The 56,074-nt window shown below is 68.5% G+C and carries 55 protein-coding genes and 1 pseudogene (1 of these 56 cut by a window edge); 30 read left to right on the top strand and 26 right to left on the bottom strand.

The window, feature by feature from the left end:
- From AB0L70_RS23680 to AB0L70_RS23660, 5 genes are all read left to right on the top strand, one after another.
- Positions 1–718, top strand: the final stretch of a protein-coding gene (locus AB0L70_RS23680) for a succinic semialdehyde dehydrogenase (RefSeq protein WP_363687548.1). Its footprint begins 875 nt before the window's first position; 718 of the gene's 1,593 nt are visible here — the last part of the coding sequence; its start codon lies off the left edge, out of view; its stop codon occupies positions 716–718.
- Positions 715–2,415: a GMC family oxidoreductase gene (locus AB0L70_RS23675; RefSeq protein WP_363687546.1), complete on the top strand. Its 1,701-nt coding sequence runs from the start codon at positions 715–717 to the stop codon at positions 2,413–2,415. The genes AB0L70_RS23680 and AB0L70_RS23675 overlap by 4 nt, the downstream gene beginning before the upstream one ends.
- A gap of 570 nt (positions 2,416–2,985) precedes the next feature.
- Positions 2,986–3,981 carry a biotin synthase BioB gene (bioB, locus tag AB0L70_RS23670; RefSeq protein ID WP_363687544.1) on the top strand — a complete coding sequence of 332 codons (996 nt, stop codon included), beginning with the start codon at positions 2,986–2,988 and terminating at the stop codon, positions 3,979–3,981.
- Positions 3,978–4,172 carry a hypothetical protein gene (locus AB0L70_RS23665; RefSeq protein WP_363687542.1) on the top strand — a complete coding sequence of 65 codons (195 nt, stop codon included), beginning with the start codon at positions 3,978–3,980 and terminating at the stop codon, positions 4,170–4,172. Before bioB ends, AB0L70_RS23665 begins: the two co-directional genes overlap by 4 nt.
- A gap of 17 nt (positions 4,173–4,189) precedes the next feature.
- Complete coding sequence (locus AB0L70_RS23660; protein ID WP_363687540.1) at positions 4,190–5,275, top strand: isopentenyl transferase family protein; 1,086 nt, start codon at positions 4,190–4,192, stop codon at positions 5,273–5,275.
- Between the two features lie 86 nt (positions 5,276–5,361).
- Here AB0L70_RS23660 and AB0L70_RS23655 read toward each other — a convergent pair whose 3' ends face one another.
- Entirely contained in the window at positions 5,362–5,553 is a 192-nt protein-coding gene (locus AB0L70_RS23655; RefSeq protein WP_363687538.1) for a hypothetical protein, read from the bottom strand.
- 76 nt (positions 5,554–5,629) lie between these two features.
- Positions 5,630–5,773, bottom strand: coding sequence for a hypothetical protein (locus AB0L70_RS23650; RefSeq protein WP_363687536.1), 144 nt, complete (start codon positions 5,771–5,773; stop codon positions 5,630–5,632).
- A gap of 193 nt (positions 5,774–5,966) precedes the next feature.
- Here AB0L70_RS23650 and AB0L70_RS23645 point away from each other — a divergent pair, with 193 nt between their 5' ends.
- A complete protein-coding gene (locus AB0L70_RS23645) occupies positions 5,967–6,365 on the top strand; it encodes a hypothetical protein (RefSeq protein WP_363687534.1) in 399 nt (132 codons plus the stop codon).
- On the top strand, positions 6,362–7,306 hold the full coding sequence (locus tag AB0L70_RS23640) for a zeta toxin family protein (protein WP_363687532.1): 945 nt from the start codon (positions 6,362–6,364) through the stop codon (positions 7,304–7,306). The genes AB0L70_RS23645 and AB0L70_RS23640 overlap by 4 nt, the downstream gene beginning before the upstream one ends.
- A 76-nt stretch (positions 7,307–7,382) precedes the next feature.
- Here the strand turns inward: AB0L70_RS23640 and AB0L70_RS23635 are convergent, their stop codons facing one another.
- The gene (locus AB0L70_RS23635; protein ID WP_363687530.1) at positions 7,383–7,652 is read right to left on the bottom strand and encodes a hypothetical protein; all 270 of its coding nucleotides are present in this window, start codon (positions 7,650–7,652) and stop codon (positions 7,383–7,385) included.
- Between the two features lie 157 nt (positions 7,653–7,809).
- On the opposite strand from AB0L70_RS23635, the gene AB0L70_RS23630 reads away from it, so the two are divergent.
- From AB0L70_RS23630 to AB0L70_RS23595, 8 genes are all read left to right on the top strand, one after another.
- Positions 7,810–9,045, top strand: coding sequence for a zeta toxin family protein (locus AB0L70_RS23630; RefSeq protein WP_363687528.1), 1,236 nt, complete (start codon positions 7,810–7,812; stop codon positions 9,043–9,045).
- Positions 9,046–9,127: 82 nt separating this feature from the next.
- Entirely contained in the window at positions 9,128–10,441 is a 1,314-nt protein-coding gene (gene bioA, locus AB0L70_RS23625) for an adenosylmethionine--8-amino-7-oxononanoate transaminase (protein WP_363687526.1), read from the top strand.
- A complete protein-coding gene (locus AB0L70_RS23620; protein WP_363687524.1) occupies positions 10,441–11,562 on the top strand; it encodes an 8-amino-7-oxononanoate synthase in 1,122 nt (373 codons plus the stop codon). The genes bioA and AB0L70_RS23620 overlap by 1 nt, the downstream gene beginning before the upstream one ends.
- Positions 11,559–12,212: a dethiobiotin synthase gene (bioD, locus tag AB0L70_RS23615; RefSeq protein WP_363687522.1), complete on the top strand. Its 654-nt coding sequence runs from the start codon at positions 11,559–11,561 to the stop codon at positions 12,210–12,212. Before AB0L70_RS23620 ends, bioD begins: the two co-directional genes overlap by 4 nt.
- On the top strand, positions 12,209–13,276 hold the full coding sequence (locus AB0L70_RS23610; protein WP_363687520.1) for a hypothetical protein: 1,068 nt from the start codon (positions 12,209–12,211) through the stop codon (positions 13,274–13,276). The genes bioD and AB0L70_RS23610 overlap by 4 nt, the downstream gene beginning before the upstream one ends.
- A gap of 11 nt (positions 13,277–13,287) precedes the next feature.
- Complete coding sequence (locus tag AB0L70_RS23605) at positions 13,288–13,479, top strand: hypothetical protein (protein ID WP_363687518.1); 192 nt, start codon at positions 13,288–13,290, stop codon at positions 13,477–13,479.
- 21 nt (positions 13,480–13,500) lie between these two features.
- The gene (gene guaA / locus AB0L70_RS23600; protein ID WP_363687917.1) at positions 13,501–15,051 is read left to right on the top strand and encodes a glutamine-hydrolyzing GMP synthase; all 1,551 of its coding nucleotides are present in this window, start codon (positions 13,501–13,503) and stop codon (positions 15,049–15,051) included.
- Between the two features lie 25 nt (positions 15,052–15,076).
- On the top strand, positions 15,077–16,918 hold the full coding sequence (locus tag AB0L70_RS23595) for a tetratricopeptide repeat protein (protein WP_363687516.1): 1,842 nt from the start codon (positions 15,077–15,079) through the stop codon (positions 16,916–16,918).
- A gap of 6 nt (positions 16,919–16,924) precedes the next feature.
- On the opposite strand, the gene AB0L70_RS23590 is transcribed toward AB0L70_RS23595, so the two are convergent.
- From AB0L70_RS23590 to AB0L70_RS23580, 3 genes are read right to left on the bottom strand one after another with little or no spacing between them, the layout of a single operon-like run.
- Positions 16,925–19,591 (bottom strand): hypothetical protein, encoded by a 2,667-nt coding sequence (locus tag AB0L70_RS23590; RefSeq protein WP_363687514.1) that lies wholly within the window; start codon positions 19,589–19,591, stop codon positions 16,925–16,927.
- On the bottom strand, positions 19,588–21,351 hold the full coding sequence (locus AB0L70_RS23585) for an HSP90 family protein (RefSeq protein ID WP_363687512.1): 1,764 nt from the start codon (positions 21,349–21,351) through the stop codon (positions 19,588–19,590). The genes AB0L70_RS23590 and AB0L70_RS23585 overlap by 4 nt, the downstream gene beginning before the upstream one ends.
- Before the next feature lie 48 nt (positions 21,352–21,399).
- Entirely contained in the window at positions 21,400–22,245 is an 846-nt protein-coding gene (locus AB0L70_RS23580; RefSeq protein ID WP_363687510.1) for a TetR/AcrR family transcriptional regulator, read from the bottom strand.
- Positions 22,246–22,320: 75 nt separating this feature from the next.
- Between AB0L70_RS23580 and AB0L70_RS23575 the strand changes: the two genes are divergently transcribed.
- Positions 22,321–23,154, top strand: coding sequence for an NAD(P)H-binding protein (locus AB0L70_RS23575; protein ID WP_363687508.1), 834 nt, complete (start codon positions 22,321–22,323; stop codon positions 23,152–23,154).
- 12 nt (positions 23,155–23,166) lie between these two features.
- Here AB0L70_RS23575 and AB0L70_RS23570 read toward each other — a convergent pair whose 3' ends face one another.
- Complete coding sequence (locus tag AB0L70_RS23570; protein ID WP_363687506.1) at positions 23,167–24,339, bottom strand: Rv2578c family radical SAM protein; 1,173 nt, start codon at positions 24,337–24,339, stop codon at positions 23,167–23,169.
- Positions 24,340–24,394: 55 nt separating this feature from the next.
- Positions 24,395–25,162 carry a type I methionyl aminopeptidase gene (gene map, locus AB0L70_RS23565; RefSeq protein WP_363687915.1) on the bottom strand — a complete coding sequence of 256 codons (768 nt, stop codon included), beginning with the start codon at positions 25,160–25,162 and terminating at the stop codon, positions 24,395–24,397.
- 53 nt (positions 25,163–25,215) lie between these two features.
- Here map and AB0L70_RS23560 point away from each other — a divergent pair, with 53 nt between their 5' ends.
- From AB0L70_RS23560 to AB0L70_RS23550, 3 genes are all read left to right on the top strand, one after another.
- Positions 25,216–25,506, top strand: coding sequence for a helix-turn-helix transcriptional regulator (locus tag AB0L70_RS23560; protein ID WP_363687504.1), 291 nt, complete (start codon positions 25,216–25,218; stop codon positions 25,504–25,506).
- A gap of 74 nt (positions 25,507–25,580) precedes the next feature.
- Positions 25,581–26,744 (top strand): CapA family protein, encoded by a 1,164-nt coding sequence (locus tag AB0L70_RS23555; protein ID WP_363687502.1) that lies wholly within the window; start codon positions 25,581–25,583, stop codon positions 26,742–26,744.
- Positions 26,745–26,804: 60 nt separating this feature from the next.
- Entirely contained in the window at positions 26,805–27,347 is a 543-nt protein-coding gene (locus AB0L70_RS23550; protein WP_363687500.1) for an rRNA adenine N(6)-methyltransferase family protein, read from the top strand.
- A gap of 49 nt (positions 27,348–27,396) precedes the next feature.
- On the opposite strand, the gene AB0L70_RS23545 is transcribed toward AB0L70_RS23550, so the two are convergent.
- Positions 27,397–29,133, bottom strand: coding sequence for an ABC transporter ATP-binding protein (locus AB0L70_RS23545; protein WP_363687498.1), 1,737 nt, complete (start codon positions 29,131–29,133; stop codon positions 27,397–27,399).
- Complete coding sequence (locus AB0L70_RS23540; RefSeq protein ID WP_363687496.1) at positions 29,130–30,851, bottom strand: ABC transporter ATP-binding protein; 1,722 nt, start codon at positions 30,849–30,851, stop codon at positions 29,130–29,132. The genes AB0L70_RS23545 and AB0L70_RS23540 overlap by 4 nt, the downstream gene beginning before the upstream one ends.
- A 182-nt stretch (positions 30,852–31,033) precedes the next feature.
- Here AB0L70_RS23540 and AB0L70_RS23535 point away from each other — a divergent pair, with 182 nt between their 5' ends.
- Positions 31,034–31,999, top strand: coding sequence for a glycerophosphodiester phosphodiesterase (locus tag AB0L70_RS23535; protein WP_363687494.1), 966 nt, complete (start codon positions 31,034–31,036; stop codon positions 31,997–31,999).
- Here the strand turns inward: AB0L70_RS23535 and AB0L70_RS23530 are convergent.
- Together AB0L70_RS23530 and AB0L70_RS23525 are read right to left on the bottom strand one after the other, a co-directional pair.
- A complete protein-coding gene (locus AB0L70_RS23530; RefSeq protein WP_363687492.1) occupies positions 31,996–33,255 on the bottom strand; it encodes a M48 family metallopeptidase in 1,260 nt (419 codons plus the stop codon). The two genes, AB0L70_RS23535 and AB0L70_RS23530, sit on opposite strands and share 4 nt — an antisense overlap.
- A 99-nt stretch (positions 33,256–33,354) precedes the next feature.
- A complete protein-coding gene (locus AB0L70_RS23525; RefSeq protein WP_363687490.1) occupies positions 33,355–33,693 on the bottom strand; it encodes a PspC domain-containing protein in 339 nt (112 codons plus the stop codon).
- A 155-nt stretch (positions 33,694–33,848) separates the two neighbouring features.
- On the opposite strand from AB0L70_RS23525, the gene AB0L70_RS23520 reads away from it, so the two are divergent.
- The 5 genes from AB0L70_RS23520 to groL all read left to right on the top strand — a co-directional run bounded on the left by AB0L70_RS23520 (position 33,849) and on the right by groL (position 37,703).
- A complete protein-coding gene (locus AB0L70_RS23520; RefSeq protein WP_363687488.1) occupies positions 33,849–34,343 on the top strand; it encodes a SigE family RNA polymerase sigma factor in 495 nt (164 codons plus the stop codon).
- Positions 34,340–34,999 carry a hypothetical protein gene (locus AB0L70_RS23515; protein WP_363687486.1) on the top strand — a complete coding sequence of 220 codons (660 nt, stop codon included), beginning with the start codon at positions 34,340–34,342 and terminating at the stop codon, positions 34,997–34,999. The genes AB0L70_RS23520 and AB0L70_RS23515 overlap by 4 nt, the downstream gene beginning before the upstream one ends.
- A gap of 31 nt (positions 35,000–35,030) precedes the next feature.
- On the top strand, positions 35,031–35,360 hold the full coding sequence (locus AB0L70_RS23510) for an MmcQ/YjbR family DNA-binding protein (RefSeq protein WP_363687484.1): 330 nt from the start codon (positions 35,031–35,033) through the stop codon (positions 35,358–35,360).
- Between the two features lie 116 nt (positions 35,361–35,476).
- Complete coding sequence (locus AB0L70_RS23505) at positions 35,477–35,809, top strand: cupin domain-containing protein (RefSeq protein ID WP_363687482.1); 333 nt, start codon at positions 35,477–35,479, stop codon at positions 35,807–35,809.
- Positions 35,810–36,077: 268 nt separating this feature from the next.
- Positions 36,078–37,703 carry a chaperonin GroEL gene (gene groL, locus AB0L70_RS23500; protein ID WP_363687480.1) on the top strand — a complete coding sequence of 542 codons (1,626 nt, stop codon included), beginning with the start codon at positions 36,078–36,080 and terminating at the stop codon, positions 37,701–37,703.
- 434 nt (positions 37,704–38,137) lie between these two features.
- Here groL and AB0L70_RS23495 read toward each other — a convergent pair whose 3' ends face one another.
- The 3 genes from AB0L70_RS23495 to AB0L70_RS23485 form a co-directional block, all read right to left on the bottom strand.
- A complete protein-coding gene (locus tag AB0L70_RS23495) occupies positions 38,138–38,359 on the bottom strand; it encodes a hypothetical protein (protein WP_363687478.1) in 222 nt (73 codons plus the stop codon).
- 519 nt (positions 38,360–38,878) lie between these two features.
- Complete coding sequence (locus AB0L70_RS23490; protein WP_363687476.1) at positions 38,879–39,823, bottom strand: glycoside hydrolase family 6 protein; 945 nt, start codon at positions 39,821–39,823, stop codon at positions 38,879–38,881.
- 64 nt (positions 39,824–39,887) lie between these two features.
- The gene (locus tag AB0L70_RS23485) at positions 39,888–40,322 is read right to left on the bottom strand and encodes a ribonuclease domain-containing protein (RefSeq protein ID WP_363687474.1); all 435 of its coding nucleotides are present in this window, start codon (positions 40,320–40,322) and stop codon (positions 39,888–39,890) included.
- Between the two features lie 216 nt (positions 40,323–40,538).
- On the opposite strand from AB0L70_RS23485, the gene AB0L70_RS23480 reads away from it, so the two are divergent.
- The 5 genes from AB0L70_RS23480 to AB0L70_RS23460 all read left to right on the top strand — a co-directional run bounded on the left by AB0L70_RS23480 (position 40,539) and on the right by AB0L70_RS23460 (position 43,544).
- On the top strand, positions 40,539–41,471 hold the full coding sequence (locus AB0L70_RS23480) for a GNAT family N-acetyltransferase (protein WP_363687472.1): 933 nt from the start codon (positions 40,539–40,541) through the stop codon (positions 41,469–41,471).
- 134 nt (positions 41,472–41,605) lie between these two features.
- Complete coding sequence (locus AB0L70_RS23475; RefSeq protein ID WP_363687470.1) at positions 41,606–42,064, top strand: hypothetical protein; 459 nt, start codon at positions 41,606–41,608, stop codon at positions 42,062–42,064.
- An 18-nt stretch (positions 42,065–42,082) separates the two neighbouring features.
- A complete protein-coding gene (locus AB0L70_RS23470; protein ID WP_363687468.1) occupies positions 42,083–42,778 on the top strand; it encodes a Crp/Fnr family transcriptional regulator in 696 nt (231 codons plus the stop codon).
- The gene (locus AB0L70_RS23465) at positions 42,687–43,046 is read left to right on the top strand and encodes an alcohol dehydrogenase catalytic domain-containing protein (protein WP_363687466.1); all 360 of its coding nucleotides are present in this window, start codon (positions 42,687–42,689) and stop codon (positions 43,044–43,046) included. The genes AB0L70_RS23470 and AB0L70_RS23465 overlap by 92 nt, the downstream gene beginning before the upstream one ends.
- An 84-nt stretch (positions 43,047–43,130) precedes the next feature.
- Positions 43,131–43,544, top strand: a complete 414-nt coding sequence (locus AB0L70_RS23460; protein ID WP_363687464.1) for a zinc-binding dehydrogenase — start codon at positions 43,131–43,133, stop codon at positions 43,542–43,544.
- 4 nt (positions 43,545–43,548) lie between these two features.
- Here the strand turns inward: AB0L70_RS23460 and AB0L70_RS23455 are convergent, their stop codons facing one another.
- From AB0L70_RS23455 to AB0L70_RS23405, 11 genes and pseudogenes are all read right to left on the bottom strand, one after another.
- Positions 43,549–44,271, bottom strand: coding sequence for an FHA domain-containing protein (locus AB0L70_RS23455; protein WP_363687462.1), 723 nt, complete (start codon positions 44,269–44,271; stop codon positions 43,549–43,551).
- A complete protein-coding gene (locus tag AB0L70_RS23450) occupies positions 44,268–45,545 on the bottom strand; it encodes a VWA domain-containing protein (protein WP_363687460.1) in 1,278 nt (425 codons plus the stop codon). Before AB0L70_RS23450 ends, AB0L70_RS23455 begins: the two co-directional genes overlap by 4 nt.
- A gap of 13 nt (positions 45,546–45,558) precedes the next feature.
- On the bottom strand, positions 45,559–46,626 hold the full coding sequence (locus AB0L70_RS23445) for a PP2C family serine/threonine-protein phosphatase (protein WP_363687458.1): 1,068 nt from the start codon (positions 46,624–46,626) through the stop codon (positions 45,559–45,561).
- Positions 46,611–48,890 carry a tetratricopeptide repeat protein gene (locus AB0L70_RS23440; RefSeq protein ID WP_363687456.1) on the bottom strand — a complete coding sequence of 760 codons (2,280 nt, stop codon included), beginning with the start codon at positions 48,888–48,890 and terminating at the stop codon, positions 46,611–46,613. The genes AB0L70_RS23445 and AB0L70_RS23440 overlap by 16 nt, the downstream gene beginning before the upstream one ends.
- The gene (locus AB0L70_RS23435; protein WP_363687454.1) at positions 48,887–50,011 is read right to left on the bottom strand and encodes a hypothetical protein; all 1,125 of its coding nucleotides are present in this window, start codon (positions 50,009–50,011) and stop codon (positions 48,887–48,889) included. The genes AB0L70_RS23440 and AB0L70_RS23435 overlap by 4 nt, the downstream gene beginning before the upstream one ends.
- Positions 50,008–50,994, bottom strand: coding sequence for a glutamate ABC transporter substrate-binding protein (locus AB0L70_RS23430; RefSeq protein WP_363687452.1), 987 nt, complete (start codon positions 50,992–50,994; stop codon positions 50,008–50,010). Before AB0L70_RS23430 ends, AB0L70_RS23435 begins: the two co-directional genes overlap by 4 nt.
- On the bottom strand, positions 50,991–52,313 hold the full coding sequence (locus tag AB0L70_RS23425) for a hypothetical protein (protein WP_363687450.1): 1,323 nt from the start codon (positions 52,311–52,313) through the stop codon (positions 50,991–50,993). Before AB0L70_RS23425 ends, AB0L70_RS23430 begins: the two co-directional genes overlap by 4 nt.
- On the bottom strand, positions 52,310–53,716 hold the full coding sequence (locus AB0L70_RS23420; RefSeq protein ID WP_363687448.1) for an AAA family ATPase: 1,407 nt from the start codon (positions 53,714–53,716) through the stop codon (positions 52,310–52,312). The genes AB0L70_RS23425 and AB0L70_RS23420 overlap by 4 nt, the downstream gene beginning before the upstream one ends.
- Entirely contained in the window at positions 53,713–54,294 is a 582-nt protein-coding gene (locus AB0L70_RS23415; protein WP_363687446.1) for a hypothetical protein, read from the bottom strand. Before AB0L70_RS23415 ends, AB0L70_RS23420 begins: the two co-directional genes overlap by 4 nt.
- Before the next feature lie 29 nt (positions 54,295–54,323).
- Positions 54,324–55,592 (bottom strand): toxic anion resistance protein, encoded by a 1,269-nt coding sequence (locus AB0L70_RS23410; RefSeq protein WP_363687443.1) that lies wholly within the window; start codon positions 55,590–55,592, stop codon positions 54,324–54,326.
- A gap of 170 nt (positions 55,593–55,762) precedes the next feature.
- Positions 55,763–55,978 (bottom strand): annotated as a pseudogene (locus tag AB0L70_RS23405) (thymidylate synthase); the annotation flags it as partial.
- Between the last annotated feature and the right edge of the window lie 96 nt (positions 55,979–56,074).

Genomic DNA, 56,074 nt, shown 5'->3' with positions numbered 1-56,074 from the left:
GTGCTTCGCGAGCGCCGGCCAGTTGTGCGTCTCGATGGAGCGCCTGTACGTCGCCGACCAGGTGTACGACGCGTTCGTCACCGCGTTCGTGGACCGGGTGCAGAAGATCCGGCTGTCCGCGGGGACCGGCTGGGACGTGGACATGGGCTCGCTGATCTCGAAGGCGCAGCTCGAGACGGTCAGCCGACACGTGGACGACGCGCGGGCGAAGGGCGCCACCGTGCTCACCGGCGGCAAGCCCCGGCCGGACATCGGTCCGCTGTTCTACGAGCCGACCGTGCTGTCCGGCGTGACGCCGGCGATGGAGTGTTTCGACAACGAGACCTTCGGGCCGGTCGTCTCGATCTACCGGTTCTCCGACGAGTCCGAGGCGATCCAGCGCGCGAACGAGGGCGAGTACGGCCTGAACGCGAGCGTCTGGACCCGCGACGGCCGCCGCGGTCGCGCGGTCGGCGCCCAACTGGTCGCGGGCTCGGTCAACATCAACGAGGGCTACGCCGCGAGCTTCGGCTCGATCGACACCCCGATGGGCGGCATGCGTGCTTCCGGCCTCGGCCGTCGCCAGGGCGCCGAGGGCATCCGCCGGTACGTCGATCCACAGACCGTCGCCACTCAGCGAGTCCTCCCGATCGCCGCCTCCCACGGCCTGTCCGACGAGGCGTACGCCGAACTGATGACCGGCGCGCTCCGGATCCTGAAGAAGCTGGGCCGCCCATGACCTTCGACTATGACGTGGTCATCGTCGGGTCGGGGTTCGGCGGCTCGGTCAGTGCGCTCCGGCTGACCGAGAAGGGCTACAAGGTCGCCGTACTCGAGGCCGGGGCGCGGTTCGACGACGCCGGGTTCGCGAAGAACTCGTGGGACACCAAGCGGTTTCTGTTCGCGCCCAAGCTCGGCATGTACGGCATCCAGCGGATCAGTGCGCTGCGCGACGTCATCATTCTGTCCGGCGCCGGAGTCGGTGGCGGCAGCCTCGTCTACGCGAACACGCTGTACGAACCGCTGCCCGCGTTCTACGCCGACCGGCAGTGGGCGCACATCACCGACTGGAAGGACGAGCTCGCGCCGTACTACGACCAGGCGAAGCGGATGCTCGGCGTCACGACGTACCCGGGCTTCACGCCGGCGGACAAGGTGATGAAGCAGGTCGCGGACGATCTGGGCGTGGGGGACACGTTCCACCCGACCCCGGTCGGCGTCTTCTTCGGTGAGCCGGGCAAAGAGGTCGACGACCCGTACTTCGGTGGCGCGGGCCCTCGCCGTAAGGGCTGTATCGACTGCGGCGAGTGCATGACCGGCTGCCGGCACAACGCGAAGAACACGCTCACCAAGAACTACCTCTACCTGGCCGAGAAGGCCGGCGCCGAGGTCTACTCGCTGACCACGGTGACGTCGGTCGAGCCGTTGACTGACGGCGGGTACGCCGTGGACACCCGGCGTACGTCGAACCGAAAGCTCACCCGCCGGTTCACCGCACGTCAGGTGGTCTTCGCTGCTTCGGCCTTGGGTACGGCGAAACTCCTGCACCGGCTCCGGGACGAGGGGAAACTGCCCCGGCTGTCGGACCGGCTCGGCGTACTGACGCGGACCAACTCGGAGTCCCTGCTGGGTGCGATCGCGCGGGACCGCGACGTCGACTACAGCCGTGGGGTCGCGATCACGTCGTCGTTCCACCCGGACGACATCACTCACATCGAGCCGGTCCGGTACGGCAAGGGCAGCAACGTGATGTCGCTGCTGCAGACCGTGCTGACCGACGGTGACGGGAACAAGCCGCGGTGGCGGACCTGGTTGCGGGAGCTCGGCGTGCAGCGGAAGAACATCCGCCGGCTGTACGACCTGAAGCACTGGTCCGAGCGGACCGTGATCGCGCTGGTCATGCAGACCGCGGACAACTCGATCACCACGTTCGGCAAGCGGGACCGGCTCGGCCGGTGGCGGCTGACCTCGAAGCAGGGCCACGGCGCCCCGAACCCCTCCTGGATCCCGGTCGCGAACCAGGTGGTCCGGCGGATGGCGAAGCTGATGAACGGGACCCCGGGCGGGACGATCGGGGAGCCGTTCAACGTCCCGATGACCGCACACTTCATCGGCGGCTGCGCGATCGGCGACTCACCGGAGACCGGCGTGGTCGATCCGTACCACCGCGTCTACGGGTACGACGGCCTGCACATCCTGGACGGGTCGACGATCTCGGCGAATCTCGGCGTGAACCCGTCGCTGACGATCACCGCCCAGGCGGAACGGGCGTTGTCCTTCTGGCCGAACAAGGACTCCGACGACCCGCGCCCACCGGTCGGTTCGTCGTACCGGCGGGTGCAACCGGTCAAGCCGTCGCATCCGGTTGTTCCGGTGGATGCTCCGGGGGCATTGCGGCTGCCTATCGTCCCTAAGCAGGCTGTGACGAAGCCGTAACACAATGACAATGTTCGGTGATTACCGGCCGGGAAATGAAGAAACCTCAGTAAGTCCTGTGACTACTGAGGTTTCTGTTAATTCCGAAAGGCCCGGGTTATTCACGGATAAGCCTTGGAAAAGGGAGCAGGTCCCTCGGGAACGTTTCCGCCCAAATCGTTTCCCGAGGGACCCACTCAAGCCGGGGTGAGGCGCCCGGCGCTTTGGGATCGGGTCACCAGCCACAGCTGGCGACCCGAGCTCTTGGTAACTACCTTACATCCGATTCCTGGAGTTTCGAGCCTCTCAGAGTGGTTGTGACCACTCTGCGTGCTGATCGTGATGATCAGCTATTCAGTTGCTCCAAGTAACCGGGTGGCGGTCTTCCTTGCGGTAACCGCCTCTGCACACATCAACGAGCCCATCTACGGGGGGTTACGAGGTTCCACGGAAATCTCCAAAACTTTCTGGATGGTGTGCGGAGCGTTGCTGAGTCACCTTCGACCAGGGTGTTCCACGTGACGCCCGCCGCAGTGCCGACGTACGTGTCTGACTTACTGTGAGCCGACCGTTCGATGAGGCAGGAGAACCATGAGCGACATCCTGGACGTGGCGCGTGAGCAGGTTCTGGAACAGGGCGTCGGCCTGAGCCAGGAGCAGCTGGTCGAGGTGCTCCGGTCGCCGGACGACCGGCTTCCCGAGTTGCTCGCGCTCGCGCACGACGTACGGGTGAAGTGGTGCGGCGAGGAGGTCGAGGTCGAGGGGATCATCTCGCTGAAGACCGGCGGCTGCCCCGAGGACTGTCACTTCTGCTCGCAGTCCGGTCAGTTCACCTCGCCGGTGCGGTCGGTCTGGCTGAACATCCCGGAGCTGGTCGAGGCGGCGAAGGAGACCGCGAAGACCGGGGCGACCGAGTTCTGCATCGTCGCCGCCGTCCGCGGCCCGGACGCCCGGCTGATGTCCCAGGTGAAGGCCGGCATCGAGGCGATCAACGCCGAGGTCGACATCAACATCGCCTGCTCGCTCGGCATGCTCACCCAGGAGCAGGTGGACGAGCTCAAGGCGATGGGCGTGCACCGCTACAACCACAACCTCGAGTCGGCCCGTTCGTACTTCGGAGACGTCGTCACCACGCACTCCTTCGAGGAGCGCTGGGACACCTGCCTGATGATCCGCGAGTCCGGCATGGAGCTGTGCTGCGGTGGTCTGGTCGGGATGGGCGAGTCCCTGGAGCAGCGCGCGGAGCTCGCTGCCCAGCTGGCCGAGCTCGACCCACACGAGGTCCCGCTGAACTTCCTCAACCCGCGCCCCGGTACGCCGTTCGGCGACATGGAGATCATGGCCGGCAAGGACGCGCTGCGGACGATCGCCGCGTTCCGGCTCGCGATGCCGCGGACGGTCCTGCGGTACGCCGGTGGTCGTGAGCTGACCCTGGGCGACCTGGGCACGCGCGACGGTCTGCTCGGTGGCATCAACGCGGTCATCGTCGGCAACTACCTGACCACCCTCGGCCGTCCGGCGACCGCCGACCTCGACCTGCTCGCCGAGCTGAAGATGCCGGTCAAGGAACTCCAGAAGACGCTATGACCACGCTCGTGTACTGCGGTCACTGCGGCCGCGAGACCACCGACGGGAATCACGACGCCTGCCGGCATGCGCTGACGCTCGAGCCACCCCGGTACTGCGCCGAGTGCCGCCGCCGGATGGTCGTCCAGGTGCACCCGATGGGCTGGTCGGCGCGCTGCTCGGTGCACGGCACGCTCAGCAGTCCGCTGTAGATCAGTAGGGTTGGTCCATGCCCGATGCCTCGCCTCGCCTGCTGGTCGCCCTCTACGGACCGACGTCAGCGGGGAAGACCGCGGTGTCGATTGATCTCTGCCTGCGGATCCGGGACGAACTCGGCCTGCCGCCGATGGTCGTCTCGGCCGACTCGCGGCAGGTGTACCGGTACATGGACATCGGCACCAGCAAGACCACGCCGGAAGAGATGCGTGGCGTCCCGCACACGATGATCGACGTCACCGAGCCGGTGCGGAAGCTGGAGCTGGAGACGTTCGTCGCGCAGGCCCGGCAGCACATGGACGAGTGCTGGAAGGCCGGCGGCGTCCCGGTCGTCGTCGGTGGCACCAGCGTGTACGTGCGCTCCCTGCTGGAGGGCTGGGAGGTGGACGCGGTCGCCGAGGCGCGCAACGCCGTACGGCGTGACTTCCCGCGCAGCATGGCCGAGGACGCGTACGCGGTGCTGAGCCGGCTGGACGCCAAGGCCGCCGCGAAGATCCACGAGAACAACTACGACGCGATCGTGAACGCGCTGGCGCATGCCATGGGCAACGATCCCGACCGGGCCAGTACGACGGTGGCGGCCCGGCAGGTCGTCCTCGCCGTGGACCGGCCCGCCGCGGACATCGACCGCCGGGTGGCCGCGACGTACGACGAACAGGTCCGGCGCGGGCTGCGCGACGAGGTCCTCGGTCTCGACGAGCGCTACGACGTACTGACGCAGTACCGCCGCCTCGGCCAGAAGTCCCCGAACCAGGTCGTCCACACCCACGGCTACACCGAATGGTTCGACGTAGCCCTGGACCGCGGCAAGTCGCTGGAGAACCTGAACGAAGCCGACCGCGACGAGGTCCGCACCCGAGTCGTGGAGCGCATCCAAACCCACACCCGCCGCCAACGCTCAGCCATCCCCAAACTCACCGGCGTCAAGCCGGTCCGCAACGCCAACGACGCCTTCAATGCCGTCAAGACCGCCCTCGAAGCCGCCCCGCCCAAACCGGCTCGCCCTGCCGAAAGCAAGCCAGGCAAGGCCGGCGGCAAGCGCACCGACGGCCGCGGTGGCCGGCCGAACTCCAAACGAGGCGGCTCCCGCCGCCGCTGACCGGCCCCAAAAAGCAAGCCGGGGCAGACCGATCAACGGTCGCCCCGGCCTAGCGGTTCAAGCCCTCAGGGCCGCTAGCCCCTGCCTTACTTGGACTTGCCGTCCTTCTTGGCAGCGGCCTTCTTCGCCGCGATGATCTCTCGGCCGGCTCTGGTGTTCGGGTTCGGGTTTCGTTCCTGGTCGGCCTTGTTGCGGGCCTGACCGTACTGGTGCTTGGTCTCGGTGTTCTTGCCCTTGCCCTTGTGTTCCCGCTCTTTACCGTCTTTGCCCTTCGCCATCTTCTACTCCTTCTGGCATGGCCGCTGCGCGCGGCTCATCGCTGGTCTGTGTGTCGGCGGAACGTTGTCCAGCGGACTAGCGGCTCTGGCCCTGGCCCTTGGGGCGGTGGCTGGTCGGGTACAGGACCGGCTTGTCGTCCTTCGCCTTGGACCCCGAGCCCTTCTCGGTCTTGCCCTTGTCGGTGGCCTTGCCCTTGTCCTTGTTGCCGTAGTTAGGCACGTGTTCCCCTCTTCGCTGCGAGCCGTGGGCCGGCTCTGGACTGTCGTTGTGCAGAAACAGACGTCGCGATCCGGGCGCTGGTTCCCCTCCGGTTCGACGCCTTGGAAACATAACTGCGGCCGGGGTTCACCCTCTGTTCAGCCGGACCCGAGCGCCGGCGTGCGTGACCCAGACGGTCGGATAAAGTTCAGGCGTGGTCAACGTCGCCGCTGTCAATGTGCTCGCCGGGCTTGGTACGACGACCTGGACGGTGCCGCGGGCGGTTGCGTACGAGACCGTGCTGGAGGGGGTTCGGCAGGCGATCGGCTTCTACTCGCAGCTGATCGCGGCCGAGGAACTGTCGGACGCGCCCGACACCGACACGATCGAGATCTGGCGGGCCGAACAGCTGGCCTGGACCAAGCGTGGGCAGGAGCTCACCCCGCTGGACAGCCGTGCGATCGACAGCATCCACCAGGACGCCGACAACCTGCTCGCCGTCGGCGACGACGACGAGGATGACGACGACGAGGACTCGGATGACGAGGACCCGGACGGCGAAGACGACGAGGCCGACGACGAGACGAATGACGAGGCGCAGGGACGACCGTGACCGCACCGTGGGGGACTGCAGCGACCAGCGACGACGACCGCTACCTGCTTGACGAGGCTGAGAGCGGGCGGATCTTCCGCGACCGGATCGTCCCCGACCAGCTGACCGGCGTACCGCAGGAGCAGCCGATCGTGGTGTTCGTCGGCGGTCAGCCGGGCGACGGCAAGGCGTCGATCACGGCGCTGGTGAAGGCGGTCCTGCTGCATCGCGGCCGTCCGGTCGTTCTCAGCGCGCTGGCCTATGAGCCGTACCACCCCAACTTCTACGAGCCGATCACCGACGCAGCCCCGGCTGCCGGCAGGCACGTCGCCGCCGACGGCCGGCGGTGGCTCGCGCTGGCCGAGGACGTGGTGATCCGGGAGCGGTACGACGCGATCATCGAGACGGAGCTCACAGATCCGGAGGCCTTCGACGGCTCGGCCGCTCGGTTCAAAGCGGCCGGCTACCAGGTGGAGGTCGCGCTGCTCGCAGTACACGAGGCGCGCAGCCGGCTGGGCATCGTCGAGCGGCACATCCGGTCGCTCGAGAAGTTCGGCTTCGGCCGGCTGGTGGAGCAGAGCGCCCACGATGCCGGCTATGCGGGCGTACTGCGTGCGGCCGAGCTGGTCGACGAGGGACAGTGGGCCGACCGGATCGCCGTACTGCGTCCGGACGGACAGCTTGTGTACGGCAACCAGCGCGACGACAACGCTGCCTGGCAGCAGCCGGCCCGGACCGCCGAGGCGATCAGCTGGGAGCGGGAGCGCGAGTGGACCGTGCTGGAGTCGCGGTACTACCTCGAGGCCTTGGCGCAGATCGAGCCGCTGGGGCTGGTCGCGCCGGTGCAGTGGATCCGGGACGAGGCGGTTGAGAGCGTCCGAACGGTGACTGCGATGGGACGGACGCGGGTGCACCCGGACGCGGTGACGTTGCACATAGCAACCGCCGGCACCAAGGGGTAGGAGTCGCGCGACGATCGGGGCCCCGCCAGGGGAAGTCCGCACGTCGCTGACTTCCCCGGCCGGGGTCTGCCGGTCACTAGTAACTACGCCGCGAGTCGCCCTTCTCGCCGCCGCGCTTGTCCTTCCCGCGGCGCGTATTGCCCTTCTCGTGCTTCTCCTGGGTCGACGGCCGTGCGCCGCTTCGGTGCCCCTCGGGTACCTCTGCGGACTCGGCGGTCTGCTCAGTGGACTTGTCGGAGCCTCGACCGAAACGACGGCTGCCCTTGTCCGTCTCGGTCCCGGTCTCGGTCGCCGTCTCTGGTTCCGGCGTCTCCTGGCCTCTCACCCAGGCGGTCCATTTGCTCATGCTTACCCTCCTCGTCGGAGCCACCGGCGTGGCTCATGGTCGTTCCTCGGTCGCAGCGCGGCACGGTGGTGCCCGCTGCTTGCACCGTTGGAAATATATCTACGGCGGGGGGTACCTGTTGGGCAATTACCACCTATCGGTCGGATAATGTTTGTTCGTGGTTAGTGTCTGTGCCATCAATGTGCTGGCCGAGCTCGGGACGGCGACCTGGACGACCCCGCAGGCGATCGCGTACGAGACCGCGCAGGAAGGCGTCCGGCAGGTGATCGGGTTCTTCGCCGAGTTGCTCGCCGAAGAGGAGGCCTCCGCCGAGCCCGAACCGGCGGCCGTCACCGGCTGGCGGGCCGAGCAGCAGGCCTGGGCCGCGCGCGGCCAGGCGCTCGCTCCGCTGGACACCCTCGCGATCGATACGATCTGCCGCGCTGCCGACGATCTCCTCGGTATGACGCTCGAAGACGACGGCGACAGCGACAGCGCCGCTTTAGCGAACTGGTTCGACCTCGGCGAGGCGGAGAACGAGCGGATCTTCCGGGACCGGATCGTGGCCGACCAGCTCGCCGGGACTGCGCAGGACCGGCCGGTCGTCCTGTTCGTCGGCGGTCAGCCCGGCGACGGCAAAGCGACGATCACCGCCCTGGCCACGGCGGCCCTGCGTCGGCGCGGCGGTCCCGTTGTCCTCAGCAGTGCCGCATACGAGCCTTACCACCCACGGTTCCATGAGCCGATCACCGACGTACCCGCGACGGCCGGCGTGTATGTCGAGGCCGATGGCCTGCGCTGGCTCGCGCGGGCCGAGGAATGGGTGATCGAACAGCGGTGCGACGCGATCTTCGAGACGGATCTCAACGACCCCGAAGGGTTCGCCCGATCGGCTCGCCGGTTCAAGGCCGCAGGCTTCCAGGTCGAGGTAGCGATGCTCGCGATGCACGAAGGCCTCAGCCGTCTCGGCGTGCTCGAGCGGCACCTGCGCGCGCTGGAGAGCTTCGGCCACGGCCGCCGGCTGGAGCAGGCCAGGCACGATGCCGGGTACGCAGGCGTACTGCGCGCCGCCGGACTGATCGACGATGGCGCCTGGGCCGATCGGGTCGCCGTACTGCGTCCGGACGGTCAACTGATCTACGGCAACCAGCGGGACGCCGCCGGCGACTGGCAGCAACCGGCACGGACGATCGACGCGATCGGGTGGGAGCGGGACCGCCCGTGGACCGTTGCGGAGTCGCGCTACTTCCTGGAGACCGTCTCGCGGGTCGGCCGAATCGGCGTCGGTGCGCCGGCGCAGTGGATCCGGGACGAATCGCTCCAGGGCGCCAAGGCGGTCGCCGCCCTGGCTCGCCCGCGCTTGCATCCCGATGCGGTGACGCTGTACGTCGCAACCGCCGGGACCAAGGGGTAGGAGATGTCGCACACATCCTGAGGACCCGGGCCGTCGGTGCGGGCGGGTTGGATTACCGTGATGGGTCCATGGGATGGAGGCGGTGTCACAGTTGGTCAGTTCTCGGCTACAGCGGGATGCGGAGTTGCTCTGGCATCCGTACTCGTCGCTGACTGAGCCCTCGCCGGTTCGGCTCGTTCGGGGGGCGTCCGGCGTACGGCTGCAGCTGGATGACGGGGCCGGCGGGGCCGTTGAGGCGATCGACGCGATGGCGTCCTGGTGGTGCATGATCCACGGCTACCGCAACCCGGTGCTGGATGCGGCGGTCAAGAATCAGGTGGACGACTTCAGTCATGTGATGTTCGGCGGGCTGACGCACGAGCCGGCGATCCAGCTGGCGGAGCGGTTGGTCGAGATCACGCCCGCACCGCTGCGGCATGTGTTCTTCTGTGACTCCGGGTCGGTCTCGGTCGAGGTTGCGATCAAGCTCGCGCTGCAGTACCAGGTTGCCCGCGGCAACAATGGCCGGACCCGGATGCTGACCGTCCGCGGTGGCTATCACGGCGACACATTCGCGCCGATGAGTGTCTGCGATCCGGTGAACGGGATGCATTCGCTGTTCACCGGAGCCCTGAAGGAGCAGGTGTTCGGGCCGCAGCCGCCAGCCGGGTTCGATCGGCCGGACGACGATCCGGAGTTGCTGGCCTGGGCGGCCGCGGTGTCGGCGCTGGCCTCAGAGCATTCCGGTGAGATCGCGGGAATCATCGTCGAGCCGATCCTGCAAGGTGCGGGCGGCATGTACCCGTACAGCCCCGCCTGCCTGCGCGTACTGCGGAAGCTCGCGGACGAGCATGGGTTCCTGCTGATCCTGGACGAGATCGCCACCGGCTTCGGCCGTACCGGCACGCTCTTCGCGTCCGAACACGCCGGCGTGGATCCGGACATCCTCTGCGTGGGCAAGGCATTGACCGGCGGTTACCTGACGCTGGCCGCGATGCTCTGTACGACGGAAGTCGCACAGACGGTCTCGGATGGGCCAGGCGGTGCGCTCATGCATGGGCCGACCTTCATGGCCAACCCGTTGGCGTGCTCGGTCGCGCTGGCGTCGATCGACCTCCTGCTGTCCCAGGACTGGGCCGGTCGGGTCGCCTCGATTTCTGCCGGGCTGTCGGCCGGTCTGGCTCCGGCGGAGTCGTTGCCGGCGGTCAAGGACGTCCGGGTGCTCGGCGCGGTTGGCGTCGTACAACTGGGTGGGCCGGTTGATCTGCCGCGGATGACGGAGGCTGCGCTGCGGCGTGGGGTGTGGGTCCGGCCGTTCCGCGACCTCGTCTACACGATGCCGCCGTACGTGTGCACCGACGAGGACATCGCGGCGATCGGTGCGGCGATCGTTGGTGCGGTCGAGGAGGCCGGCTGATGCTCGAGGACTGGCTTGCCCCGAAAGCCGCGGCGCTGGAGGCGCGTGGATTGACTCGTCGTCTGTGCGTACGCGCGGCCGACGACGACCTGATCGACCTCGCGGGCAACGACTACCTCGGCCTGACCTCCGACCCCCGGGTGGTCGCGGCCGCCGCCGACGCGGTGCGCGTCTGGGGCACCGGATCAACGGCATCCCGTTTGGTCACGGGTACGACGTCCCTCCACGAGGAACTGGAATCCGACCTGGCCGCCTATGTGGGTCAGGAGTCCGGGCTGGTCTTCTCGTCCGGATATCTGGCGAACCTCGGTGTCGTCACCGCGCTCGGTGGGCCTGGGACCGTCTTGATCTCCGATGACCACATTCATGCGTCGCTGGTGGATGCTTGCCGGTTGTCGCGGTCGCGAGTGGAAGTTGTCCCGCACAACGATGTGGACGCGGTCGCGAAGGTACTTGCTGAGCGCAACGAGCCGCATGCGGTGGTGATGACGGAGTCCGTCTTCAGTGTGCTCAGTGACGCGGCGCCGTTGACGTCGCTGGCGGCCGTGGCGGCTGAGTATGATGCGGTCCTGCTGGTCGATGAGGCGCACGGGCTCGGGGTGACCGGTGGCGGGCGTGGGTCGGTCTGGGCCGAAGGGTTGGCCGGTCTCGACCATGTGATCGTGACGATGACGTTGTCCAAGGCAATGGCTTCGCAGGGTGGTGTCGTACTCGGGCCGCGGATCCTTCGTGAGCACCTGATCAACCGGTCCCGGCCGTTCATCTACGACACCGGGCTGAACCCGGCCGCGTGTGCGGCTGCGCTCGCGGCCCTTCAGGTGTTGAAGGATGAGCCTGATCGGCCGGATTCGATTCATGCGACGGCCGCTCGGCTCGCCGCTGCGTGCGGAGTGCCGCCGGCTGTTGGACCGGTGGTTTCGGTGCCAATGCCTGGACCGCGTGAGACCGTTCAAGCCGCTGACCTTTGCCTTGCTGCCGGTGTTCGGGTGGGCAGCTTTCGGCCGCCTTCGGTTCCCGATGGCGTCAGTCGCCTTCGGTTGACCGCGCATGCCGGGTTGTCGGATGCGGACCTCGAGCGAGCCTGCGCGGTCATCGTTGATGCGATCGGCCAGGTCTCATGATCATCCTCGTCACCGGCACCGACACCGAGGTTGGCAAGACGATCACGACGGCTGCGCTCGCCGTACGGGCAAGTGACGTTGCGGTGGTGAAGCCTGCTCAGACGGGGGTTGGACCTGATGAGCCGGGGGATCTTGCCGACGTCGAGCGGTTGACCGGTCTGACCTCGCTGTACGAAGGGGTGCGGCTTCGGGATCCGCTGGCTCCGACGACGGCTGCTCGTCGGGAGGGGGTCCCGCTTCCGTCGGTTGAGTCGCATGCCAAGTTCGTGGACGACCTTGCGCGGACCCACGAGACCGTGCTTGTCGAGGGTGCTGGCGGGTTGCTGGTCGGACTGGATGCTGAGGGCAACAACATTGCGGATCTGGCTGGGTGCCTCACGTCGCCGTACGCGTTTGTGGTGGTGGCTCGGTCGGGGCTTGGGACGCTCAATCACACTGGATTGACGGTTGAGGCGCTTCGGGCTCGGGGGTTGCCGATCGAGGGGCTCGTGATCGGGTCGTGGCCGGAGGCCCCTGATTTGGCGGAGGAGTGCAATCTCGAGGATCTGCCGGTTGTTACGGGGGTGCCGGTGATCGGGCGGATTCCGGCTGGGGCCGGGCGGTTGGATCGGGAGGCGTTCGTCGCGGGGGCGTCCAGTTGGTTCCTGTGACGGGGTGCCCGGCGCGGTACGACGAGAAGCTCGGGTACTGGGTCGTCGACGATCCAGAGCTGGCGCGGGAGGTGCTGCTGGATCCGGTGACGTTCCGGCCGGACAACGCCGTACTGGCACACACGCCGTTGTCGGTGAAGGCGTTGCGGGTGTTGTCGGGGGTGGGGTTCGCGTTGCCGCCGACGCTGGCGAACAACGCGGGGGAGTCGCATCGGCCGATCCGGGCGGCGGTCGCGCGGTTCTTCAGCCCGGCGCGGGTGGCGGCCGTCGAGCCGTTGACGCGTTCGTTGATCGAGTCGCGGGTCGGTGAGGCAGCCGAGGCCGTGGCGCGTGGTGAGGAGGTTGATCTGGTGCAGGCCATCGCTGCCGAGCCTCCGGCCCTGGTCTTGCTGCACCTGCTGGGGTTGACGGATGTCGACGTGCCGGCGCTCAAGGCCTGGAGCCTGGACTCCCTGGAGCTCTTCTGGGGCCGGCCGTCCGAGGACCGCCAGCTGGAGTTGGCCCACAGTGCAGCCGAGTTCTACGCGTGGCTCCGCTCCCGGACGGAAGCACCCGGGGACGATCTGTTCGGGGTGCTTGCCGGGCTGGGCCTCACCGACGAAGAGATCTGCGCCGTCGGCTACTTCCTCCTGATCGCCGGCCAAGAAACCACCACCCAACTCATCTCCACCGCCTTCCAACAGACGCTGGGCAGGTCGTACGACGCCGCAGACGTGGTCGAAGAGGTGCTGCGGGAGGCCTCGTCCGTGCCCACCTGGCGGCGGGTTGCTTCTCGGGATGTGATGGTGGGGGACGTGGAGTTGCCGGCCGGGGCTCCGGTGTTGCTTGGGCTTTCTGGGCATGGGGGACCGGCGGATCTGGCGTTCGGGATCGGGATTCACCGGTGTCTCGGCGCGGGATTGGCTCGGATGGAGGCCCGGGTTGCGCTCGAAACCGCGGCTGACCTGTTGAGCGGCGTACGGCTGGTGGAGGAGCCACCGATGATCGACCTGTTGTCGTTCCGGGCGCCGAAGCGTCTTCGGGTTGTAACGAGCGGTAACACCTTGGACAACTCACGCGACTAGCGTCACGGTTCGTGAACCTCTCCTCTCGGCGCCGGGTCCGGCTGTGGTTCGGGCCGCACCAGATCGCCGACTACATCGGTGACGACGCGGCTGCGACCAGGTACGAGGCGAAGATGCGCCGCCGCTTCCCCGGGCTGGAGATCACCAACGACCCGCTCGGGGTCCGGCCCGCGGATTACAGCCCGGCTGAGGTGCACCGATAGGCTTTGTGGGTGACCCAAGAAATGCCGCAGCATGAGTTGGTTCTGGTTGTCGACTTCGGGGCGCAGTATGCGCAGCTGATCGCCCGCCGGGTGCGCGAGGCGAAGGTGTACTCCGAGATCGTGCCGCACTCGATGCCGGTCGAGGAGATGCTGGCGCGGAACCCGAAGGCGATCATCCTGTCCGGCGGACCGCAGTCCGTGTACGCCGAGGGCGCGCCGCGGGTCGAGTCGGGCCTGTTCGAGGCCGGCGTCCCGGCGTTCGGGATCTGCTACGGGTTCCAGGCGATGGCGCAGACCCTCGGCGGCGAGGTACGCCGTACCGGGCTGCGCGAGTTCGGTCGTACGCCGGTAACGGTGAGCGAGCCGGGCAAGCTGCTGGCCGGGATCCCCGCGGACCTCAACGTGTGGATGTCCCACGGCGACGCGGTCCACGCCCCGCCGGCGGGTTTCGCCGTACTCGCGGCATCCGAGGGCGCGCCCGTGGCTGCGTTCGAGGACGTGGACCGGCAGCTCGCCGGTGTGCAGTGGCACCCGGAGGTGCTGCACTCGCAGGCCGGTCAGGCGGTGCTCGAGCACTTCCTCTACGACATCGCCGGCTGCAAGGGCGACTGGACCACGACGAACGTCGTCGACGAGCAGGTCGAGCTGATCCGCCAGCAGGTCGGCGACAAGCAGGTGCTGTGCGCGCTGTCCGGCGGTGTCGACTCCGCGGTCGCGGCGGCCCTGGTGAGCAAGGCGATCGGCGACCAGCTGACCTGTGTGTACGTCGACCACGGCCTCCAGCGGGCCGGTGAGTCCGACCAGATCGAGAAGGACTTCGTGGCCGTCACCGGGACGCGGTTGGTGGTCGTCGACGCGGAGGACCAGTTCCTCGGCGCGCTGGCCGGCGTGACCGACCCGGAGCAGAAGCGCAAGATCGTCGGGCGCGAGTTCATCCGCACCTTCGAGGCGACCGCGCGCCAGCTCGACGCGGACCGGCACATCGAGTTCCTGGTCCAGGGCACGCTGTACCCGGACGTGGTCGAGTCCGGCGGGGGCACCGGTGCGGCGAACATCAAGTCGCACCACAACGTCGGCGGCCTGCCCGACGACCTGCAGTTCTCGCTGATCGAGCCGCTGCGCACACTCTTCAAGGACGAGGTCCGCGAGCTCGGCATCGCGCTCGGCCTGCCCGAGACCCTGGTGTACCGGCACCCGTTCCCGGGCCCGGGCCTCAGCATCCGGATCATCGGCGAGGTGACCAAGGAACGGCTCGACATCCTCCGCGCCGCCGACCTGATCGCCCGCACCGAGCTGACCGCGGCCGGCCTGGACCGCGAGATCTGGCAGTTCCCGGTGGTCCTGCTCGCCGACGTCCGCTCGGTCGGCGTCCAGGGTGACGGCCGGACCTACGGACACCCCGTCGTACTGCGTCCCGTCACCAGCGAGGACGCGATGACCGCCGACTGGGCCCGCCTCCCGTATGACGTCCTCGAAAAGATCTCCACCCGCATCACCAACGAGGTCGACGAGATCAACCGAGTAACCGTCGACATCACCAGCAAACCCCCGGGCACCATCGAGTGGGAGTGACCCCGTGGGCCAGGATGCTGGCTCGATGAGTGAAGGGGTGGGAGATCCGCGGCTGACCGCGGAAGGGGAAGTAGGGCTCGCACGGCTCGCGCTGGACGACGACGAGCTCAGGCACGCGGCCGATCACGTGGCGGGCGCCCTCGCCGCGGATCCGACGCTGCCGGATGCGCACGAGGTGCTGGCCACGCTGCTGAGCCGGCCGGGCGGTGGCGTGGAGCTGTGGCCGCTCGAAGGCGACATCTTCATCGGCACGGTCGTGGCCCGCGCGCACGCGCTGGCCTGGCGGGGTGAGTTCGCCGAAGCCCTTGGCCTGCTGGCGTCCGCCCAGGGCCATGAGCCGTCGATGCGGTGGGCCGATGTCGCCTGGGTGCTGGACCCGGCCATGCCTGGGAAGTGTCAGCCGAGCGATCTGGTCAGCGTGTTCGCGCAGCTCTTCAGGGCCATGCCGGAAGGGCAGAACGACGACCTGCAGGCGGCGTACGCGCCGTACCTCGCGCTGGCACGCAACATGACCGCCGCACATCCCGGATCGTCCTGGGCCTGGTGGGCGGCGTCGGTGTTCCTGCGGCGCCACGGCCGGTACGACGAAGCCGTCGAGGCAGCGAAGCGATCGGCCGAGGTGGAGCCGAGCGACCGGGCCGCGATCGCTCTGGCGTACGCCCTCCGCGAGCAGGGCCGCACCGATGAGGCCCTGGCCGCCCTGGAGCAAGCACTCACCTTCGACTCGGGCAACCTGTCGGTGTACGCCGATATCGCGTCCCTGCTCGGCCGGGCCGACCGGCTGGACGAGGCGATCGGCTGGACCGAGCGGGCGCTCGCCATCAACCCCGGGCACGACTGCTCGCAGATCGAGCGCTACGGGCTGCGGCACCGGCGGTACGGTCGCGTCGACGAGTTGGTCGGCATCGCTGACCTGCTGAGATTCGCGGAGCCGGGTACGCACGAGGCCCAGCACGCGAACGACGAGCTCACCGACCCCTCCCGCCAGGTCTGGCTCGGCGGCGTCCCGGCTCCGACCGAGGCAGTCATCAACGTGCTCGGACAGGTCCTGGAACAGGAGGTCGCCCCGACCGGACCGATGTCCCTGGCGGTGTCCGCGGTGGAGCCGCCGAGCGCGCTCCTCGCCTTCGACCGGGTCATGCCCGGATCCGACGTGGCGTTCAACGAGGTGCTCGCACCCGACCCGCGGCAGCCTGTCGCGATCATCGGCGGACCCGCCAAGCCGGTCGGGCTGACTGTCTGGACGTACGACGGCAACCTCGCCCGGCCCGCGGTTGCGCCGCCGACACCCGAGGGCGCCGAGGCTGTAGCCCGGGTGGCTCAGGTGGTCTGGGCCCACCTCCCGGCGGCGTACGACGGCGCCGTACTGCTGGCCGACACCCGGCTAGACGACCTGCTCGGCGTACTGGTCCATCCACCGGCGCTCCAGTCCGACGACCGGAGTGACTGGCCGATGTGGATCCGGTCCCTGCAAGTTGCGGCCTGTCTCGGCATCGCCCACCATCGGACCGACGAGCCCTGGCAGTCGTCGACCCGGCGCCGCGTCCTGAGTGATCTGGTCTACGGCCCGGAGGACTGGGTCACCGAGGCCGCCATGCTCGCGCTGGTCGCGACCGCGTGGGTCGACCCGGCCGCTCGCGGGGACGTGGCCGACCTGGTCGGCTGGCGCTTCATGTCCGCAGCAGAGGCCGCGAAGGCGCGCCCGGTCACGATCCTGGAGTCGTTGGCCCTGCTGGCGTTGGCAACCCCAGCTCTGAACACTGCGGTCGCCGACCTGGCCCGAGACATCGTCAACCTGCCCGCCGTCGACCCGGAGCCTGCGCCCGCCCCGGAACGCAAGAAGCGCGGCCTCTTCCGCCGCCGCTGAACCCGCTCACTCGGCGCTGAGCTGTTCCTCCAGCTTCGTGGCGTCGTGGTCGCGGCCCTGGGTGCGGAGGCGGTCGACGAGGAGCCAGCCGGCGCGGTACCAGGGTTCGGTGCCTTGGGTGAGGGTGGGGAAGAGCTGCTCCACGTACGTCTCGTCGGTGCTGTGCTCGGCGACGAGGAGGCGGGCGTTGACGTGCTGGTCCTCGAAGCCGCCGCGTTCGTAGTGCTCGGCGGCCTGAGTCGCCTGCTGTACGGCGATGTTCGGGTCGCCCTGCTGGAGGGCGATCAGGGCCAGGTCCCAATGGATCCCGGCCGTCTGGAAGATCACGTGCTGGTCGGCTGACGGCAGCGCGTCCAGGATCGGTCGGGCGCTCTCGATCAGCTGGACCGCGCGGGTGAAGTCGCCGGTGTACCGAGCGGACTGGCCGGCCAGCCGCAGTGCTTGTACCTGTCCGGTCGGCTGCTCGGCGGCGGCGTACTGCGAGGCTGCGGACACCAGTACCTCGACCGCCTCCTCGTCCCGGTCGAGCTGCTCGAGCAGCAAGCCTTCGTCCTGCCGGACCATCGCCAGCCAGCCCGGATGCGCATCCGCGGGCGCCGACGCCTGCAACTCGCGCACCTTGGTCAGTGCGGACTCCAGTTCGCCCAGTGACCGATACGCATCGACCAGTACGCCGCGTGCGTCGGCCAGTGATTCGGCCAGCCCAGGATCGCCACCCAGCACAGGCAGCGTCTCTTCACCGGTCTCCGCTGCCTCCAGCGGACGCCCGGTCTGCAGGTACGCGCGCGCCAACTCCAGTCGCGACAGCGCCCCCTGGACTTCCAGACCCGGTACGCCGGCTATCAGCGCGACGGCCTCGGTCAGGTCCTCGGCTGCCTCGGCCGGGCGTCCAAGCTCGAGACGGATCCGCCCGCGCTGCCGGAAGGCGAAGGACCGCACCAGTTCACTCGCTGCCCCGGACGCCACCGTGGCGGCCTCTTCTGCTTCCTCGAAGCGACCCAGCTGCGCGAGCAGGTCGCCCTGCATCATCGCTGCGCCGGCCAGAAGGTCTTCCTCGACGTCCGGACGCGCGCGCAGCTCACGCAGTTCGCGTACGGCGTCCTCGTACCGGCCGGCGTGCGCGTACATGGTGGCCAGCGAGTACTGCCAGTGGCCCTGGCGGCGTGGCTCGTCCGTAGCGATCAGCCGGCGCAACGGCTCCACACCGGTCGCGAGTCCTTCTTCTACCTGTCCCTGTTCGCACAGGAGGCGGCCGATCCGGCCACGGTCGCGCAGGAGGCGGATCTCTTCGCCAAGGTCGGCGTACAGCGCGAGTGCTTCGCGCCAGGACTCCAACGCACGCTCCGGGTGCTCGAACGCCAGCAGACCGCGACCGTCCAACGCACGGGCGCGGTCGAGTGGGGTCCACTCGCTCTCCGGCACCTCCTGCTCGAACGCGGTCCAGGCGACGATCGCTTGCTCGGAACGTCCGCGCTGCCAGAGGTCCTCGGCCTCGTCGAGCCAGCCACGGCCGGTGGGCGCCGGCCGCGCAGGCTCGGCCTCCGGCTCAGCGGGTGCGGCGGCGGGCTGGGCCTCCTTCCGGAGCTGGGCGCGCCGGGCAGTCTCCGACAGCGGCAGGTACTCCACCCACGGCTCCGCGGTCAGCGTCTTCCGGATCTCGTTGCTGCGATGCGTCGTCCCGTTCCGTGCGTCGAACTGCGCCGCGAGCTCCAGCGCCCGCGCAGCCAGCGTCTCGGCCAGCTCGGCCGCGCGGATCGACGCTCCAGGCTGCCGGATCATCAGTCCGGCGTCGACCCGGCTCAGCGCGAGCGAAGCACCCGCCGCGAACACCATCTCGGCGTACGGCGATGGCGGGTCGGCCAGCTCGGCCGCGTGCCGCTCGATCAGCTCGACAGCCTTCAGTTCGTTGCCGGTCCGGGCCAGGAACACCACGTGGTCCGCGTGCTCACTCAGCTCGCCGACCCGGCTGCGCAGGAGCCGGTACGCCTTCCGGTGCGCGTCGACGGCCTCGGAATACATGCCCTCGGCAACATACGCCGGGAGGAGCGCGGTCAGCATCTGCTGCGGCTGTTCGGCGCAGGTGAGCTGCCCGTCCAGGACATTCACGGACAGTGCGACGGCGTCCGCCGTACGTCCGACGCTGGTCAGGTGGTGCACCTTCGACGTCGGGTCGCAACCGACGCAGTCCGACAGGTCGTCGCGCGGCGCGGTCGACCACAGCCGGAACTGCTCGGCCGCCGTCTCCGCGTCACCGATGTGGTGGGCAACCAGCCAGCGGTGCTGGTGTACGGCGTGCATGCTGTGACCGCTGAGGCGCCACCGCTTTTCCATGTCGTCCAGAACGGCGTACGCACGCTCCAGGGGCACCTCCGGGAACTTGCTCAGCGTGCTCGGCGCGTACTTGAAGCACCAGTGGAAAGTGTGCCCGTGGTCCCGGTAGCGATCGGGGAACGCGTCCCAGTCCGCCACACACCGCGCGAACGGCACCAGCGACTTCCGCGGCTCCCCACCCATCACGTACGCCGTCACCAGCGAGAGGCGGCTGTAGAACGCCAGCTCAGCCTCCTCCTCCGCATCGGCCCGCCGTACGACGTCCTCGAGCAGAGCGGACCGTGCTTTCCCGTACGGCGCACTCTCGGCGCGCTGCAACCGGTCAAGGATTTCCTGGTTCATCGCGTCGGGTCCTCTTGGGTAGGCACGGCCTGGTCGAGCAGACCGAGGAATGAGCGGTTCACGAGCGCGGAATCCGCCGGGCTGATCGGGTGGTAGCCGAGCATCAGTGCATGTCCGTAGAGGCCTTCTACCGCGAGCTGTGTGAGCTCACGGTCGTCCAGCGAGACCATTCGCCGTACCAAAGGGCTGCGGTAGTTCAGCACAAGCTGCGGGCGGCTGTCGTCGTGTGTGTCGAGTGCACCGAGTACTTCGGACCAGAGCGCGTCGGCGCGGTCCTTGGTGGCTCTGAGCTCACTGGCGAACTGCGCGGACCGGTCCACCAGGTAGAGCGCCGGCAGACCGGCCGGCTCGAACGCACGGACCACTACCTCGCAACCGACCGAGTCCAACGCGTCCTGCGCGAGCTGCACGAACGGACGGAGCCGGAGCTCGGTCTCCGGGTCCAGACTGTCGAAGCTGGTGCTCAGCTCGGTCGGATCGAACCGGGTGGTGACTAGGTCGGGTATGACCTCGGGCAGTCGCTCCAGAAGCTCACTGTCGTACGTGTAGCCGCCGTTCACCACAGTGATCTGCTGTGCGGCCGCTACAGCCGCCAGTTGGCGGAATTCCTCGACAGTGGCGACGTACCTGATCTCACTGCCGCGCTCCTGGAGCTCGGCGGTGGTCATCCGGCCGTGGTTGGTCTCGAAGCGCAGCCAGCGGTGCACGAGCCGCAGCATGTCGTCGTCGTGCAGTGCGAGTGCTTTCACCCCGAGCTGGTGGATACGGAGGAACTTGTCCAGCTTGGCGGGGTCTGTGTTGCCGAGGCGGACCAGCCAGCCGCGGAGTTGCGCACCCAGCGCGTCCCGGGTCGCTTCGAGGCTGCCATCGTCGAAGAGTGCCTCGCGGCTCGCGGTCGGCCGCAGCTCGGACGTGTTGATGACCGCACGGACGAAGAATGCCCAATCGGGCAGTAGGCCCTCGACGTTCTCGGCCAGCAGCATCCGCTTGAGGTACACGCGATGGGTGGCCCGCTCGGCCGGGTTGGCGGCGAACGGCAGCACGAACGCGACGCCGGTCAGGCCGGCGGCCGGGTTGTTCAGGTGGATTACATCGAACGGGGTGAAGCCGAGCTTGTCCTGTGCGTAGCCGACGAGCTCGGCCCGCTGGTTGGCCGCTTCCCATGGTGCTTTGCCGTCGGTGACGCGGTCGTCGTCGACGGTGATCTCGATCGGCAGCAGTGCGCCGAACAAGCGGATCAGCTCGACCACGGTCGCCTTCTTGTACCACTGCTCGGCACCACGCCGGGCCTTGAGAGTGACCGTCGTCCCCTGCTCGGCCTTCGACGATGCTTCGGTGATCGTGTAGCGGCCGTCCGCCGTGCCGATCCAGTGTGTGGCCGGGCCGCCGGCGGGCTGGGTGACGACCTCGATCTCGTCCGCGACCATGAACGCGGACAGCAGGCCGATGCCGAACTGGCCGAGGAACTCGGTCCGGGCGAACCCGATCTCGTCCCGCTTCGAGCTCCGCCCGATCGTCGCGAGCAGTTCGCGCACCTCGTCCGGCCGGAGCCCGATCCCGGTGTCGGAGATGCTCAACCTGTCGTCAGCCGTGCGTACGTCGATCCGCTGCGGCGCCTGTGGATCCACGGCCTGCCGGGCGGTGATCGCGTCAACGGCGTTCTGCAGCAGTTCGCGCAGGTAGACCCGCGGGCTGCTGTACAGATGGTTGCTCAGCAGATCGACGATGCCTTGCAGATCGACCTGGAAGTTCTCGCTCACCGCAGCAACTTACGACATCCCGGGGCCTGGAGTTTCCTCCCGGGAGAGCTAGCGGGATTGCTGGGCCTCGATGCCGTCGAGGATGCGGTCGAGGCCGTAGCGGTAGGAGTCGGCGGCGGCTTCGCGGGTGGTGGACTGGTAGCCGTTCGCCTCCCAGATCGTTGTCATCGCGGGATGTCTCTCGACGTCGAAGTACTGCTCCCACAGTTCGTTGCGCTCGTGCCACCAGGCGTCGTTGCTCTGGCCGGTGGCGCGCTCGATCAGCTCGCTCTCCGCTTCGAGTCCGGCCGCCGAGTCGACGTACGTCGTGATCGCGAGCGCTGCCGTGTTGGTCTCGGTCGGGCTGAGGCCGAGGGTGAGCATCGCGGACAGCAGGTACTCACGGGCGGCCAGCATGCCCGGGCCGACCGGCGGACGGATCGTCGACACCTGACAGAGCCACGGGTGCCGCCGGAACATCGCGCGGGTCTGCTCGGAATAGATCTCCACCTGCTCCCGCCAGTCGTCCGGTCGTGGTTCCTTCGGGCCGGGTAGCTCGCGCTCACCCAGCACCTCGTCCACCATCAGGTCGAGCAGTTCCTCCTTGGAGGGGACATAGGTGTACAGCGTCATCGTCCCGACGCCGAGCTCCTTCGCCACACCACCCATCGAGGCCGCCGCAAGCCCCTGCTCGTCTGCTAACCGAATCGCCGCCGACACCACGTCGTCAACATCCAACGAAGGCCGCCGCCCAGCCCCCCGCCGCCGTTCATCCGGCCGCGACCCTTCGTCTCCCGTGCCGCCCAGCTCGCGGTCGGCGCCTGGCGGAGTGTCGTTGGTCGATTTGCGGTGGTTGCGCCAGAGCAACGCGAGCGTGCGCTCCGGTTGCCCCTCACCACTTCGCCGCACTGCCACGGAGCAACCATAGGCGCTCTCTTGAATTCTCGTATACCCTACGAGAATTGATTTCGCCTCGAAGGGAGAACCGGCATGACGATCCTGGTAACAGGCGCGACCGGAAGCGTGGGCCGATTGCTGGTGGACGAACTCGTCGCCGCAGGTGCGCCGGTCCGAGCACTCACCAACAACCCGACGCGAGCAGCCCTACCCGCCGGGGTTGAGGTCGCCCGCGGGTATCTGGGCAAGCCCGCGACCCTGCCTGCCGCGCTGACCGGTATCGACACGGTGTACCTCGCACCACTTCCGGCGTACGTGGACGACTTCGTCCGCTGTGCGACAGCGGCCGGCGTGCGGCGGGTCGTCGTACTGTCCGGTGAGCCCGCGGACTATGAGGCGCAGGGGGATCCGTCGACCTGGCACTACTACCGGATCGAGCGTGCGATCGAGGCGGCCGGCTTCGACTGGACGTTCCTGCGGCCCGGGCAGTTCATGACCAACACGCTCGACTGGGCCGAGTCGATCAAGACCGAGAGCGTGGTGCGATCGCCGTACGCCGAAGCCGTGCAGACCCCGATCGACCTGGGCGACATCGCTGCGGTCGCACGTGTCGTCCTGCTGTCCGAGCGCTTCTCCGGTCAGAAGCTGACGATGAGTGGACCGGAGGGGCTCACGGCTCCCGAGCAGGTCAAGCACATCGCGGCGGCGATCGGGCGCGAGGTCCGCTATGAGGAGCTCACGCCGGACCAATATCTCGACCGGCTCGCGCCGGCGATCGGGCTCGAGACCGCGCAATGGTTGCTCGATGGCTTCCGGATGATGGCGGAGTATCCGATGAAGCCCGAACCGACTGTGCCTGAACTCACGGGCCGGCCGGCGATGACGTACCGCGAGTGGGCAGTCGCGAACGCCTCCGCTTTCCGCTGAGTATTTCGCCGGTCAGAAGAGGGGTTGCTGGGTGGAGGGCGGCGGTGGGGCCGGTTTTCGGGGCGGCCGGCGGCGGAAGCGGGATGGTGCAGCTTCGCCCCAGCCGGATGACTCGGCGGAGGGAGCGTCGGGGCCGGCGGCCTCGACGACGCCGCGAGGCTGGCGGGGCGCGGCGTCGGAGCGGGCTCGGCGAGCGGGGGCACCGGGTAGAGGCTTCGAGCGGTGGCTGGAGCCTTTGCCGAAGCCGTGTTTGTCGAGGAGCGGACGGGCCTTCTCCTCGAAGGCGTTGCGGAAGCTGGGCGATGCGTAGGAGCCGTGGGCGTAGAGGGATTCGTAGCGGGAGACGAGGTGAGGGTGGTCCTGGGCCAGCCAGGTCATGAACCACTCTTTGACGCCAGGGCGCAGGTGGAGGACGAGAGTGGTGACCCCGGTGGCGCCGGCTGCGGACAGTTCGGCGAAGAGGTGGTCGAGGTGCTCGGGGGAGTCGGTGAGCCAGGGGAGCACGGGGGCGACCATGACCCCACAGGGCAGGCCGGCGTCGCGGATGGCGCGGATGAGGTCCAGGCGGCCGCGGACCGAAGGCACGCCCGGCTCCAGGTGCTTCCGGAGCTCCTCATCGCCGAGCGCCAGGGAGATGCCGATGCCGACCGGCACCTGTTCGGCGGCTGCGGAGAGCAGGCCGAGGTCGCGGCGGAGCAAAGTGCCTTTGGTCAGCACCGACAGGGGTGTGCCCGAACTGGCCAGTGCGTCGATGATTCCCGGCATCAGCCGGTAGCGGCCCTCGGCCCGTTGATAGGGATCGGTATTGGTGCCTAAGGCAACTTGTTCGTGCGACCAGGACGGGCGGGCGAGTTCACGGCGCAGCACCTCGGCCACGTTGGTCTTCACGACGATCTGCTGGTCGAAGTCCAGGCCCTGGTCGAGCTCGAGGTACTTGTGGGTCGGGCGCGCGAAGCAATACCGGCAGGCGTGGGTGCAGCCGCGGTACGGATTGACGGTCCAGTTGAACGGCAGCGCCGTACCCGGCACGGAATTGAGCGCCGACTTGGAGACCACCTCGTGGAACGTGACGCCGCGGAACTCCGGCGTCGTCACCGACCGCACCAGCCCGGCGATCGACCCGAGCCCCGGCAAGGTCCCCGGGGTCTCGACACCGATCTGCTGGCCGGCCCATCGCATAGCCATAGTCGAACACATGTTCGATATGAATAGCAACTGCGAATGGGTGGCGGGGACGGATTTACGGGACGGTGAGGATTTCGGGGCCGTTGGGCGTGATGGCCACGGTGTGTTCGGCGTGGGCGCCTCGGGTTCGGTCGGCGGATCTCAGCGTCCAGCCGTCCTCGTCGATGACGTAGGTGGAGCCGGGGCCGGTCCAGAACCAGGGCTCGATGGCGAAGACGTGGCCGGCGCGGAGTTTGAGGCCTCGGCCGGGGCGACTGCCGTTGGGGATGTGTGGGTCCTCGTGCATGCGGTGCCCGATGCCGTGCCCGCCGAAGTCGAGGTTGGTGCCGAGGTTGGCCTCGCGCCCGATCCGGCCGATGGCGGCGCCGATGTCGCCCAATCGACCACCGTCCACGGCGGCCGCGATCCCGGCCGCGAGCGCGCGCTCGGTGGTCGCAATCAGTTCCAGGTCTTCGGGTCGCGGCGTACCGACGCAGAAGCTGGTGGCGGCGTCGGCGCACCAGCCGTCGACCGAGGCGCCGCAGTCGACGTTGAGCAGGTCGCCGTCCTCGAGGCGGAGGTCGCTCGGGAGGCCGTGCAGGACCGCGTCGTTGACCGACGTGCAGATCACGCCGCTGAACGGGCTGGTCGCGAACCCGGGCTGATATCCCTCGAACAACGACACCGCTCCGGCGGTCCGGAGGACGTCCCGCGCTACCTCGTCGAGCTCCCGCAGCGAGACCCCGGCAGCGGCCTCTTTCTTCACGGCCGCCAGCGCGTTGGCGACGACGCGACCGGCGGCGCGCATCTGTTCGATCTCTGCCGGTGTCTTCAGCTCGACCATTATCTGCTTCCTCAACTTCACGGGATAGTTATACCGGTACTATTATCACGCTCATGGTCCGACCACCTCTCTCCAGCTGGGATCGCGAACGCGGTCGCCAACTCGGCCGCCTGCTGCGCGAAGCACGCGGCGAACGCAGCATGGTCGAGGTAGCCGCGTCGTGCGGTGTGTCCGTCGACACCCTGCGCAAGATCGAGACCGGCCGCATCCCGACGCCCGCGCTGTTCACGGTCGCCGCGGTCGCCGCCACCCTCAACCTGTCCCTCGACACCTTGGTGCTCACGTGTGAGGACAGCCTGACCACCCCGGACGATCACCCGACCAGCTCCAACCTCATCGCTTAGGTCACAAAGCCCAACCAAGTGCTCGATTCCAGCGTCTCCTTCCCTGACTGGGGTTTGAGGCTTGGGGGCTGGACATGGCGGTACGGCGACGTGCGGTGCTCGGGGGTTTGCTGGCCGGAGTCGGCGTACTCGCGACTGCCGGTTGCATCGCGGACAGTGCAGCGGACACCGACGGAAACACGGGTGGCGGAGAAGGTCAGGCTGAGCCGAAGCCCCAAGCGGGTCAGGGGAATCGGCCGGACCGGTTGACGCTGGTTGCGACTGGCGACGTACTGCTGCACGAGCGTCTCTGGACCACCGCGAAGCGTGACGGTGACGGTGGGTCATGGGACTTCGCGCCGTTGATGCGGAGCGTCAAACCCCTTGTCCAGCAGGCCGATCTCTCGATTGCGCACTTGGAGACACCGCTCGCGCCGCTCGGTGGTCCGTATCACGGGTACCCGTTGTTCCAGGGTCCGCCGCAGATGGCTGCGGCGTTGAAGCAGACCGGGTACGACGTGTGCACGACGGCGAGCAATCACAGCTTCGACGGTGGTGCGGCGGGGGTCGACCGGACGCTGAACACGTTGGAGAAGGCGGGTCTCAAGCACGCGGGTACGGCGCGTTCGCGCAGCGAGGCCGAGACGCCGACCATCGTCGAGGCGAACGGTGTGAAGGTCGCGTCGCTGTCGTTCACGTTCGGGTTCAACGGTCTGCCGTATCCGAACGGGCAGACCTGGCGGGCCGGGAAGCTGGACGCGGCCACGATCATCCGCAAGGCGAAGGAAGCGCGGGATCAGGGCGCCGAGATCGTCGTGGTCAGCTGCCACTGGGGGACCGAGTACTCGAAGAAGGCCAACGACGAGCAGCGTGAGCTCGCGTCGCAGTTGCTTGCTGATAGCAACATCGATCTGATCATCGGGCATCACGCGCACGTGGTGCAGCCGATGGAGCAGATCAACGGGAAGTGGGTCGCGTACGGGCTGGGCAATCTGGTCGCCGCACACCGCGAGCCCGACAGCATCAAGGCTGAGGGGCTGCTGACTCGCTTCACGTTCAGGCGTGACGGTGATCGGTGGACGACCGAGCAGGCGGAGTATGCGCCGCTGTTGATGACGGATGCGTTGCCGGTGCGGGTTCTCGACGTACGACGTGAGTTGGCGAAGGCGAGCGGGTCGAAGCGGAGCCGGCTGGAGCTGGCGCAGCGTCGTACGACCGAGACGGTGCTTTCACTGGGGGCCGGCCCGAAAATGCTTTGAGTGCGGTCGGTCGCCCGGTCTAGGGTCGGCGCATGATTACGTACTTCGTGATGGTCCGTCGTGCCCGGCTCCGGGCAGGCGCGGGGTGCCTGGGGATGGCATCCGCTCGATAGTCGTTGGGCCCAACGGGTCGTGGACGCGGCCGGGATCAGACCCGGTGAGCTCGTCCTCGACGTCGGGGCCGGACTCGGTGCGCTGACCGCACCGCTGGTCCGGGCCGGTGCCCAGGTTGTCGCCTTCGAACTCCACCCTGTTCGCGCCGACCGGTTGCGCCGGAGGTTCGCGGACGAGTCGGTGACGGTGGTCCGGGCTGATGCCACGGATCTCCGGTTGCCGAACCGGCCGTTCCGGGTGGTATCGAGTCCGCCGTACAACATCTCCACCGTTTTGCTGAAGCGCTTGCTGGCGCCGGGCTCTCGCTTGGTGTCGGCTGATCTCGTGTTGCAGCGACAGGTGGCGAACCGGTGGGCACGTGGTGACGCACCTGGGGCCAATCGGTGGTTCCGGTACTACGACCCGTCGATCGGGATCCGCCTTCCCCGCAAGGCTTTCAGCCCACCCCCACACGTCGACTCATCAGTCCTACTCCTACGCAAACGCTGAAGAACCTCCCCCACCCACCTAGTGGATGGGGGAGAGAAAGGTCCTCGGGTTAGCCGTGCCAGGAGGTCCATAGGGCTGCGTAGGAGCCTTGGCGGGCTACTAGGTCTTCGTGGCTGCCCAGTTCTGTTATTTGGCCGTCCTCTACTACGGCGACTCGGTCTGCGTCGTGGGCGGTGTAGAGGCGGTGAGCGATGGCGATGACCGTCCGGCCTTCTAGTACGGCGGCCAGCGAGCGCTCCATGTGGCGGGCGGCTCGGGGGTCGATCAGCGACGTAGCCTCGTCGAGAACCAGCGTGTGGGGATCAGCCAGGACCAACCGCGCCAGCGCCAACTGTTGGGCCTGGGCCGGTGTCAGCGCCAGCTGACCAGAGCCAACGCGTGTGTCCAACCCGTCCGGCAGCGCCTCCGCCCAATCGCGGGCATCGACGGCAGACAACGCGTCGAGCAGCTCAGCATCAGATGAGGAAGGACGCGCCATCGCCAGGTTGTCGCGCAATGTACCCACGAAGACGTGATGCTCCTGCGTCACCAGCGCGACCTGCCTGCGCAGCTCATCCAATGGCAGCTCAGTCATCCCGACCCCGCCAACAGTCACCGAACCGGTCCGCGGCGGATGGATACCCGCAACCAACCGCCCCAGCGTCGACTTCCCCGCACCGGACGGACCCACCATCGCGATCCGCTCACCAGGCTGGATGGTCAGCTCCACCCCATGCAGTACGTCGCGACCGTCGACGTACGAGAACCGCACGTCATGCGCCTCGACCAGCTCCCCCGACGGCATCCGCCCTGACGGCGTCCGGTCATCCGGTACGTCGCTGATCCCCAGGATCCGGGCGAACGCGGCACCACCCGACTGGAGCTCGTCCAGCCAGGAAAGCAGCCGGTCGACCGGATCGATCAGCTGGTTGACGTACAGCACGCCAGCCGTGACCGCACCGAGGGAGACATGCCCGTTGAGGTGCAGCCAGCCGCCGAACAGCAGCGTCCCGACGATCGGCACCAAGTACCCGACCTCGACGACCGGGAAGTACACCGTCCGCAGGAACAACGTGTACCGCTCAGCGTCGTACGAGCCCCGGATGTCCCCATCGCCCCGCCGCACCCGCTCGTCGTACCGCCGCAGCGCCTCGACCGTCCGCGCGCCCTCGACCGTCTCCGCCAGCGAGCTCGTCAGCTGTGCGTACGCCGCATTCTCGCGAAGGTAACCGTCCTTCGCGCGACGCAGGTACCACCGAGTGCTCAGCCAGATCACCGGCACCATCGCGACCAGCGGCACCAGCACCCACACGCCGACCAGAACCGTGGCCACGACCGTGAAGATCACCGTGACGAACGCGATGATCGTCTCGGGCACGGCGAACCGCACCGTCCGCGAAAGCGTGTCGACGTCACGCGAGGTCCGGGACAGCAGGTCGCCCGTGCCCGCCCGCTCGACCGTGCCGATCGGCAGGGCGAGCGCGTTGTCGACGAACTCCTCCCGCAGCTCGGCCAGCACCTGCTCACCGAGCGCGAACGACCGGAACCGCGCCCACCGGGTCAGCAGCGACTGCGCCACGATGAACACCGCGATCACGATGATCACCTGGTTCACCTTGCCGGCGGTCGTGCCGTGCTGGACGTCCTCGACCAGGTTGCCGATCAGCCGCGGCGCCGCCAAACCACTGACCGCGGCCAGAGCATGCAGCACCAGCGCGATGATCAGCGTCCGCGGGTGCCGTCGGGCCAGTCGCCGCGCATGCCGCCGGATGTCCGCGGACCCGGCAACGGGCAGGATCTGCCTCATCGAACGGCCTCCTCGGCTTCGGTCTCACGGGTGACGGTACGGCGGTACTGCGGGTCGGTCTCGAGCAGCGTCCGGTGCTTGCCGGTGGCAACAACCCGTCCGGCAGACACGAAGATCACCTCGTCGACGCGGTCCAGCAGCAACGGGCTCGCGGTCAGTACGACGGTGCTCCGGCCAGTTCGGTACTCCCGCAACCGCTCCGCGATCCGCGCCTCGGTGTGGGCGTCGACGGCCGACGTCGGCTCGACCATCACCAGTACGGACGGATCCGCCAACAGTGCCCGCACCAACACCAACCGCTGCCGCTGACCGCCGGAGAACGACCGGCCCTTCTCCTCGACATCGGAGTCGAACCCGTCCGCCAACGCGACCAGCACGTCCTCGGCCGACGCCGTGTGCATCGCCGCCATCAGTTCGTCATCCGTACGACGACCATCCGGGTCGAGCTCCGTGCGGAGCGTGCCGGTGAACAGTTGGGAGCCGATGTCACTCACCAGGATCCGCTCCCGGACGTCTGCCCGGGTGGCACTCGCCAGCGTCACCCCGCCGTACCTGACCTCGCTGAGGTCGTCGTACCGACCCAAGCGGTCAGCCAGTACGGCGTAGCTGTCCGGCTCGGTCGAGACGATCGCTGTGAGCAGACCGTCTCGGGCGCGGATACCGGAAACCGGATCGACCAGGTCGCCGCTGCTCGGCAACCGCACCGGCTGCGCAGGCTCGGTGATGTCGGGCTGCAGCTCCAGCACCCGGTTCACTCGACCCGCTGCGACCAGACCGCGCATCAGTTGGTTCGCGAACTCGGTCGCAGTGCGCAGTGGTAGCACCAGGAACGTCGCATAGCCGTAGAACGCGACCAGCGAACCCGCACTGAGGTCCCCGCGCAGCGCGAAGTGCGCGCCCAGACCGACCACGAGCACCACGAAGATGCCGGGCAGCAACACCTGGGCCGCGTCGAGCACAGACTGGATCCCGGCCACGCGGACACCCGCCCGCCGGACCTCCTGCGACTCCGTGCGGTAGCGCTGGGAGAACGACTCCTCGCCGCCGATCCCGCGCAGCACGCGCAGACCGGACACGATGTCGGAGCCCAGCGAGTTCAGCTCGCCGACCGCCTCGCGCTGGGCGGACTGCCGCTTGTGCAGCGGTCGCAGCATCGGGCCGAGGCAGAACAGCATCACGGGTACGCCGATCAGCACCACCAGGCCGAGCGTGGTCGACGAGGAGAGCAGGATCGCCGCGACCACGACGAACGCCACGATCGACCCGGCGAACCGGGCCGAGATCTCCATCAGGTTGCCGACGTACGACAGGTCGCCGGCACCGACGCTGACCACCTCACCGGTGGCCAGGTGCTTCGGCAGGGTCGCGCCGAGGTCGGCCGACTTCCGGGTGATGACCTGAACCGTGCGGTAGGCCGCTGACAGCCAGTTGGTCACCGCGAACCGGTGTCGCATGATGCCGGCCGCGGCCTGCACGACGCCGACCGCGAACAGCGCCGCGGTCCACTGCAGCAGCCGCTCGCCGTCGCGCGCCGCGATGCCCTCGTCGATGGCCTTGCCGAGGATCGCCGGGATGAAAGCTTGCGAAGCCATCCAGAGAATTCCGAACGACATCCCGCCGATCATCGTGCGCGCCTGCTGCCTCGCGACCCACCACAGATAGCGGGCCGGCGAGCGGTGATCGGGGACGCCGGGATCGGCGACGGGAAGTTGTCTCATGGCACTGTCAGGCTAGGCGTCGCCACCGACAGTCGCATGCGGTTTATTCGCGTTCGGGCACCTCGCCGGGCACCTCGCCGGGCCCGGGGCCGGTGCCCAGCTTTGGTGACAGTCGGTAGAGCTTCACCTTGCGTTGGGCAACGAGTTCCCGCTGAGCAATCTGCGGCCCCTGTCCTGGGACCATGTTGGTGATCGCACATCGGGGAGCGAGCGGGTACCGCCCGGAACACACGGCGGGTGCCTACCGTCTGGCGGCTGCCCAAGGCGCCGACTACCTGGAGCCTGATCTGGTCGCCACTCTCGACGGCATCCTGGTCTGCCGGCACGAGAACGAGATCTCCGGTACGACGGACGTCGCGGCGCACCCGGTCTTCGCGGACCGCAAGATCACCAAGATCGTCGACGGCACCGCGGTGACCGGCTGGTTCGTGGAGGACTTCACCTATGCCGAACTGCGGACGCTCCGCGCGGTCGAGCGGATGCCGGGTCTGCGTGCGCACAACACGGCGTACGACGGTCTCGAGGAGATCCCCCGGTTCGACGACGTGGTGGCGCTGGCCCGGCGGGAGGCGCTCCGGCTCGGGCGGCCGATCGGAGTCATCCCGGAGATCAAGCATCCGGCGTACTTCCGGCGGCTCGGACTGCCGCTGGAGGAGCTCCTGACCGAGCGGATCCTGGCGCTCGGACTGCGGGACGACGAGATCATGGTGCAGTCCTTCGAGCCGACCAGCCTGCGGCGGCTGTCCGTGATGACGCGCGTCCCGCTGGTGCAATTGGTGGACTCCGAGAGCGCTCCGCACGACTTCCTCCGCGCCGGCGACGGTCGCACGTATGCCGATCTGATCGAACCGGCCGGGTTGCGGGAGATTTCGACGTACGCGCAGGTGGTCGCGCCGCACAAGGACCTGGTCATCCCGCGCACCGCCAACGGCGGCCTGGGGGAGCCGACTCGACTCGTAGACCAGGCCCACCGGGCCGGCCTGGCCGTCCAACTCTGGACCTTCCGCGCCGAACGCCGCTTCCTACCAACTGCTACCGATTTCCCCACCGAACTGACCCGCTTCGCCACCCTGGGCATCCAGGGCGTCTTTGCCGACCACCCAGACCAGGCCGTCGCCGCCCTACGCAAGGCACCCCTGAACGTCTAACGGCCGAGCCTTAGCTGGGACAGGACCTTCTGCGCGACCGGTTCGAGTTCATGATCGATGGCAAGGCTCTGGTCCGTGTCCAGGACCACGCGGGCGGTCGTGATCGGCCTCGTCCGGATCAGCTTGGTCCGCAGGTACGTCGGCGGATGCGTCGCGTCGGTCCGGGTCTCGCGGACCCTGCTGGCGCGCAGGTGCCGCTCGATCTCCCGCGCCGGTACTTCGGTGACTGCTCGCCGGACGGCGTCCAGCGGCGTGATCTCGGTGGGAAAGCGGATCGCACGCTCCATCGCGCGGTACGAGGCGTCGGCGAGGAACAACCGTTCCAGCGCCTGCGCCGTGGCCTCTGAGCCGGCGATCTCACCCGCCTTCCGGTCGGCGAGGTACTCCGCACGCTGGCTGCTCCGCAACTGAAGGCGTTCCAGCAGCCAGGCAATCCCTCGCACCAGCAGCCCCACCGTGGTGTTCAGCATCCGGCTGACAATGGTGGTCCCGGTGCCATCGCGGACGCCCCACTCACGTCTGATCCGATCGAGCCGGTGCTCGGTGAAGGTCGCCCGTAGCCCGTCGAGCACCGACCAGGCGCTGCCGACCAGCCAGTTGTTCAGCGAGTCCCCGTGCCGGCCGTGTCCGAGCTCGTGTGCCAGCATCGCGACCCGCTCTTGCGGGCGGAGACCGGCCCAGAGCGGCAGTCCGATGCCGATGACGGGGTCAAGCCGCCAGCCGGCCCGCATGTACCAGAGGTTGGGCTCCGCGATGACCGCAACCGCAGCGACCCGCTTGGTCCCGACGGCAGCGGCGACCTGGTCGAGTACGGCGTACAAGGTCGGTGCCTGGTCGCGGTGGAGCAGCTGGACGCCCCTTGGCAGTGTGGCGGCTCGCGGGCGGGTAAGAAACGCAATGCCGAAGGCGGGCAGGGACAGCAGGATGCTGAACCAGAGGGGCCGGTACAAGACCAGCAGAGCGATCCCGGTCACCAAGCCGATCAGCGGGAGCATCAGGATCAGTACTGACAGCAGGACGGCCGCTATCCGGGCCGCGTCCCAGCCGGGGCGGTGCACTTCGCCCTTCGCGAGTTCGCCGTACAGCGAATTTGCCAGCCGGTGCTCGATCGCGAGTCGCCAGGCCGGGGTCTGGTCGACCACGGGTGTCGGATCGACATTCCAGTCACAGTGCTCGCACCAGGTGACGTAGCGCGGGTTCACCCGGATCTGGTGCCCGCAGTCGGGGCAGTTGGTGGTCTCTTCCGCGCTCTGCACGCGAGCATCTTGTCAGCGCAGCGGCAGGGTGACCGAACCGCAGTCACCCTGCCGCTGAGTGATGGTTGGAGTCTGCGCCCGGGTGGGGCGCAGCCGGGGTCATGCCGCCGGGGGCTTGTTGTTGGTGTCGTCGTAGATGCGGGAGGCGATGTCCGCCTCGGGGGAGTCCTGGTGCTGCTGGTTGACCGACTGCTGGACGTTCTGCCAGACGGCCTTGCCGTCGGACTCGGGGATCACGATCCACGCGACCGCGTAGCCGATCAGAGCGGTGCCGCCGGTGATCAGCGTCAGACCGACGATGCCGAGGCGGACCAGGGTCACGTCGATGTTCAGGTACTCCGCGATACCGCCGGAGACACCGGACAGCATCCGCTGCGAGCGGGAACGACGGAGGACCTTGCCGGAGAGGTTCGAGAACGGTGCGTTGGAGTTCGTCATGTCTCTACTGTCCCGTCCACACCCCCTCCACCACATCAGGATCGCTACCGACCCACCCCTGATCCAACCCCTGGGCCCCCGCCCCTGTCCCCCTGACGACTTTCGTCGGAACCTCGACGTACGGCCGGCCTGTCTCTACCAGTGAGGAGGGCTGCATGAGTGACGACTTCACCGACTACGTGGCAGCGCGCTGGCCCACACTGGTGCGCTCAGCGGTGCTGTTGGGCTGCACTCACCCAGAAGCCGAGGACCTCGTTCAGACCGTCCTGGAGCGCTGCCTGCTGAAGTGGAACAGAGTCCGCGCGGCCGACGACCGGGATGCCTACGTACACCAGATCCTGATCAACAGCTTCCTTTCCGCCCGGCGCCGGCGCTGGAACGGTGAGAGACCGTCCGCGGTCCTGCCTGAGCACGCCGGTGTCGACCAGACCGCCGTGGTCGATGACACCGACGCGGTCATGCGTGCTCTCGACCGGCTGCCGAGTGACCAGCGGACTGCCGTCGTACTGCGGTATTACGCCCACCTCACTGAGCAACAGATGGCGTCCGTACTGGGCGTCGCCACCGGCACCGTGAAGAGCCGCCTGTCCCGGGCCGTGAAGGTCTTGGCACAAGACCCCCAGCTGGCCGAACTGCGAGGAACCCAATGAATGAGTCGACGCTGACGGTCATCCTCGAGCGCGCCGCGGACCAGATCCCCGTCGGCCCGCCCCCGCTGGAGGCCCTGCGCGTGGGCGCCACGCGCCGCCGACGCCGAAGCATGGTGGCCTGGTCCGCGGCCGGCGCGGCGGCAGTGGTAGCTGTGATCGCGGGAGCCACCCTGTTCACAGCCCTGTTCACGCACGGCTCGCGGGTCGGCGAACCGCAGCCGCCGGTCGCGTCGGCCAGCTCGGAGTACCCGCTTGTAGTGCGGTTGGTAAAGCTCGGGCGCGCGGAGGTCGTGGTGCCGAAGTCCTGGGGTACGAACGACGCGCGCTGCGGTACGCCGCTCGAGGACACAGTGCTGCTCAACGATCCGAGTGCCGGGCATCTTTGCCAGGTGACTCGTCCAGCCGGCGTCGAGAGCGTAGAGCTGGTCAACGGCAAGCCGAGGCGTATCGACTTCCGCGCCGACGAGACGATCCAGATCACCGGGGTGGAGGCGCAACGGCAGCGGACGGGCTGCGTCGCGCAGCCGAACAACTACGTGCCCTTCTGCACAGGCGCGGTGTTCATTCCGTCGCTGAATGTGTCCGTCGTGGCGCAGTCCTCGACCAGCGCCGCCGAGGTCGACCACATCCTCAGCCGGGTCAGGATCACGCCGTAAAACTGTCGGAGGCGGCGGTTAGCGTCGGGGGATGGATCTTGAGGTGCTGCAGAAGCTCTTGCTGGGGCTGCCTGGGGTGGAGGAACACGAGGGCTGGGCGGGACAGCCGGTCTTCAAGGTGCGGAACAAGAGCTTTGTGTACATGTCCGGCGACGAGACCAGACTGCATCTGAAGGCGCTGCGGGAGGAGCAGGAGGCTCTCGTAGCGGAGGACCCCGACGTGTACGCGCCGTCGTGGGCAGGCGGCCGCTTCGCCTGGCTCGACGTCGACTACGCCGCCGCCGACGATCAAGAACTCCGCGAACTCATCACCGAAGCCTGGCGCCTGAGCGCCCCCAAGTACCTGATCGCCCAGCTCTAGGCGAGCTGCCCGACCGGCTCGGCAGTTCTAGGGGACATAGTGGGTGACCGGATGCGTCCGGTGGGGGACCGGGACGAGCCTGTTGGCGGGGTCGGCGCGCTGTCAGGATTTCCGGTATGCCGAACGAACCTGAAGCCGTGTTCATCGATGACGCCGAGACCAGCCCGGTCACGGAGGGCATCGTCCGCCGGGGTCTACCGTCCAGTGGGCAGGTACTGGTCCGCGCCTTCGACCTCGAGGCCGGTGTGACCTGGCCGGAGGTGGACGTGCACGACCGCGACGAGCTGATCTACGTCGCGTCGGGCGAACTGCTCGACCACGGCCGGTCCTACCCGGCCGGCACCTACCTGTACTACCAAGCCGGCAGCCGGCACCAGCCGCGGACCGAGACCGGCGTCCGGATCATCGTCTTCGGCCCCGCGGAGGCACCGGCCACGGTCACTGCCTGAACGTACGACGACACCCGCGTCAATGGGTCCTCCATCGGCCTCGCCCGGACGGTCCTGGCTTGCACTCGCTTGGGGCGAGTGCTAATACTTGGTTAGCACTCCAAGGGTGAGAGTGATAAGGCTCCCTGCCCGGCGAGTGTGCAAGAAGACGGCCTCGATGAGGCGCTGGGATCGTGACGGGACGTGACCGCTGCGGTGCTGGTGCCGTCCGTCGCGGGCATCCGGCCGGCTGAACCACAATGACTCGACGCGGGAGGACTCGCGGAGAATGCCCAAGCTTATTGCTTTCAATGAAGAGGCGCGCCGCGGCCTCGAGCGGGGAATGAACACCCTCGCTGACGCCGTGAAGGTGACGCTCGGCCCGAAGGGCCGCAACGTCGTACTGGAGAAGAAGTGGGGCGCCCCCACTATCACCAACGACGGCGTCTCCATCGCCAAGGAGATCGAGCTCGAGGACCCGTACGAGAAGATCGGGGCCGAGCTCGTCAAGGAAGTTGCCAAGAAGACCGATGACGTCGCGGGTGACGGCACCACCACCGCCACCGTGCTCGCTCAGGCTCTCGTCCGCGAGGGTCTGCGCAACGTCGCGGCCGGCGCCAACCCGATGGGCCTGAAGAAGGGCATCGAGAAGGCGACCGAGGCGGTCAGCGAGCAGCTGCTCAAGCTGGCCAAGGACGTCGAGACCCGCGAGCAGATCGCGTCGACGGCGTCCATCTCGGCGGCGGACAACCAGGTCGGCCAGATCATCGCCGAGGCGATGGACAAGGTCGGCAAGGAAGGCGTCATCACCGTCGAGGAGAGCAACACCTTCGGCCTCGAGCTCGAGCTCACCGAGGGTATGCGCTTCGACAAGGGTTACATCTCGCCGTACTTCGTGACCGACACGGAGCGGATGGAAGCGGTCCTCGACGACCCCTACATCCTCATCGTGAACAGCAAGATCTCGAGCATCAAGGACCTGGTCCCGGTGCTGGAGAAGGTCATGCAGACCGGCAAGCCGCTGGCCATCATCGCCGAGGATATCGAGGGCGAGGCGCTGGCGACCCTGGTCGTCAACAAGATCAAGGGCACCTTCAAGGCCGTCGCCGTCAAGGCGCCGGGCTTCGGTGACCGCCGCAAGGCCATGCTGGTCGACATCGCGGTTCTGACCGGTGGCGAGGTGATCTCCGAGGAGGTCGGTCTCAAGCTCGACACCGTCGACCTGGAGCTGCTCGGCCAGGCCCGCAAGATCGTCGTCACCAAGGACGAGACGACCATCGTCGAGGGCGAGGGCGACGCGGACCAGATCTCTGGCCGGGTCAACCAGATCCGCGCCGAGATCGAGAAGTCCGACTCCGACTACGACCGCGAGAAGCTGCAGGAGCGGCTGGCCAAGCTGGCCGGTGGCGTTGCGGTGATCAAGGTCGGCGCGGCCACCGAGGTCGAGCTGAAGGAGCGCAAGCACCGCATCGAGGACGCCGTTCGCAACGCGAAGGCGGCCGTCGAGGAGGGCATCGTCGCCGGTGGTGGCGTCGCTCTTCTGCAGGCGTCCGTGGCGGCGTTCGAGAAGCTGGAGCTCGAGGGTGACGAGGCGACCGGGGCGCAGATCGTGCGCCACGCCGTCGAGGCCCCGCTGAAGCAGATCGCCGTCAACGCCGGCCTCGAGGGTGGCGTTGTGGTGGAGAAGGTTCGCAACCTCGAGCCGGGCTGGGGCCTCAACGCCGCAACCGGTGAGTACGTCGACCTGATCGCCACCGGCATCATCGACCCGGCCAAGGTGACGCGCTCGGCGCTGCAGAACGCGGCGTCCATCGCGGCCCTGTTCCTCACCACCGAGGCCGTCATCGCCGACAAGCCGGAGAAGGCAGCAGCCGCTCCGGGCGGCGCCCCCGACATGGGCGGCATGGACTTCTGATCCACTGAAGTCCAACAGCACAAGCAGTAAACCAAGCGGTCCCGGGCTGATGCCCGGGACCGCTTGCTGTTTGGGCTAAAGGACACCGCTTCGCGGCGAGGGATCGTTGGCCGCCTTCGGCGGCGGCGCATGGCGCGATCACAACCAGCTGCACTCGGCGAGTGGACTGTGGGTGAGTCAGGTGACGCTAAAGGACACCGCTTCGCGGCGACGGATTGTTGGCCGCCTTCGGCGGCGCCGCTGAGCGGGTCAGGAGAGACCGTGCTCGGCGAGTCGACTGGGTGGGGAGACCGGGTGGATTGGCCCGCGGTCAGATGCCGAGGGCGAGATGTACGAGGTAGTCGGGGTGCCGATGTAGGTGGGCGGGAACTCCAGAACGAGCTCGTCGCGCAACTGGACGGCGGGAGCCGGCGGGTGTCGATTGGCAGCCGGTGTCAGTTGTCGGTGTTGTCTGAGCCCCGGCGGGCGCGTGCTCCGGCAGTCAGCGTGGCCGTGATGAGGCCGTATATGAGAGCGACAACCCCGCCCTCAATGACGTCAAACGGCCACCACGAGGGAGCCAGTGCTTCGCCAATCAAACTGACGATCCAGAAACTACCGCCGTTGATCAGGACGAGAAGCCACCAGGGAGCTTTCGTCATCAGGTAGTTGCGCATCCCAGAGTTGTAGCTCAACCAGGGGTCCCGCTTTGCCGGCATCCGCTCGTGCTCCGCGCCCCGCTGCGCCTGATCGGACGAGTCCTACCGTTTTGACCTGGCGCTGGCGGAGTTCGGCTCCGCCGGGTCGATTCGCCGCAGGAGAGCGGCCGCGAGTGACCACAGGTAACCCGCATCGCGGACAGGCCCTCTTCCATCTCCACCCAGTCGACTCGCCGAGTGCGATGACTCGTGATCCAGTCCGCGACGCCGCCGGAGGCGACCGTCAGGCTGTCGCCGCGAAGCGGTGTCCTTTGCGCGTCGCGTGACACATCCACAGTCGACTCGCCGAGTGCGATGAGTCGTGATCCACTCTGCGGCGCCGCCGGAGGCGGCCAACAGGCTGTCGCCGCGAAGCGGTGTCCTTTACGCGCCAGTTAACTCATCCCCAGTCCACCCGCCGAGTGGAGCTGGTTGTGACACGTCCCCGCGGCGCCGCCGGAGGTGGCCAACACGTCTGTCGCCGCAGAGCGGTGTGCTTTAGGTGCCGGCTATTAGGTGGTGGGCCAGGATGGGGGAGAAGGTTCGGGTGGGGAGGGTGGGGGTTAGGCCGCACGGGCCGTCGGATTCGCCTGGGGGTTTTAGCCAGAGGGTGAGGTCGGTGGGGGCTGTGCCCGCCGCCATGGGTGGGCCTAGTTTGCGACCAGGGGGATTGCAGGACGAACCGTTCGAGCCGTTGCCGTTGCGGCTGGTGTCGATCACGTAGTGGAGTCCGCCGCCGAGCGCGGTCAGGATGTCGGTGGCCCGCGCCGTCGACTCCGCGGTCGTGTAGTAGTTCGCGGTGTTGAGCGCGAACCCACGGATCTTCCCGACATCAGCGAGCCGCAGCCGCCGCGCGATCTCCGGCGCATCACCCGACATCGCGTTTCCCGCGTCCAGATACGCCCATGTATTCGGGTTCTTCACCGCGAACACCCCGACTGCGTACTTAAGCAGAGCGATCCGCCCCGTCCACTCCGTCTCCGGGAAGCAGTCCAGCCGCGCCAGCGCGTCCGGCTCGATCACCACGACGGCCGGCCGGCTCCCGATCCCGGCTGAGACGCCCGCGATCCACGTCCGGTACGCCGTGTCCGTCGAGGCACCGCCTCCGAGACCGCACTGCCGGCCCGGGAGGTTGTCCGTCACCAGCACCGGCAACTTGTCCGCCTTGTCCGCAGCAGTCGTGTACGACGCAACCGCAGCCTTCACGTCCCCACTCCACGCACCGAACCAGCGCGCCGACGCCTGCGAGGCGATCTTGGCCGCCAGTTCGGTGTCCTCCGGATGCCGTCGTACGTAGGCTGCGGCGGCCGAGCCGGGATCGACGTAGAAGCCGCTGGTCAGCTTCAACGGATCTCCGGTTGCGACGGCCAGCCCGGATGTGGGCTGGCCGCCGATCAGTCCGAGGGTGAGCAGGACAAGAGCCACGCGCAACGTCGACCTCATCGCGAATGCATCCTTCCGATCAAGAATGGTCACTCAACGTGTCGCCGACGTTACCGTGTGATGCTCAACTGTCCTCGTCGACCTCACAGAACGATGCGTAGTGGTCGCCGGTGTAGTAGACGTGCACCGGTGTGGTCAGGGCGCCGCCACCGATCAGCCGGCGGGCGCCGCGGTCGGGCGATCCGGGCGTCTTCACGGTGTACTCGTGGTAGTAACTGCTGGACTCCGCAGGCAGGATGCCCTCCCGGTTCTGGAAGACGGTCCCGTCCTGGCTGTACGGGAACGGCCCGCCGGAGTGGATCAGGTCGAGCGTGTCGGAAGCCTGCGAAGGCAACGAGCTGAGCGCACACGTCGGCAGCGCAGCAGCAGAAATGTCAGGCGCAGCAGCGGAAATGGTGGGCGAGGCAACGGAGAGGTCGGGCGACGCGGGTACGGCGTACGCCGTGGAGCCCAGGGTGGTCGCGGTGGCGAAGGTGAGGGCGGCGATGAGGGTTCTCATGCCGAGGAGGCTGCCCGCGCAAATCAACGCTCGTACATCCCAGGTGTGAATAACAACTGGACTGTGACCCTGACCGCGTCCTAAGGTTTCGCCCGGCGAGAGAGTTTCTGGAGCGGAAGGAGCGGCCGATGAACGCACTGACATGTGTCCCGGCGCGACTCACCCGCTCGCCCAACTCGCACTGAGCGGAGCGTTGCGCCTCCTGTTGGAGGATTCGTGAACATCCGCACCACCGTCGAGGCAGACCTCGACACCATTCATTCCCTGATCGAGAACAAGTCGGTCAACACCGTCACGCGTGAGCGCTTCGACGAGTACATGGCGGCCGGTTACTACCGGCACGACTGGAACTGGGTCGTCGAGGAAGACGGTGCGATCCAGGCGCTGGCCATCTGGTGGGGGATGCCCGAGGACGGGCACCCGTTCAGCATCGACGGCCTGTACTTCGTCGGCGACGGTGATCCCGTCCCGGCCTGGACCGCGCTGATCGAGCACACGCTGAAGACCCGGCCGGCCGACGCCGAACCGTCGGAGTACCACTTCTTCTTGGACAGTGACTGGCAGGACGACGCCGAAGCGGTCGCCGCGATCGAGGTCCGCAGCCGGGCCGCCGCGGCGGTCGGGCTGACCGAGATCACCGACCGGCTGCGGTACGACTGGAAGCCCGAGAACGGGCTCCCGGCCCGGTCCACCCGGCTGCGGTTCGAGCCGGCCGACGACGAGGCGTTCGTCGATGTGTTCATGCGGGTCGCCGAGAACAGCCTGGACGCCGGCACCGCGCGGGAGATCGCGCGGCTCGGTGCCGAGGGCGCGGCCCGCTTCGAGCTCGAGCTGTACAAATCGATGCCGGGCGAGCGGGACTGGTGGCGTCTCGCGTACGACGCCGACGGGAAACTGATCGGGTTCGAGATGCCGTCGGCGAACGCCGGTGGGCTGACGGTCGGGTACCTCGGTGTTCTGCCGGAACACCGTGGCCACCGCTACATCGACGAGCTGCTGGCCGAGATCACGCACTTCCTGGCCGAGAAGGGTGCTGAGCGGATCACCGCCGACACCGACTTCGGCAACGTGCCGATGGCGAGGAGCTTCGAGCGCGGGGGATATCGGAACTTCGCGGTCCGACGGGTGCTGTCCTTCCCGGAGAGCTGAGCCCGTCCCCTCGGCGTACTCGAATGAGTGCGCCGAGGGGCAGACGGCGGGCGCTCAGAGTCCTATGCTCCCTGACATGTCAGACAGCTCCGGGGGGAGCTCAGTAGGTTTCGGGGGTCGGGGGAGGCACGGCGATGCGTGACATCGCGCTGATCCTGCATGTCGTGGCGGGTGTGCTCGCGGTGGTGTTCGGCCCGCTGGCGATCGTCCTCACGCTGCGGCGGCACGGCTTGAACTGGGCCGGCGAGGTCTATCACTGGACCATCGCGTTGGTCTGCCTGAGCGCCCTCGTGATGGTGCCGTACGACTGGGGCGGGCTGTGGTTCTTCTGGCCGATCACCATCGCGGCGTACCTGTTCGTCTACCTCGGCCAGCGCGCCGCCGAGACCCCCGGCGGCCTCTGGTACCGCGGGGTGCTGCGCGGGTACGGCGGCGGCTGGATCGCCCTGTGGACAGCGATAGCCGTCGTCAGCCTCCCGCACCAACCGTGGGCGTGGGCCGTCCCGATCGTGGTCGGCTCGGCCGCGATCGAATGGATGTGCTTCAACCCCGCACAGAGCTGGACCCACGAGAACGCCCACCCCGCTGGCTAGTCGCGTGACAATGGTCAGGTGACCAGTCACTTCGAGCACTTCCTGGATCAGCTCCCGGCGGCCGACGCCGACCGCGGCCGAAGGCTGTTCCGGCCGGCCCTGGTCGAGCGCGGCGAGCTGCTGGTCCGGGCCGGTGACCGGCCGGAGCGGGTCGGGTTCGTCGAGCGCGGGCTCTTCCGGCTGTACCAGACCGACGCGGCCGGGACCGAGCGCACGCTCGCGTTCCGCGCCGAGGGCGAGCTGGTCTGCGCCTACAGCGCCGCGCTCCGCCACGAGCCGTCCCGGCTGACGATCGAGGCGCTCGAGCCTGCCGAGCTGATGATCGCGCCGCGTTCGACGTACGACGCCTTGGTCCGGGCGAGCCTGGGCTGGCAGGCTCTCGTGGCCCGGCTGACCGAGGCACTCTATCTGCGGGTCGAGCAACGGCAGACCGAGCTGCTGCTCGCCGACGCGACCGAGCGGTACCGGCTGTTCCTCGCCACGCACGAGCACGTCGCCGGCCGGCTCACGCAGCGCCACATCGCGTCGTACGTCGGCATCACACCGGAGGCCCTCAGCCGGATCCGGCGGCGATTGATCTCGATCAACGACGACGGCCACGCCGCTGCCTACCGTCGAGAGCATGACGACGACGATGCGCGCGATGGCAACAGACCAGGTCGGTCCCGGCGCACGGCTGCGGCCGCACAACCTGCCGATAAAGGCACCCGCTGACGGCGAGGTCCTGATCAGGGTGATGGCCGCGGCGGTCAACCCCGCCGACCTCGGCATGGTGGCCGGCAACTACCGCTGGTACGACGAACTTCGGCTGCCGCTCGTACCTGGGTACGACGTGGCCGGCGTGGTCGAGGGCGGGGACCTGCCGACCTGCACGGCCGTGATCGCCAGCACCGGTCACTCACGGACCCAGGTCGGTGGCTTCGCCGAGTACGTGACGCTGCCCGTGGCACAGGTTGCCACCGCCCCGGCGAACCTGGACTGAACCGAGGCAGCGACGCTGCCGCTCGCCGGACTGACCGCCCACCAGGCACTGGAACTCCTCGACCTCGCGCCGGGGCAGACCCTGATGGTCAACAGTGCTCGGGGTGCGGTCGGCCGCTTCGCTGCCGAGCTGGCTGTCTCGCGCGGCATCACGGTCCTCACCGAGCCCGACGAGGGCTCGGCGGACGCCGCCCTCGACGTGGTCGGCGGCCCGCGGGCACGCGCGGCCTTCGCGGCGGTACGCGACGAGGGAAGCTACGTGACCACCGTGCCGGAGTTCTGGGTGCCGGGTGGTCAGTTCACGGCGGACCGGGGCATCGAGCCGGTGATCGTCCGTGCCGAACCCGACGGTCGCGTCCTGCACGGTCTCGCGCGGGCCGCGGAGGCCGGGCACCTGACCGCGACGGTCGCGAAGACGCTGGCGCTGACAGCCGCAGCCGAGGCCCTCGACCTGCTGCAGGTCGGAGGCGTCGGCGGCAAACTCGTCCTGGTCCCGTGACCGGTCAGGCCTGGCCGGCCTGCTCTTCTGGGGTGGACTTGCGTACGACGAGACGGGTCCAGGCGCCGACGTAGACCCGGTCGTCGGGGTTCAGCTCCTGGCGTTGGCCCGGGACGATCGGGTCCTCGGGGAGCGGGCCGGCCGCGGACGCGACGTACGTACCGTTGGAGGACTGAAGGTCTTCGACCCACCAGCGCTGGCCATCGGTGGTGAGCTGGGCCTGACGGCGGCTCACGCCGGTGTCGTCACCGCAGTCGACCTCGGGGGAGATGCCGCGGCTGCGCGACGGGCGGCCGATCAGCACGCTCTTCTCGGTCAGCGGGATCACCGCGGGCAGGCCCGGTGACGGACATGGGTCGTCACTCTGCTGTACGGCGTACCAGTCCGGGTCGACCCAGCGTTCGACGACCCACTCGGCGACCTCCCGTGGTGCAGGCGGCATGGGAGACGCGGGCGCGCCGGCCGCCGGGAGGTCCAGGGACGACGCCGGACGCGGCATGGTGCCGGTGGTGAAGTCGTAGCCGCAGTTCTCACAGAACAGCGCGTCTGCCGCGGCCGCGTCCGAGCAGTTCGGACAGGTCTGCGTGGCCGGGCCGGGCGCCGCAACAGCCGGTGCAGGTACGGCGGCCGCCGCCGGAGTGGCCGCAGCACCGATCGGCAGGCCGCAGACGTCGCAGTAGTCAGTCGAGACGGACGGGTGTCCGCTCGGACAAGTGACTGTGCTCATTTCTTCACCCGAGTGGTCTTGGTGGAGGCCGTGTCGAGCGCCATCTCGTCGGCTTTCTCGACCGTCCGCTTCAGTCGCACCGTACCCGTGTCCTGGTCGTCGATGTCGACGACCTTGCGCAGCCGGGTGGTCGCTTCCTCGTTGCCGGTCTGGGCGGCGAGCTGCACCGCGCGGCCGAGCTTCGTGGTGGCGGTGGCGGTGTCACCGGCGGCCTTCGCAGCCAGGCCTTCCTGGATCGCATCGGCCAGCTCGGTCTGGCCGGTGTAGTGCGCGACCTCCGGGCTGATCCGCGTGGTCAGCGCCTCGTCGGCAGACCACAGCGCCTTGACCAGGCCCTGCGCGACGACCTCGGAGCCGATGCCCAGCTGGACCCGTGCGGCGAGCTGCTCCTGCCCGACGCCCTTCGCGGCCAACCGGATCGCCACGTGGTAGTCGCGGGACTCGTCACCCCACGAACCGGTCGGGTACGAGCCGGTCAGCGGATTGATCGCCGTACGCCGTGAGGTCAGGTCCTCGACCGTGGGGGCGACCTGCCGGACGAACAGCACCTCGGCACCCTGCGGCGCCCAGACCCGGAGGTCGGCCTCGGCGACACCGCGGCTCATCGCGTTCTGGATCAGCTTGGAGAACTCGGCGGCCAGCTGGTCAGGCGCCGGGATGATGTCGACCGTGCCGAGGAGCGCCTGCGCGATCCGCCGTACCTCGTCGACCTGCCAGGCCACGCCGACACCGCGGGTGTCGCACTGGAACTGGCCGGTGACGGCCTTGATGGTCTCGGTCAGTACCTCGGGCGTCTCGTGCTGGTTCTCGCCGTCGGTGAGCAGGATCGCGTGCTTCTGGGTCAGCGACGGGACGGTCGCGAACACGCGAGAAGCGAGTCGCAGCCAGGTGCCCATCGCGGTTCCACCGTCGGCGTAGAAGCGCGACACCGCGTCCTTGGCCGCCTGCCGGGTGAACTGGTCCATCTTCACCATCACCGGCTCCGGCGACGGCGGGAACGCCAGCTGGGCGCGGTCGTTACCGGAGATCACCGCGAACCAGACGCCGTCGAGGATCTGGTCGAGCGCGGTCTGTGCGGCGTACGCGGCGGCCTGGACACCCTCGCGGCCCATCGAGCCGGAGGTGTCGACGATGATGATCTCGCCGGCGTCACCGCTGCCGGACTGACCGGCCGCACCGGCGCCCTTGCAGGTCACGGTGACGATGGCGTGCACATCGGTTCCGCCGTCGGGCAGGAACTCGTTCTGGTAAACGGTGGCGGCGAACTCGGCCATGTGCAGTGCCTTTCTATACGCGCGCAAGCGCGACGGTGATGTTGTCCTGGCCACCCTGGGCATTGGCCCAGTCGACCAGGGCGGACGCGGTGGGCAGCGGTTCGCCACCGTGCGCCGCAGCGGTCTGACGTACGAGGTCGGCCAGTGGTGCCGCCTCCGAGCAGTAGTTCCACAGTCCGTCCGAACACACCACGACCCAACCCGGTCCGGTCACCGGGATTGTCGTCGTACGCGGGGTGTGGTCCGGAGCGTCCTTGCCGAGCCAGCGGGTGATCGCGTGCGCGTGCGGACCGGACTCCGCCTCTTCCCGCGAGACACCGGTCGCAATGAGCTCCGCGGCCCACGAGTCGTCCACTGTCAGCGCCATAGCCTCGGCGTCGTCCGGGAACCAGTACGCGCGACTGTCTCCGACGTTGCCCGCGACCAGCAGACCGTCCTCCAGGACCGCCGCCACGAACGTGCACGACGCCGGATTGGGACTGTCCGGACTCGTGTTGTCCAGTACGGCGTCATTTGCCGCGTCGGCCGCGGCCTTGAGCCGGGCCACGATCGCAGCGTTGTGCGACTCCGCCGTACCCATGCCCTGGGCATGCCCGGCCACCAGCACCTCGAGTGCGGCGCGGGCAGCGGCCAGGCTGGCGACATCCGAGTCGAGGGACGAGCTGACACCGTCACAGACGACCAGGAGAGCCCGGCTGCCCGGCTCGGCGGTCGCAGCGATCGCCATCGCGTCCTCGTTGCGGCTGTGCCGGATACCGCGGTCACAGACACCGGCCACCCAGGGAGCAGGCTGCTCGTCGAAGTGGTCGCGTGGTTTGGCCGCCTTGGTGCCGCACGTCTCGCAGTAACCCTCGGCGCCGATCACGCCTCCGCAGGACCGGCACGGGCCGACCACTGCCTCCGCGGCGGGCGCGGTGATCTCGACCGTGGGCTCGGTGTCGGTGTCCAAAGCCGGTGTGGTGGGCGAGGTGCCGGGGTTGAGCTCGGCGCCACACGCCTCGCAGAACCGGTCGGCGTCGGACACCGGCCCGCCACAGCTGGGGCAGACCGTCTGGGTCGTACTCGTCATCGCAACGTCCATCCTCGAACCTCGTTGGCCAGGTCGACCAGGGCGATCCGCTCCGGCCGGCTGCCGGCCTGGTCGGCCAGCTGCCGGTAGGTGGCCTCAAGCCCGTCCCGGAGTTGGGGCTCGGTGGCCGCCCGGCCGTCGATCCGCAGTCCTGCCTGCGGACCGGACTGCTGGACCTCTGCCAGTGCGGTCCGGAACACATCCGCGGCCAAGTTGGCCCGGTCGACCGGGTCGATGGTCAGCGACTCGATGCTGTCCATCGCCTGGGCGAGCGCGGGAAGGCCACGGCCCGATCCTGCCAGCAGTCCGGCTCGCTGGCGACGGGCCCGGACGTACGAGCCGCTGGTTCGTGGCACCAGGTCGAGGGCCGCGAGCGCTCCGTCGAGGTCCTGGCGCTTGGTGCGGATCGTCGCCAACCCGAAGGCGGACGGTGCGATGTAGTTGGCATCCGTCCGGGCGCAGGTCTGGTAGAGGCCCTCGGCAACGTCGTACTCACCGCTCTGCTCACAGGCGATCGCCAGCGCGAGCTTCGGGCCCAGCTCGCCCGGCACCTGGCCGTAGACGGCGTTGAAGGCGGACTGGGCCGCCGCCGCATCGCCACGGGCCAGCGCGACCAGACCGGCCATCCAGACCGCCCGCCACTCCCAGGGGTCGGCAGCCAGCAGATCGGCGACCGCGGTGTCGACCATGTCATAGCGGGTCGGGCCGACCTCGAGAGCAGCCTCGGCGATCTCCAGCAGGATCTGCGCGGACGACTCCGGCGCGTCGACGAGCAACTCCAGCCGCTTGGCAGGGTCCGGAACGCTGACCGTCTTCAGCCAGCCGGCCATCTTGTCGCCGTCGTCGGTGATCAGCGACGGCAGCTGCTGCCACGGGGACGCAGCCTCACCGAGGCCCATCGCCTTGTCACCCGGCGTGCCGAACAGCAAGGACGACGCGGAGTGCTGAGCTGCCTTCACACCCTGCTTGTCCGCGACGATCTCACGCAGTACGCCGAGCAGCTGCACGCGGAACTCGTCCGCGGACTGGAACCGGTCCGCCGGGTCCTTGGCGCAGGCCTTGAGCAGCAGGCGATACACCGAGTCGTACTTCTGGAACAGCGGCACCTCGCTCACCGGCGGCAGCGAATCGACGTACCGGCCCTGGTAGCCGCGGAACTCCATCGCCAGCACGCACAGCGTCCGGCCGAGGGTGTAGATGTCCGAGGCGATCGACGGGCCGACCTCGGCGACCTCGGGGGCCTGGAAGCCGACCGTGCCGTAGATCGCGGAGTCGAGGTCATCGATCCGGCGGACACCGCCGAGGTCGATCAACTTGACCGCGTCGCCGACCTGGATGATGTTGTCCGGCTTGAAGTCGCAGTACACCAGGCCGAGGTCGTGCAGGTACGAGAACGCCGGCAGGATCTCCAGGAGGTAAGCGATCGCCTGGTCGATCGGCAGGGCGTCGTACTGGCCGTGGTTGGCCGACATCCGTTGCTTGAGCAACGTCTTAAGCGAGGTGCCGCCGACGTACTCCATCACGATGTAGCCGGCACCCTCGTGGGTGACGAAGTTGTAGATCTCGACGATCAGCGGGTGCTCGACCCGGGCCAGGAACTGCTGCTCGGCGATCGCGGCCGCGACGGCGTCGGGATCCTCGGAGTTGAGCAGGCCCTTCAGCACGACCCAGCGGTCGGAGACGTTCTTGTCCTGAGCCATGTAGATCCAGCCGAAGCCACCGTGGGCCAGGCAGCCGCGCACCTCGTACTGGCCGCCGACCAGGTCGCCCGCCTTGAGCTTGGGCGAGAACGAGAACCTGTTCCGGCAATGCGGGCAGAATCCCTCGGTCCGGCCGGGCTGGCCGTCGCGGGACCGGCCGACCGGGTTGCCGCAGTTCGGGCAGTTCCGGCGGTCCTCGGGGACCTGCGGGTTGGCCAGGATCGCTTTGCTCGCGTCGATCGCGGGGATCGACGGTACGTGCGTCAGCCCGGCACCGAGGCGCGCTCCGCGCAACCGGGTGGACGACGTACCGAGCTTGCGGGTCAGCTTGGAACCCGCCTGCGCGGCCCGGGCGGACCCGAGTGGCGTCGAGGCGAGCCGGTTGGACGCGCGCGAAACGGTTGACGGCGTACTGATCGGGTCGGGCGCGTGCTCCGGAGCGGCCACGTCGGGAGCACCCGCGACCGCGGACGGGCTGACCGCGCCCGCCGGTGCGGGGGAGCCGCAGACGTCGCAGTACCCATCCATGATCGTGCCCGTGCAGCCGGGCTGCGTGCAGGCGGTGGTCGTGCTCATTGGGTCCCTCCTGTGCTCTCCAGGTAGGCCTGGTACGCCGTGACGAGGGCGCCGAGCCTGGTCAGGTCGGTCGGCTCGGCCGCGATCACGGCGTGCCCGCGCCGGTACAGCTCCGCGAGATCTTCGTTGCCGGGGGCAACACTGCCCGCCTTCACCTGGTACGCGTCCAGGCGGGCGGCCAGCTCGTCGCGCCGTTCGAGGGCCGCGCCGTACGCCGTCTGGGCCTGACTCAGCGCCCGTCGTACGGCGTCCAGCCGGCCTAGATACTTCTCCAGCTCGGCCGGGGTGTTCGGCACCGGCCCGAGCGCGGTCACATCGGGTACGGCGAGTCGTGGTGCCGGCCTGACCGCCGCAACGGCCTTGTCGGCGAGGGCACGCACCGCGATGCCCTGCGCCTCGAGGTCACCGCGCAGGGATCGGGCGCGAGCGACATCGGCCGCGCGCTCCTTGCGGGTCGCGGCTCCGACGATCAGGTCGCGCTCGGTCCGGGCCGCATCGATCTCGAGTGGGCCGATCAGCCCACCGATGTCCGCGCCACGTTTGTTGCGGTCGGCAAGATCCGTCACCCGGCGATCGAGGTCGTGATGCTCGGCGAGTGCCGCGTTGCGAACGGCGGCCGGCTCGAGCTTGACCAGGTCACTGATCCGCTCGACCTGGGCCCGGAGCTGCCGAAGGTGCGCGGCGCGGTCCGCGTCGCCCGGCTCCAGCGCCAGCTTGGCGCGCAGGCTGGACGCCAGCGCGTCCGACAACTTGCACGCCTCGGGCAACGAAACCGCGAGCGACCCGCCGGCGCCGTCGGCGTCCAGCCCGCCCCAGATCAGCGTGGAGATCCGCTCGGTCTCCTTGACCCCGACCCGGCCGGAGTCCCACGTCACCAGGATCAGCTCGTACCGATCCGACACGGCCTTCCAGACCGCCATGCTCAGGATGACGTCCGCACTCAACGCGTCCGAGTCCGGCGCGTGCAAGGCAGCCTGATCCAGCTCGTCGAGCTCGGCCTTCCGCCGATCCCGCCACGTGCCCAACGCATCCAGGAACGAGAGCAGCTCCGTCGCCGGAACACTGCTCCCGATCCTCCCCGGCGGCGCAGGCGCGCTCGCGGTCGGCGTCCGTACCGTCATTGCGCCCGGCCGTAAACCGCCGACGGCGGGGACGACAACTTGCCCAGGTCAGGGGCGAGCCACTTGTTGTAGGAGGTCATCCAGGTCCCGTCGGTCTTGATCTGCTCGAGCACCTGGTTGACGAACTGCACGAACTCGGGGTGCTTCTTCGAGATGCCCAGACCGTACGGCTCGTCGCTGAACCGCTGCGGCAGGACCTTGGCGTAAGGGTCCTGGGCGGCGTCGCCGGCCAGGACGGTGTCGTCACCGCTGATCCCGTACGCCTTGCCCTGCTGGAACAACACCAGGCAACCGGTATCGGTGTCGGCGGTGATCGGGACGACCTGCGGGTTCTGCTTCTTCAGGTTGTCGAGGCTGGTCGAACCGGCCGGTGCACAGACGGTCTTGCCGTTCAGGTCCTCGACCTTGGTGGCCGTCGAGTCGAGCGGGACAAGCGTCTTCTGGCCCGACCGGTAGTACTCGGCGGAGAAGGCGATCGTCTTCCAGCGGTCACAGTTGATGGTCATGTTGCGGGCGACGATGTCGACCGGTTTCGCCGAGTCCAGCGAGGGGATCCGCTGCGGGCTGGAGATGACCCGCAGTTCGACCGCGTGCGGCTTGCCCGGCGCCGGCTTGCCGAAGATCGCGTCCGCCACCGCGTTGATCATGTCGATGTCGAAGCCCTCGATCTGACCGGTGATCGGGTTGCGCGATCCGAGGTGCAGGCTGTCCGCCGAGACACCGGCGATCAGCCGGCCGCGGGCCTTGATGGTCGCCATGAAGGTGCCCGCCGGCATCACGTTGGGCTGGGGCATCGTGCCTTCGGGTGCGTACGACGCCAGTGGGTTGCCGCAGTTCACTGGGGCGGCCGGGGCTGCGGGGGTGGGTTGCTTCGGCTGGACCTTCGGCGGGACCTGGGTTGCCTCGTAGTTCCCGGAGCCGCAAGCCGTGGCCGTGAGCAGGATCGCGAGCGACGCTGCGACCGGTGCGAGTAGCTTCTTCATCGGTACTCCTCCAGTCGCTGCGACATACCCCAGGCGACCAGCAGCGCGGCGGCGATCCCGATCGGCAGACCGAGCCAGCTGATCGGGGGCAGACCGTTGCGGGCGTCGTCGAGTGAGCTGGTGACCTTCGCGCTGGTCGTGCCGAGCAGGTCGGCCGAGCTGCGGTCGAACGCGTTGAACGCCTCGAGCGAGTTCGCCGATTGCGTCCCGCCGATGGCCAGGTCGACGGCTCCGTCCCAGTCACCGCCGGCGTCCTTCGACCGGACGACCTTGTGGACCTCCTGGTAGTCCTGCCACTGCGCGGACAGCGGGGCGCCGATCCCGGAGATCTTGCGCAGTTGCTCGTCGACCGTCGCCGCCGACTCTGTGTACGCCGTCTCGAAGGCGTCGCCGGAACCGCGGGCGATCAGGGTGAGGCTCTCGTTGGACCTGGCGTCGTACGCCGCGATCCTGGCGCGCGACAGCGCCAGCGTCTGGTCGTACGCACCCGACCGGGTGTCGCCGGCGGAACCAGACGCGGCGGCGAGCGAGACCCAGCCGACGATGGTGGTCAGCAGGACCAGTGCGGCGCCCGCGGCGATGGGGATGTTGAGGTAGCGGTGGGTGCGGCGGGCCAGCCAGCGGAGGGTGAGGATCAGGATCACCAGTGTGAGCAGGCCGCCGAACACCACCCAGTACGTGCCGTGGCCGGCACCGTCGAACTCGGTGTTGACCCGGGACTCGTTGGCCTGGACCAGCGCCTGGACGAGGGGGAGCGAGTCGTCCTGCAGTACGGCGTTCGCGTCGCGTAGGTACTGCGATCCGATCGGGAGGCCTTGCCGGTTGTTGGCGCGGGCCTGCTCGATCAGGCCCTGATACGTGATCAGGGTCTGGTTGAGTGCACCCAGCGCGTTCTGGTCGGCGGGCTGGGCTGCGGAGGCCACACTGATCAGGGCGGCCGCGTTGGCGATCGAGTCGACGAAGTGCTGGCGCTGGTCGGGTGGCTCGAGGCCGCCGACCAGGAACGCGTTGGTGGCGTCGGCGTTCGCGCTGACCAGGCTGGTGTGGATCTGCTGGATCCGGACCAGTTGGGCGGCGTTGGCCTCGGCGCGTTCGAGGGCTCCCTCGGACTGACGGAAGCCCTGGGCGGCGGCCAGGCCGAAGACGACGCTCATCACGGCGGCCAGGATGAGGATGGCGCGCATGCGGCCCGGCGTACCTTCGAACCACCGGGCGATCGCGCCGCGTCGGCCCGGCGCAGCGGCCGGAGCCTGCCAGGTGCTGGGTTGCTGGGCCGGTGGCGACCAGGTCGCGGGCGGCGCACTCTGGGTTTGGGTCACGCCTCTTCTCCTTGCTCGGACTGGTCTTCTTCCGGCCCAATAGTCAGCTCGGAAGCCGGTTCGCTGGTGTCAGCTGCCGGCTCGGGGTCGGGGTCGGGTTCGTCGGTGAGGTCCTCGGCGAGGATCTGACGCAGTTGGTCTGTGGTCGGTGCCGTGACGTCACGCAGCCGCCAGGCGTGCCGGCCGATCGCGGCCTCCAGCACGTTGCGGGCGAACCGCCCGTTGCCGAACGAGCGATCCCGCGGCGTCCCGGCCAGGATCTCCCGGAACTTCTCCAGCGCATCGGGAATGAGCTCGTAGTCGGCCGCTTCCGACAGCCCGGTGAGGATGTCGGTCAGCTCGTCGTCGCTGTAGTCGTCGAACCCGATCGTGGTCCGGAACCGGCTGGCCAGACCCGGGTTCGCGGCGATGAACACCGCCATCGGCTCGGGATATCCGGCCACGATCACGACCAGGTCGTCGCGCCGGTCCTCCATCTCCTTGACCAGGGTGTCGACCGCTTCACGCCCGTACTGGTCCGCGCCGTTGTCACCGGAGGTGAGGCTGTAGGCCTCGTCGATGAACAGCACCCCGCCCGCCGCGGACGCGACCACCTCGGCGGTCTTCGTCGCGGTCTGGCCGAGATACCCGGCGACCAGCTCGGAGCGGTCGACCTCGACCAGTTGGCCCTTCGACAGCAGCCCGAGGGCCTTGTAGATCCCGCTCACCAGCCGCGCGACGGTCGTCTTCCCGGTGCCCGGATTCCCCACGAACACCAGGTGCCGCGTGATCGTCGGGCTCTTCAACCCGGCCTCGGTCCGCAGCTTCTCCACCCGCAGTACGGCGACCTGCCGGTGAACTTCCCGCTTCACCCGCTCCAGCCCGGTCAGCTCGTCAAGCTCCGCCAGCAACTCTTCCACGGTCTTGGCCGGCTCGGCCTCAGGCTCCGGAGCCGCCTCAGCCGGCTCGATGGACCTGGCCGCCTCGACCGGTTGCGGAGTCGACCCAACCTGTAGCGGTCGTGCCCCGGCGGCTTGTAGCTGAGCCGCCGCAGCGACCGACGCGTTGCCGACGACTCGCATGGTCGGCTCCCCCAGCGTGCACGCTGCGGACGCGATCTCCGCAAGGGCTTCGGCGTACGCGACCTTCTCGCTCGAGCCGTCCGCGATCAGCTCGCTCAGCAGCGCCGTGGGCGAGCCTCGCCAGCGACGACCCCGTACGGCGGCATCGAAGAAGTCCTGTGTCGTCGCACCCTCGAAGGCCTTGCCCCAGTCGGCCGAGGCACCGGGCGCCGACTCCGCCAGCGCGGCGGCCAGCGACAGCGCCTCCGTCCTCGCCTTGTCCTCCGCGACACCGGCACGCGCGGCGACGACCAGCAGCTCGGACAGTGCCTGCTGCAAAGAGGTTCCCCCCGCGCCGCTCATGTCCCTCCCCGTCCAGGTGGTGGTGCCAGTGGTCCCGCCGATCCGGTGTCCGGTGGCGGGGTCGACTGCGTCGGGCCGAGGGCCAGGCCTCCGCCGGTCGAGCCGGTGCCGAACTTCTCCTGCAGGAACCGGCCATGAGCGATCAGCGCCGCGGCGTCGGCCCGGTTCACCGCGTCGAACACCTTGTCCATCGTCGCGGCCAAGAGGTCCAACTGGTCGATCAGGATCATCAGCGACGTCTTGCCCCGGTCCACCGGCCGCGTGTCGGCCCACTGCCGCGGCAGCCGCAGGTACCCGCCGATCGCCTCCGGCAGATAGTCCGTCGCCGTCGCCATCACGGAGTATGCCTGCGCACTCCCACCGAGATTGCCGAGTCGCGGGATCGTCTCCCGGACGACCCGGACCACCCGGCCGACCCGGGACGCGACCACCGCCGGTACGGCGCCTTGGGCAACCAACTGCTCGACCCGGACCAGCGCGGCGAGCAGATCGTCGTTCGTGGGCGCGCTGGGGACCGGCACGGGCTCGGGCTCCGCCTTGCGGCCCGTCAGCCGCGCGAAGAAGTCACCGAGCGCCATGCAGTTCCCGTCCCCCAGTCAGTGTGGTTTCAGCGACCCAGGTCGAGGTCGAGGCTGCCGTGGACGACCCGCTGGTCCTGCTGGGCGACCCGGTCCAGGTAGCTGCGGGACTTGGTCACCTCGGACTCCAGCGTGCCGATCGTGGCGGCCATGTTGTCCAGCGCCTCGACCTTGAACGTGTCGATCGCGTCCATCGTCGCGTAGATGTTCGCGAACGCGGCCTGCAGCTGCGGCAGCCCGATCGTCGCCGATGCGGCCTGCTGCTGGATCGCGACCGAGTTGTCCCGCAGCATCTGCGAGGTGCGCTCGATCATCCCGCTGGTGGTCGTGTTCAGTGCGGTGATCTGGTCCAGCACGAGCTTCTGGTTACCCAGGGCCTGCGCGACGATGACCGCCGTACGCAAGGCCGAGACCGTGGTGGTCGACGCGCGGTCGACGCCCTTGATCAGCTCGATGTTGTTCTTGATCACGATGTCGATGGCCAGGTAGTTCTGGATCGACACGGCCAGCTGGGTGAGCAGGTCCTGGTGCTTCTGCCGGACGTAGAACAGCACGTCCTCGCGGAACGCCTTCGCCTTGTCCGGATTGGTCGCGTCCAGCTCGGCGATCGCCGCGGACAAGCGGGCGTCCAGCCGCTCGGCGACGTACACGTACTGGTTCAGCCGGCCCATCGCGTCCCAGAGGTTCTGCTTCTCCAGGTTCAGCGCGGCGTTGTCCTTGCCGAGCTCGTCCTGGCCGTTGCGCAGCGAGTGCAGGATGCCTTCGAGGTGGCTCTGCGCGCTCTGGTACTTGCGGAAGTAGTCCTCGATCTTGTCCCCGAACGGGATCATCCCGAGCAGCTTCTTCGGCCCGGACGCTTCCTTCGGGTCCAGGTCCTCGACCGTACGGCGAAGCTCGAGCAGCGTCTTGCCGACGGTCGACCCCTCGGACAGTCCGCCCTCCTGCAGCGCCCGGACCGGTGCCTTGAGGAGCCGGTTCGAGCTGTCCGCGGCGGCGCGGATGTCGACATCGCCCATACTGCGGACGTCACTGGCCTTGGCCGCGAACTCCGGCGAGCGCGGCTCGGCCGTCATCAACCCGGACAGGAAGGCGTCGACCTTCTGGTCGAGCCCCGGCAGCGCGGCCGGATCGACCGCCGGCGCCAGGCTCGGGGCGGCCGTCTCGGCGACAGCCTGTGATGGTGGCGGCGCGGTCAGTATCAGACCGGGTGCGGTGGCCGTCGGCGGCTGCAACGGCGCCATCGCCGGCTGCGCCGCGGCGGCACCCTGGGCGCCTGCTGTGTTGTCTGCTTCGGTCATCGTCGTTCCCCTCCGGTGGCCTCTGCGAGCCGTCCCCTGAACCTGCCCGTGAATCCGCTCAGGCCGCCCGCGCGCTGTCACCTCCGTGACGCGCACACAATCTACGCGGTTCCAGGTCTTCCTGGCTGCCTCGTTGCGTACTCGTTGTTACCTGCTGCGGAAGCGAGACGTCAGACCGCGATCGGGGCCTTGATACCGGGGTGCGGGTCGTAGCCGAGCAGTTCGACGTCGGCGATCTCGTAGGAGTCGATGGAGTCGCGCTCGGCCAGTTTCAAGGTCGGTAGCGGGCGGGACTCGCGGGTGAGTTGGAGGCGGGCCTGGTCCAGGTGGTTCAGGTACAGGTGGGCGTCGCCGAGCGTGTGGACGAAGTCACCGACCTCGAGTCCGGTCGGAAGGGAACGACGCGCTACGCAGCCGGATGCTGTCCGGGCTGGCGTTCACCGAGTTCGTCGGAGCTCCCGGCGTCGAGGCGCAGCAGCACG

The sequence above is a fragment of the Kribbella sp. NPDC051952 genome (genome assembly GCF_040680855.1).
GTDB lineage: Bacteria > Actinomycetota > Actinomycetes > Propionibacteriales > Kribbellaceae > Kribbella.
Note: the sequence above shows the minus strand (reverse complement) of the source record. Positions and strands in the feature narration are given on the sequence as shown.

Bases quoted from the DNA above. Each gene is read 5' to 3' on its own strand.
- AB0L70_RS23525 (WP_363687490.1), bottom strand. From the start codon at position 33,693: ATGACGAACTCCAACGCACCGTTCTCGAACCTCTCCGGCAAGGTCCTC.
- AB0L70_RS23420 (WP_363687448.1), bottom strand. From the start codon at position 53,716: ATGAGCGGCGCGGGGGGAACCTCTTTGCAGCAGGCACTGTCCGAGCTG.
- AB0L70_RS23460 (WP_363687464.1), top strand. From the start codon at position 43,131: ATGGTCAACAGTGCTCGGGGTGCGGTCGGCCGCTTCGCTGCCGAGCTG.
- AB0L70_RS23520 (WP_363687488.1), top strand. From the start codon at position 33,849: ATGAGTGACGACTTCACCGACTACGTGGCAGCGCGCTGGCCCACACTG.
- AB0L70_RS23465 (WP_363687466.1), top strand. From the start codon at position 42,687: ATGACGACGACGATGCGCGCGATGGCAACAGACCAGGTCGGTCCCGGC.
- bioD (WP_363687522.1), top strand. From the start codon at position 11,559: ATGATCATCCTCGTCACCGGCACCGACACCGAGGTTGGCAAGACGATC.
- AB0L70_RS23575 (WP_363687508.1), top strand. From the start codon at position 22,321: ATGACGATCCTGGTAACAGGCGCGACCGGAAGCGTGGGCCGATTGCTG.
- guaA (WP_363687917.1), top strand. From the start codon at position 13,501: ATGCCGCAGCATGAGTTGGTTCTGGTTGTCGACTTCGGGGCGCAGTAT.
- AB0L70_RS23485 (WP_363687474.1), bottom strand. From the start codon at position 40,322: ATGAGAACCCTCATCGCCGCCCTCACCTTCGCCACCGCGACCACCCTG.
- AB0L70_RS23675 (WP_363687546.1), top strand. From the start codon at position 715: ATGACCTTCGACTATGACGTGGTCATCGTCGGGTCGGGGTTCGGCGGC.
- AB0L70_RS23555 (WP_363687502.1), top strand. From the start codon at position 25,581: ATGGCGGTACGGCGACGTGCGGTGCTCGGGGGTTTGCTGGCCGGAGTC.
- AB0L70_RS23660 (WP_363687540.1), top strand. From the start codon at position 4,190: ATGCCCGATGCCTCGCCTCGCCTGCTGGTCGCCCTCTACGGACCGACG.
- AB0L70_RS23495 (WP_363687478.1), bottom strand. From the start codon at position 38,359: ATGCGCAACTACCTGATGACGAAAGCTCCCTGGTGGCTTCTCGTCCTG.
- AB0L70_RS23620 (WP_363687524.1), top strand. From the start codon at position 10,441: ATGCTCGAGGACTGGCTTGCCCCGAAAGCCGCGGCGCTGGAGGCGCGT.
- bioB (WP_363687544.1), top strand. From the start codon at position 2,986: ATGAGCGACATCCTGGACGTGGCGCGTGAGCAGGTTCTGGAACAGGGC.
- AB0L70_RS23440 (WP_363687456.1), bottom strand. From the start codon at position 48,890: ATGAGCACGACCACCGCCTGCACGCAGCCCGGCTGCACGGGCACGATC.
- AB0L70_RS23535 (WP_363687494.1), top strand. From the start codon at position 31,034: ATGTTGGTGATCGCACATCGGGGAGCGAGCGGGTACCGCCCGGAACAC.
- map (WP_363687915.1), bottom strand. From the start codon at position 25,162: ATGGTCGAGCTGAAGACACCGGCAGAGATCGAACAGATGCGCGCCGCC.
- AB0L70_RS23505 (WP_363687482.1), top strand. From the start codon at position 35,477: ATGCCGAACGAACCTGAAGCCGTGTTCATCGATGACGCCGAGACCAGC.
- groL (WP_363687480.1), top strand. From the start codon at position 36,078: ATGCCCAAGCTTATTGCTTTCAATGAAGAGGCGCGCCGCGGCCTCGAG.
- AB0L70_RS23590 (WP_363687514.1), bottom strand. From the start codon at position 19,591: ATGAACCAGGAAATCCTTGACCGGTTGCAGCGCGCCGAGAGTGCGCCG.
- AB0L70_RS23435 (WP_363687454.1), bottom strand. From the start codon at position 50,011: ATGACGGTACGGACGCCGACCGCGAGCGCGCCTGCGCCGCCGGGGAGG.
- AB0L70_RS23545 (WP_363687498.1), bottom strand. From the start codon at position 29,133: ATGAGGCAGATCCTGCCCGTTGCCGGGTCCGCGGACATCCGGCGGCAT.
- AB0L70_RS23410 (WP_363687443.1), bottom strand. From the start codon at position 55,592: ATGACCGAAGCAGACAACACAGCAGGCGCCCAGGGTGCCGCCGCGGCG.
- AB0L70_RS23655 (WP_363687538.1), bottom strand. From the start codon at position 5,553: ATGGCGAAGGGCAAAGACGGTAAAGAGCGGGAACACAAGGGCAAGGGC.
- AB0L70_RS23415 (WP_363687446.1), bottom strand. From the start codon at position 54,294: ATGGCGCTCGGTGACTTCTTCGCGCGGCTGACGGGCCGCAAGGCGGAG.
- AB0L70_RS23540 (WP_363687496.1), bottom strand. From the start codon at position 30,851: ATGAGACAACTTCCCGTCGCCGATCCCGGCGTCCCCGATCACCGCTCG.
- AB0L70_RS23430 (WP_363687452.1), bottom strand. From the start codon at position 50,994: ATGAAGAAGCTACTCGCACCGGTCGCAGCGTCGCTCGCGATCCTGCTC.
- AB0L70_RS23515 (WP_363687486.1), top strand. From the start codon at position 34,340: ATGAATGAGTCGACGCTGACGGTCATCCTCGAGCGCGCCGCGGACCAG.
- AB0L70_RS23490 (WP_363687476.1), bottom strand. From the start codon at position 39,823: ATGAGGTCGACGTTGCGCGTGGCTCTTGTCCTGCTCACCCTCGGACTG.
- AB0L70_RS23665 (WP_363687542.1), top strand. From the start codon at position 3,978: ATGACCACGCTCGTGTACTGCGGTCACTGCGGCCGCGAGACCACCGAC.
- AB0L70_RS23445 (WP_363687458.1), bottom strand. From the start codon at position 46,626: ATGGACGTTGCGATGACGAGTACGACCCAGACGGTCTGCCCCAGCTGT.
- AB0L70_RS23455 (WP_363687462.1), bottom strand. From the start codon at position 44,271: ATGAGCACAGTCACTTGTCCGAGCGGACACCCGTCCGTCTCGACTGAC.
- AB0L70_RS23475 (WP_363687470.1), top strand. From the start codon at position 41,606: ATGCGTGACATCGCGCTGATCCTGCATGTCGTGGCGGGTGTGCTCGCG.
- AB0L70_RS23560 (WP_363687504.1), top strand. From the start codon at position 25,216: ATGGTCCGACCACCTCTCTCCAGCTGGGATCGCGAACGCGGTCGCCAA.
- AB0L70_RS23510 (WP_363687484.1), top strand. From the start codon at position 35,031: ATGGATCTTGAGGTGCTGCAGAAGCTCTTGCTGGGGCTGCCTGGGGTG.
- AB0L70_RS23450 (WP_363687460.1), bottom strand. From the start codon at position 45,545: ATGGCCGAGTTCGCCGCCACCGTTTACCAGAACGAGTTCCTGCCCGAC.
- AB0L70_RS23595 (WP_363687516.1), top strand. From the start codon at position 15,077: ATGAGTGAAGGGGTGGGAGATCCGCGGCTGACCGCGGAAGGGGAAGTA.
- AB0L70_RS23570 (WP_363687506.1), bottom strand. From the start codon at position 24,339: ATGGCTATGCGATGGGCCGGCCAGCAGATCGGTGTCGAGACCCCGGGG.
- AB0L70_RS23635 (WP_363687530.1), bottom strand. From the start codon at position 7,652: ATGAGCAAATGGACCGCCTGGGTGAGAGGCCAGGAGACGCCGGAACCA.